This is a genomic window from Streptomyces sp. Ag109_O5-10 (genome assembly GCF_900105755.1).
GTDB lineage: Bacteria > Actinomycetota > Actinomycetes > Streptomycetales > Streptomycetaceae > Streptomyces.
Genome location: NZ_FNTQ01000001.1, coordinates 1,127,639 through 1,185,309, shown reverse-complemented (window position 1 = coordinate 1,185,309; position 57,671 = coordinate 1,127,639). Strand labels below are relative to the sequence as shown.

The following is a 57,671-nucleotide window of genomic DNA, read 5'->3' as shown; positions in this document are numbered from 1 at the left end:
GCGGAATGGTCGCTGCTGCGCAACCTCGCCGAGGTACGCGCCATCATCGAGCCGGCCGCCGTCCGGCTCGCCGCCGAACGCCGCACCGAGGCCGACCTGCTGCTGCTGGAGACGGCCGTGCAGGCCATGGGGCGGGAGGAGGCCGACCCGGGCCATGCCGTCGACGCCGACCTCGCCTTCCACCGCGCCCTGCTCGCCGCCACCCACAACGAACTGCTCGAACGCATGGAGATGGTCATCGAGTCGGGACTCGCCCACCGCGATCGGATCGTGCACAGCTCCCCGCACAGCGAGGACCCCGTCCCCGCCCACCGCGCCGTCCTGGACGCGGTGCGCGACCGCGACCCGCAGGCCGCCGAGACGGCCATGCGGGCCCTGCTCGACCAGGCGGGCCGCGACCTGGCACGGCTGGACAGCCCCGAAGAGGGGACCGGAAGCAACGACACGGAAGGCAGCGACGGCCGGTGAAGATCGAGCGGATAGAGACCTTCCTCGTCCCGCCGCGCTGGCTGTTCTGCCGCGTCGAGACCGACGACGGCGTGGTCGGCTGGGGCGAGCCCGTCGTCGAGGGGCGCGCCGAGGTCGTCCGCGCGGCCGTGAACGTCCTCGCCGAGTACCTGGTGGGGCAGGACCCGCTGCGCATCCAGGACCACTGGCAGGTGCTCACCAAGGGCGGCTTCTACCGGGGCGGTCCGGTGCTGTCGAGCGCCGTCGCGGGCCTCGACCAGGCCCTGTGGGACATCGCGGGCAAGACCTACGGCGCGCCCGTGCACGCCCTGCTGGGCGGTCCGGTGCGCGACCGGGTGCGGGTCTACGCCTGGGTCGGCGGCGACGAACCCGCCCAGCTGACCGAGCAGATAGCCGCCCAGGTCGAAGCGGGGTTCACCGCGGTGAAGATGAACGCCGCCGGGGCCACCTCGCCGCTGGCGACGGCCGCGGAGACGGCGGCCGTGGTGGCCCGGGTGGGCGCCGCCCGGGACGCCCTCGGCCCGGACCGGGACGTCGCCGTCGACTTCCACGGCCGCTTCACCGCCGCCAGCGCGCGCCGCGTCCTCACCGAACTCGCCCCGCTCCACCCGCTGTTCGTGGAGGAACCGGTCGTCCCCGAACAGGGCCACCTGCTGCCCGGCCTGGTCACCGCGAGCCCGGTGCCGCTGGCCACCGGCGAACGGCTGTACTCGCGCGCCGAGTTCCTGCCCGTCCTCGCCGCCGGCGTCGCGGTCGCCCAGCCGGACCTCTCGCACGCCGGCGGCATCTCCGAGGTGCACCGCATCGCCTCGCTCGCCGAGACCTACGGCGCCCAACTCGCACCGCACTGCCCGCTCGGGCCCATCGCCCTCGCGGCCAGCCTCCAAGTCGCCTTCGCCACACCGAACTTCCTCATCCAGGAGCAGAGCCGGGGCATCCACTACAACAAGGACGCCGACCTCCTCTCCTACCTCGTCGACCCCGAACCCTTCCGGTTCGTCGACGGGCACGCGCACCGCGGTGACGCCCCCGGCCTCGGCATCACCCTGGACGAGGCGGCCGTCCGCGCGGCCGACCGCGCCGGGCACCAGTGGCGCAACCCGGTGTGGCGGCACGCCGACGGCTCCTTCGCGGAGTGGTGACCGTGCCGCTCGACGTCGTGACCGACCTCGCGCACGGCGGCCGCTGGACCTCGCTGCGGCACGGCGGCCGGGAATGGCTGTGGCGGCGCGAGAGCCCCGAACGCGACGGGGTCGCACCGGGCGACGCGTTCGTGGACGCGGGAGGGCTGGAGGAGTGCGTCCCGACCGTGCGCGGCACCCCCGACCACGGGGAGGCGTGGTCCCGGCCCTGGACGCGCGACGGGGACGGGGAGACGGTGCGCTGCGAGCGCTTCGCCCTCACGCGCACACTGCGCGCCACGGACGACGGTGTCGAGGCCGCCTACGTGCTCACGGCGGAGCCCGGATTCCGCTTCCTCTGGGCCGCCCACGCGCTCCTCGACCTCTCCGCGGAGGCCGTCGTGCGGATCCGGGAGGGGGCGCCCACCCGGCTCTTCCCGGAGGCGGCGCCCCTGCTGGACCGTCCCTGGCCGGCCGGTGCCCCCTGGGTGGAGGGCGACTGGCCGGCGCCCGGGGGGCTGCGGCTCGACCGGTTCGGGCCGGACGACGGTACGGCGGTCGGGGCCGTGGTGGCCGGCGGCCGGTGCTGTGTGCACGACGGCGCGGACCGGCTCGGCTTCGCCGTCGAGGCGGCGGGCCAGCCGGTCTCGGTCGCCCTGTGGCGCAACCTCGGCGGCTTCCCCGCAGGCCGGCCCTATCGCAGTACGGGCGTGGAGCCGATGCTCGGCCGCGTCTTCGACCTGGCCGACGCGGGCCCCGACGACGCCGCCCGCGTCCCCGCCTCGGGCGAGGTCCGCTGGCGGCTCACCGTCGGCGCGTCCTGCCCGTGCCCCCGCTGACCATGGAAGGAGCCCCGCTCGTGGATCTGCGAGCCGCCCTCGCCGCCCGCCGCCTGCTCGCCGTCGTGCGCGGCGGCGACCCGGACGCCGCCCTGCGCACCGTGCTGGCCCTGGCCGAGGAGGGCATCGAACTGATCGAGGTGTCGCTCAGCGGCGCCGACGCCCTCACCGTCATCGCGCGGGCCCACCAGGAACTGGGCCCCGGCCACCCGTTGGGCGCCGGCACGGTGCTGACCGCCGCCGACGCGCACGCCGCCCACCGCGCCGGCGCCGCCTTCGCCGTCACCCCCGGTCTCGGCGCCGGTGCCGACACCGCGCGGGAACTCGGCCTGCCGGTCCTGGCGGGCGTGCTGACCCCCACCGACGTGATCGCGGCGCAGGCCCGTGACGCGGCCGCCCTGAAGCTCTTCCCGGCCGCCGAGGCCGGGGGAGCGGCCTACCTGAAGGCGCTGCGCGGGCCGTTCCCCGACGCGGCGTTCGTCCCGGTCGGCGGCGTCGACGTGGCGGCCGCACGGGCCTACCTGGCCGCCGGGGCCACCGCGGTCGGCGTCGGCTCGCCCCTCGTCGGGGACGCGGCGGACGGCGGCAGCATCGGCGCGCTGCGCGACCGGGCCCGCGCGTTCCGCGCCGTCGTAGGGGAGGAGGGGGGCGCGTGACGGCTGCCTGGCGTCCGGCTCCGGGACCCGTCGTCTGCCTCGGCGAGACCATGGCCGCCCTCGTCCCCGACCCGCCGCTGCCGCTGGCGGAGGCCGGGCAGCTGCGGCTGTCCGTCGCGGGAGCCGAGTCGAACGTGGCCATGTACCTCGCGGACCACGGCGTTCCGGTCCACTGGCTCTCGGCCGTCGGCGACGACCCGCTGGGCCGCCGGGTGTGCGCCGTGGTCGCCGCCGCCGGGGTCGACGTGACGCGGGTGCGCACCGACCCGCACCGGCCCACCGGCCTCCTCCTCAAGAACCCGGGACCGGCCGGGACCGGCGTCCACTACTACCGCGCCGGTTCGGCGGCCTCGGCCCTCGGCCCCGGCCTGCTCGACGGCGAACCGGTGCGCTCGGCCGCCCTCCTGCACCTCACCGGTATCACCCCCGCCCTCTCCGCCTCCTGCCGCGCCCTGGTGACGCGGGCCCTGGACACCCCCGCCGGCGAACGGCCGTACGCCGTCAGCTTCGACGTCAACCACCGGGCCGCGCTGTGGCCGGACGGCACCGCGCCGACGGTGCTGCGCGCCCTCGCCGACCGGGCCGACATCGTCTTCGTGGGCCTGGACGAGGCGCAGCGGCTGTGGGGCGCGGACCTGACCGTCACGGGCCTGCGGGACCTGCTGCCGGGCCCGCGGATCCTCGTCGTCAAGGACGGTGCCCGGGCCGCGACCGCCCTGTCCGGGGAGGGGGCCTGCACGGTGCCCGCGCTGCGGACGACCGTGGTGGAACCGGTCGGGGCGGGCGACGCCTTCGCGGCGGGCTTCCTGGCCGGGCTGCTGCGCGCGGAGCCGCTGCCCCGCGCCCTCCGGCTCGGTCACCTCACCGCCGTGTCCGCGCTCGGGGTGACGGGGGATCACGGGCCGCTGCCCGAGGCCACGGACATCGCCCGGCTCCTCGCACTCCCGGAACCGGACTGGCAGCGGTACCGGGCGCCGACGGGAAGCTAGTGCCGCAACAGGCAACGTTCGCCCCGTCACGACGCCCGGCACGCACTCTCGCCGCACCGGACGGAAGCCCAAGTACATCCAGTACGAGGACTTCCGGCCGGCACGCCGAGAGCACGCACCGGACGCCGCTCCTTGACGGGCAAACGTTGCCTGCCGCGGCACTAGTCGATCAGGGCGATGCGCCCCTCGGTGAGCCGTCGCCGGACCCGCCGGCGACGGCCTTTGCGGTCCGTCCGGGACGGCCGCCCCGGCGCGTTCGGTCCTCCGCCACCCGGATGATCGTCCGGCCGGGCGTGCGCCTGTCCGGGGTGAACGCGGCGATCGCCAGGCTGTGCGCGGCCGGTCTCCACGCGGTAACTCCCCACCGCAAGCCGTGACGTCGACCCCTCGATCGGATCCACTGCCCGCGCCGGAACACGCCCGTGTGGACGCGGCCGCCGGCTGGGGCGTGGACCCGCCCGAGCTGCCCGGCTGGGCCGCAACCCGCAACCCGCAACCCGCCGCCCGCCGCCCGCCGCCCGCCGCCCGCAACCCGCCGCGCGGCCGGCCCGGCGAGCGACCGGCCGGCACCGGCGGGGCCGTACCGGAGCGTCCGGCCACGGCTCACGATCGGTCGAGAGCGTGTTCGCTCCGTAGCCGTCGGTGAAAAAACACGTGGACCGAGGGACCGCGGTCGCGGGACACTTTCCTTTCCTGACCTGCCGATTCCAGGCCGCCGCGGACCGTGCGGCGGCCGACTCGGCATGCCGCGCGACGACTACACAGGGTTGAGATGACATCCTCTGTCGATTTACCTGCGACGGGACCGCGCAAGGGCGCCGTGCTGCTCGCGCTTCGCTACTACGGACGGGAGCTGGCCCGGCTCAAGTGGCTCACGCTGCCCGGGATGCTGCTGCCGGCGCTCGGAAACATCGGAATCAACTACCTGGCCCCGCTGGTCGTGGCCAAGCTGATCGGCCGGATCGCCGACAGCCACGGCCTGGGCCTCGGCGCCACACTGCCGTACGTCCTCGGCTTCGCCGGTGTCCTGCTGCTGGCGGAGACGTTCTGGCGGGTCGGTCTGCACTGCCTGAACCGTCTGGACGCCCTCGGTATCGAGCACCTGTACGTCATCGGCATGGACGAACTGTTCGCGAAGGACGCCGCGTTCTTCCACGACAACTTCGCGGGCTCGCTCACCAAACGGGTGCTGAGCTTCGCCACCCGCTTCGAGGAGTTCGCCGACACGCTGACCTTCAACATCGTCGGCAGCTTCGTGCCGCTGGCGTTCGGCGCGGTGATCCTGTGGCGCTACCAGCCGCTGCTCGTCGTCGCGCTCCTCGCGATGATCGCGGTGACGGCGGTGTGCGTGTTCCCGCTGATCCGCCGCCGCCAGCGGCTCGTCGACCAGCGCGAGGAGGCGATCGCCAGGGTGTCCGGGCATGTCGCCGACAGCCTGATGAACATGGACACCGTCCGGGCGTTCGCCGCCGAGCGGCGGGAGGCCGCCGAACACCGGTCGCGGGTCGCCGAGTCGCGGCGGCGCACCCTGCGCTCCTGGGACTACGGCAATCTGCGCATCGACACCTTCGTCGCGCCGATGTCCGTGGCGACCAACGCGGTGGGCCTGCTGCTCGCGGTGGCGCTGGCGGGCGGCGGGCACAGCGTGGAGGCGGTCGTGGTCGCCTTCACCTACTACACCAACGCGACCCGGATCATGTTCGAGTTCAACCAGATCTACCGGCGCGTGGAGAGCTCCATGACGGAGGCGGCCCAGTTCACCGAACTGCTCCTCGAACCGCCGACCGTCACCGACCCCCAGCACCCGGAGCCGCTCGCGCCCCGGGCCGCCGACGTCCGCTTCGAGAAGGTCTCCTTCACCCACGCGGGCGCCAAACCCCTGTTCGAGGGACTGGAGCTGGACGTGCCCAGCGGGTCGAAGTTCGGGTTCGTCGGCCGGTCCGGCGGCGGCAAGACCACGCTGACCCGGCTGCTGCTGCGGATGACCGACATCGACGCCGGCCGGATCACGATCGGCGGCCAGGACATCAGCCGGCTGCGCCAGGCCGACCTGCGCAGCCAGATCGCCTACGTCCCGCAGGACCCGGCGATGTTCCACCGCACCCTGCGGGAGAACATCGCCTTCGCCCGGCCGGACGCCACCGACGCCGAGATCCGGCTGGCCGCCGAGGCCGCGCACGTCACGGAGTTCGCCGAGGCGCTGCCCGACGGGTTCGACACGATGGTGGGGGAGCGCGGCGTCAAGCTCTCCGGCGGCCAGCGCCAGCGGGTCGCCCTGGCCCGGGCGATCCTCAGGGACGCCCCGATCCTGCTCCTGGACGAGGCGACCAGCGCGCTGGACTCCGAGAGCGAGATCCTCGTCCAGGAGGCGCTGTGGCGGCTCATGGAGGGCCGCACGGCACTGGTGGTGGCGCACAGGCTGAGCACGGTCGCCTCGATGGACCGGCTGGTGGTCCTGGACCGCGGCCGGATCGTCGAGCAGGGCACGCACCACGAACTGCTCGACGCGCAGGGCGCCTACGCCAAGTTGTGGCAGCACCAGTCGGGCGGGTTCCTTGACGAGGGGCCCAGGCCCGCCGAAGTGCACTAGGCACCGCCCTGGAGGGGACCGGGGTGCGTCGTCGGGCGGCTGCGGGCTTGTTGTGGCTGGCCGCGCAGTTCCTTCCCCGGCCTTCGGCCGGGGGTACCCCCGGCGCCCCTTACGGGGCGCTCCCGCGGGCGGGTGGTAGACAGGTGACCATGAGCCACCTGAACGCCCTCGCCCGCGCGGCGGGACCGCGATGACCGCCGGGATCGACACCCCCGACCGCCGGGGCCGTACCGGTCTCGACCGGACCGGTCTGGATCTGACCGGCAACCCGCGTGTGAAGGTCCGGGACGTGAAACTGCTGTCCAGTCACTGGTACGTCGAGCGGGCCACCACCTTCGACCTCCAGCACGCCGACGGCACCTGGCACACCGAGGAGCGCGAGACCCACGACCGGGGCAACGGCGTCACGCTCCTCCTGTACGACACCGAGCGGGAGACCGTCCTGCTCACCCGCCAGTTCCGGTTCCCGGTGTACGTCAACGGCCACCCCGACGGCATGCTCATCGAGACCCCGGCGGGGCTCCTGGACGACGAGGCCGAGCACCCGGAGCAGGCGGTGCGCCGCGAGGTCGTCGAGGAGACCGGTCACACCGTCGGCGAGGTCGAACACGTCTTCGACGTCTACATGAGCCCGGGTTCGGTGACCGAACGGATCTCCTTCTACGCGGCCGCCTACGGCCCCTCGACCCGCACCCACGAGGGCGGCGGCCTGGACGAGGAGGGCGAGGACATCGAGATCCTCGAACTCCCCTTCCGGCGCGCCCTGGAGATGATCCGCACCGGCGAGATCGTCGACGCCAAGACCATCATGCTGCTGCAGTGGGCGGCCCTGGACGGCCCGTTCGCCCGCGACTGACACCGGCCCCGCGCCCCTCAAGGGGCGCGGGGCCGGTGTCGACCTGCGGCTCCGCCGCGTGGGCGCGACCGGCCACCACGGACCCGCAGCCGCCGGACGGCCGCACCGCCCCGGCGGCTAGGCGTCCCGCCGCGGCTCCCGCACGACGGCCACCTCACCCGGCGCCACGGTGACCGTCCCGTCGGCCGCCTTCCCGGACAACAGCTCCACCGACCCCGCGGCGACCGGGACCTCGGCCCCCTCGCCGGTGTGGTCGATCACGAACACGTAGTCCGCGTCCGCCCCGCGCCGCACGGCGACCTCCACACCGGCCGGGGCGGTGCGGCCCGCGGCCACCCCCGCCTCGGCGCGGATCCGGCCCAGCAGCCCCGCCAGGGTGTCCGCGTCGGGGAGTGTGGCCAGGTACCAGGCGGTGCCCGGGCCGTACCCGTGCCGGGTCACCGCCGGGACACCGGCCAGCGGACCGTCGGCGAACGACGTCACCGCGGCCGCGCCCGCGAGCCGCACCCGCTCCGACCAGAGCGAGCCCGTGCCGCCCTCGCTCAGCGTCACCCGCTCCTCGGGCAGCAGCGGGAACAGCTCGTCCGTGGACACGCCCAGCAGGTCCCGGAAGGCGCCCGGGTAACCGCCGAGCCGGACATGGCAGTTCTCGTCCACCGCGCCGCTGTGGAAGCCGACGGCGAGGGTGCCGCCGGCCTCCGCGAAGGCGGTCAGGTTCGCCGCGCCCGTGTCGTCCACCAGGTACAGGCTCGGGGCCAGCACCACCTTGTACGCCGACAGGTCCCCGTCCGGGCGGACGAAGTCCACCGCCACGCCGGCCCGCCACAGCGGCTCGTACCAGGCGCGGACGACGTCCAGGTAGCGCAGCCGCTCGCTCGGCTGCGAGGGCAGCTCCACGGCCCACCGGGCGTCCCAGTCCCAGACGACGGCCAGCTCGGCGGTGCCGGTGCTGTCGCGCACCTCGGCGAGCGCCTGGAGGTCGGCGCCCAGCCGGACCACGTCCCGCCAGATCTGGCTGTCGGTCCCGGCGTGCGGCAGCATCGCCGAGTGCCACTGCTCGGCACCCGCCTTCGCCGCCCGCCACTGGAAGTAGCAGATGCCGTCGGCCCCGTGCGCCACGTGCGCGAGCGCGTTGCGGCGCAACTCACCGGCGGTCTTCGCCCGGTTGACGGGCTGCCAGTTCACCGCGCCCGTCGAGTGCTCCATCAGCAGCCACGGACCGCCCGCCAGCGACCGCATCAGATCGCCGCTGAGGGCGATGTCGATCTGCGACTCCGGGTCGGTGGACCGCAGGTAGTGGTCGTTGGCCACCACGTCCAGCTCCGGTGCCCAGCGCCAGTAGTCGAGGGCGTCGAAGTTGAACATCACCATGAAGTTGGTGGTGGCGGGGATCGCCGGGGCCGCCTCCCGCAGCACGTCGCGTTCCGCCGTGTACAGGGAGAGGAGTTCGTCGGAGCAGAACCGCCGCCAGTCCAGCTGGTGCGTCGGGTTGGGCACGGCGCCGGTCGCGCGGGGCGGCAGGACCTCGTCCCAGTCGTAGTACCACTGGCTCCAGAAGGTGGTGCCCCAGGCGTCGTTGAGGGCCGCCAGGTCGTCGCCGTACCGGGCCCGCAGCCAGCGGCGGAAGGAGGCCGCGCTGGTGTCGCAGTAGCAGGCGGCGTTGTGGCAGCCGTACTCGTTGTGGACGTGCCACATCTTTACGGCCGGGTGGCTCGCGTACCGGTTCGCGAGCGCACCCGCGATGCGCAGCGCGGCCTCGCGGTAGGCGGGGCTGCTCGGGCAGAACGTCTGACGGCTGCCGTAGGACAGGGTGCGGCCGTCGTGGTCCACCGGGAGCGCCTCGGGGTGGGCGCGGAAGAACCAGGCCGGCGGGGCGGCCGTCGGGGTGGCGAGGTCGGCGGCGATGCCGTTCTCGTGGAGGAGGCCGAGGACCTTGTCCATGCGGGAGAAGTCGTAGACGCCCTCGGAGGGCTCCAGCAGGGCCCACGAGAAGATGCCGACGCTGACCATGTTCACACCCGCCTCGCGCATCAGGCGGACGTCCTCGGCCCATACCTCCTCGGGCCACTGCTCGGGGTTGTAGTCGCCGCCGTAGGCGATGCCGGGGACGGAGAGGGTGCGGTCGTTCATCGGTTGGCTCCGGTGGCTGCGGTGAGAAGGCGGCGGGTCGTCGCCACGCCCCACTGGTCGAGGGAGAGCAGCCGGTCGCTGGAGGCGACCAGGCCGCCGACGGCCTCCACGTGCGCCGCCCAGCGGGCACGGGTCTCCACGGCGGGGCGGGCCATCAGGCAGTCGGGGTCGTTGACCCAGAGGCGGCCGTGCTGCCACTGGCGGGCGACGCCGGTGAACTCGGCCGGATCCTGGCCCGGTTGGCTGTAGTCGTCGGCCTCGGGGCGGCGGTGCGGTGCCGTGTCCGGGCTGACCCGCATCGCGTCGAACAGGCCGATGGAGGGCAGCATCGGCGCGCCGCAGCCCAGCAGGTAGGCGTCCGCGCCGATCGCCTCCCGGATCAGGCCGACGCCCAGCCGGTACGCGGTGAGCGCGTCCGCGCCCGAGTGCCGTACCCCCTCCATCGCGCCCGCGTAGAGGAAGTCGGCCTTGAAGTAGTCGTAGCCCTCGGCGCGCAGCGTCGCGAAGACGTCGGTGAGGTAGGCCGCGGCGGCCGGGTGGGTCGTGTCGAGGACGTAGAGCACGTGCCCCCAGTTGCGGCCCGCGCGCAGCGGCCGGCCGTCGGGGTCGCGGACCAGCCAGTCCGGGTACGTCTCGGCGAGGTCGCTCGCCGGGTCGACCAGGAAGGGCGCCGTCCAGATGCCCGCCCGGCGGCCGTGGGCGCGGATGGCGTCCGCGATGCCCCGCCGGGAGCGGAAGCGGCCGGAGAGGGTCAGCCAGTCGCCCAGGGCGCTCTGGTGGCCGTCGTCGATCTGCACCACGTCGATCGGCAGGTCGAGGGTGTCCATCGCCCGCAGGTTCTCGTGGATGTCGTCCTCGGTGACGGCCGTGAAGTACTCGTACCAGGAGCACCAGACGGTGGGCGCCGGGCGGGGCGCCGGCCCGGCCAGGGCGTCGGCCCACTCGCCCAGCACGGACTGGATGCCCGCGCCGGTCCACTCCTTGACCGGGCCGTCGGCCTCGACCTCGGCGACCCCGCCCGCCACGGTCAGCCGGACCGACGGCACCTCGTGCAGCGGGTCGGCCGCCGCCCAGAGCCGGACCGGGGAGCCGTCGCCCGGGTCGAGCGCCAGCAGGCCCTCGCCCTGGAAGGCCCCGGCGGGGACAGCGCGGCCGGGGCGGTAGCACACGGTCGCCCAGTTGGCGTTCGCCGGGCGGTACGGGGCCGTGCCGAGGGCGTAGGCGCCGCTGGGCGACCAGGACTGCCAGCCCTCCTCGTGGACACGGGCGGTACGCGTGTCCACGGGCACCGAGGCGACCGGGGTGAACGGGTTGTGCACGAGGTTCTCTTTCAAAGGGGGCCGATCAGCCCTTGGCGGAGCCCAGGGTCAGACCGCTGACGAACTGCTTCTGGAGCGCGAAGTACACGATCAGCGTCGGGATCGCGGTCAGCAGGGAACCGGCGGCGACCAGGTTCGGGTCGGTGAAGTACTGGCCGGAGAGGTTGTTCAGCGCCGACGTGATCGGCATGTTCTCACCGGTCGAGATCAGCACCAGGGCCCAGAAGAAGTCGTTGTAGATCCAGATCGACAACAGGGTCGCCAGGGCCGCCATCGCCGGCTTGCACAGCGGCAGCGTGATCTGCCAGTACAGCCGCCACACCGAGGCGCCGTCCACCAGCGCGGCCTCGGTCAGCTCGTGCGGCAGCGAACGCATGTAGTTCGACAGCACGAACGCGCAGAAGCCGGACTGGAACGCGACGTGGATCAGCACCAGGCCGAGCGCCGAGTCGTACAGCTTGCCGCTCTGCGTGATCCCCGGCAGGTTCGTCAGCAGGTACATCCGGTACAGCGGGGTGATGATGACCTGCTGCGGCAGCAGGTTGCCGGCCGTGAACACCAGCAGCAGGAACAGGTTGACCCGGAAGTCGAACCGGGCGACGTAGAACGCGACCATCGACGACAGGAACAGCGTGAGCAGCACGGCCGGGACCGCGATGACCAGCGTGTTCATGAAGTAGTGCGTCATGTCCGACTGCTCGAACGCGTTCTTGAAGTTGTCGAAGTTCAGCGTGTGCGGCCAGGACACGTAGCCGCGGTTGCTGGTCTCGCTGTACGGGCGCAGCGCCGAGAAGATCGCCCACAGCAGCGGCGCGAGCCACGCCAGGGCCGTGACGGCCAGGAACGCGTGCAGCAGCACGCGGGCCGGGCGGATCGGGTTGCGCTGCTTGGGCAGCGCGCTGCTCACGGTGCTCATGCGCGGCGCTCCTTCCGGAAGGTCGCGATCAGGTAGGGAATGATCACGATCAGCGAGATGAACAGCAGCACCACCGCGATCGCCGAGCCGTAACCGATGCGGCTGGACTCGCCGATGATGTTGTTGGTCACCAGGATGGAGAGCAACTCGGTGCCCTGGGCGCCCTTGTTGAAGACGAAGACCAGGTCGAAGGCGCGCAGTGCCTCGATGATGGTCACGACCAGGACGATGGTGTTGGTCGGCCGCAGCGTCGGGAAGATGACGTTCTTGAACGTCTGCCACTCGTTGGCGCCGTCGAGGGCCGAGGCCTCCCGCAGCGACGGGTCGACGCTCTTCAGGCCGGCCAGGTACAGGATCATCATGTAGCCGGTGTGCCGCCAGGACGCGGCGACCAGGACCGCCCACAGGTTGAGGTTCGGGTCACCGATCCAGTCGATGTAGTGGCCCGGCTTGTTGGCGCCGATGATGCTGTTGATCAGGCCCGTGTCCGGGTTGTAGATCAGCTGCCAGACGAACCCGATGCAGGCCAGCGAGATGACCACCGGAAGGAAGAACGCCGTCTGGTAGACCCGGCTGAACCGGATCTTCTTGTCCAGTTGCACGGCCAGGAACAGGCCGAACGGCGTCGGGATCAGGATGAGCACCACGAACCAGATGACGTTGTGCTCGACGGCCGGCCAGAACTGCGGGTTGTCGGCGAAGAGTTGGTGGAAGTTGTCGAACCCGACCCACTTGATGGAGTCGAAGCCGATGCCGTCCCAGGAGGTGAAGGCCAGCAGGATCGAGGCCAGGGCGGTCACCCAGACCAGGAGGACATGGAGGATCGTCGGCACGCCCGCCATGAAGGCGAGGACGATCCGGTCACGGCGGGTCAGCAGGCGCTTGTGGCCCTGCTGGACCCGCTTCTTCTCGGACGCGCGCCCAGGAGGCGGCACGGCGGCCGCCTCCTGGGACTTCGTGGGGGTGTCGGTCGACATTCGGGAACTCACTGGGACGCGAAGATCGTCTTCTTCTGGCGCTCGATGGACGAGAGCAGATTGTCGATGTCCTTCGGGTTCTGCAGGAACTTCTGCAGGCCGGGCTGCATCACGGTGGAGGTGAAGTCCGGGCGCGAGTCGCGGTCCATGAACTGGGTGAGGTTCTTGGCGCCGCTGATCATCGTGTACGCCTTCTTCTGCAGCGCGGTGTACGACGAGGTGTCGGCCTTGCTGGAGGCGGCCACCACGCTGGAGTCGGCCTTGAGGTAGATCTGCTCGGCCTCGGGGGTGCCCAGGTACTCCATGAGCTTGACGACGCCGTCGTGGTTCTTGGGGGACTTGCTGACCATGAAGCCGTCGGTGGGCGCCTCGACGGTGTCCTGGCCGTACGCCGAGTTGATCTCCGGGAAGGCGAAGAAGTCGAGGTCGTCCAGGTCCGCCTTGTTGGTGAACTGCTGGGCCACGAAGGAGCCGAGGACGTACATGCCGGCCTTCTTTGACACCAGGGTCTGTGCGGCGTCCTGCCAGGTGCGGCCCATGAAGCCGTCCTGGTGGTAGGGGAGGATCTCGGCCCAGTGGTCGAAGACGGCCTTGACCTTGGGGTCGGTCCACGCCTCCTTGCCCGCCATCAGGGACTTGTGGAAGTCGTAGCCGTTGAGGCGGAAGTTGATCTGGTCGAAGGTACCCATCGCCGGCCAGGCGTCCTTGTCGCCGAACGCGATCGGGACCAGGCCGTCGTTCTTCATCTTCTTGCACAGGGCGACGAACGCGTCCCAGGTGGTGGGGACTTCGTAGCCCTTGGCCTGGAAGACGCTCTTGCGGTAGAAGATCGCCCAGGGGTACGTGTACAGCGGCACGAAGTAGTACTTGCCGTCCTCGCCCTTGCTGAGCTGCTTCATCGCGTCGGGGAAGTTGTCCCCGATCTTGGCCCACACGTCGTCGATCGGCGAGGCCAGGTTCTTGGCCGCGAAGAACTGCATGCGGTAACCGGCGAACCAGGTGAACACGTCGTCCGGCGTACCCTGCAGGTAGGAGTTGATCTGCTCCTGGAAGGTGTTGTGGTCCTTCGTGTTGACGTTGACCTTGATGCCGGACTGCTTGGTGAAGGCGGCGTAGATCTCCGCGAAGGCCTTCTTCGGCACGGCGTCGGACGAGTTGGAGCCGAGGCTGACGGTCTTCGGGTCGGAGGAGGACCCGCTGCCGCCGCAGGCGGAGAGCAGGGGTATACCGGCGCCCGCGAGGAGGGCGGCCGAACCGGCACCGCGCAGGACGTTACGGCGGCTCGGACCCGGCACGTGAAGACCGGACGGGGAGATGCGCATGGCGGCTCCTGTAGTAACAGGGTTCGGCAAGGGGAAGAGTTGATCTTCGAAAGGTCCCGAAACCGATCAGAAACCAACTCGGCCGAACATCGTGGGCGCAATAACAGCCGGTTGTCCGCTCATGCGTCAATAGCCTGCGGCTCTCTCGCCCGTCTCTTGCCCGAAACGTAATCGACATGGTTGCCTGCCGGTTTGTTGAACAAACCGGTACGACGGAGCCCCCACGGGACAAACTCCATGGGGGCTCGTGTGCGGGCGTGTTGGTTTCGGCTGTCGGGACCAGCGCCTAAACCCGCAGCAACCGGCCCGGCCCCGCATGTTCTATGGCCGTACCAGCAGTTGGAAGTCGAAGGCGTACCGGGACGCCCGGTAGACGTGGCTGCCGTACTCCACCGGCCGCCCGGTGTCGTCGTACGCGGTCCGCTGCATGGTCAGCAGGGCGGCGCCCTCCTGCTCGTCGAGCCGCACGGCCTCCTCGGCGGTGGCGCTGCGGGCGCCCACCGTCTGCCGGGCGCTGTGCAGGGTGATGCCGGCCGTCCGCATCATCCGGTACAGACCGGTCGACTCCAGCCGCTCCGTGTCGAGTTCGAGCAGGGCGGCGGGCAGGTAGTTGCACAGGAACGCCACCGGCTGGCCGTGCGTGCAGCGCAGCCGCTCCAGGACGACCACCTCCGCGCCCTCCGCGATGCCGAGCGCGGCGGCCACCTCGGCACTCGCCGGGATGCGCTCGTTGCGCAGCACCCGGGTGGTCGGGCCCTGCCCGGCCGACTCCAGGTCGTCGTAGAGGCTGCTCAGCTCCAGCGGCCGCTTGACCTGACTGTGCACCACCTGGGTGCCCACGCCCCGGCGGCGCACCAACAGCCCCTTGTCGACGAGGGACTGGATGGCCTGGCGGACCGTGGGCCGGGACAGCCCGAGCCGCACCGACAGGTCGATCTCGTTGCCCAGAAGGTTGCCCGGGGCGAGCACCCCGTGCTCTATGGCCTCCTCCAGCTGCTGGGCGAGCTGGTAGTAGAGCGGAACCGGACTGCCGCGGTCCAGGGCGAAGTCCAGGGTGTCGAGCGCCGAGACGGTCGCGCTGCGGGCGGAACCACCGGTACGGGCCATCGGGACACCTCCTTCCGGGGTTCGGGGGGTCACAGGTGCCGGCGGCGGTCGGCGACCTGCCGGTCGTACTCCTCGCGGGCGTGCACCGCGGCCTCGCGGGCGGCGGTCTCGGCGACCGGCACGTCCCACCAGGCCTCGGCCCCGGGCGCGGTCGGCGCCGGGTCCGTCTCCACGTACACGCATGTCGGCCGGTCGCTCGCGCGGGCCGCGGCAAGGGCTTCGCGCAGCTCCCGCACGGTCTTGGCGCGCAGCACCTCCATGCCGAGGCTGGCCGCGTTGGCGGCGAGGTCCACCGGCAGCGGGGCGCCGCCGAAGGTCCCGTCGGCGGAGCGGAAGCGGTAGGCGGTGCCGAACCGCTCGCCGCCGACGGTCTCGGAGAGGCCGCCGATGGAGGCGTACCCGTGGTTCTGGATCAGGACCAGGTTGACCGGCAGCCCCTCCTGGACGGCGGTGACGATCTCGGTCGGCATCATCAGATAGGTGCCGTCGCCCACCAGCGACCAGACCACCGCGTCCGGGGCCGCCTGCTGGACGCCGATGCCGGCCGGGATCTCGTAGCCCATGCAGGAGTAGCCGTACTCCAGGTGGTACTGGCGCGGCGAGCGGGCCCGCCACAGCTTGTGCAGGTCGCCCGGGAGCGAGCCGGCCGCGTTGATGACAACGTCGTCATCGCCCACGACGGCGTCGAGGGCTCCGAGCACCTGGGTCTGGGTGGGCACGGCGTCCTCGTCGTCGGCGCGGTAGGCGGCCTCGACGACCGCGTCCCAGCGCTCCTTGCCGGCCCGGTACTCGGCCTCGTACGCGCCGTCCACGCGGTACCCGGACAGTGCCCCCGCGAGCGCCTCCAGGGCCGTCCGCGCGTCCGCCACGACCGTGCGCGCGGCCAGCTTGTGGGCGTCGAAGCCGGTGATGTTCAGGTTCAGGAAGCGGACGTCCGGGTTCTGGAAGAGGGTGCCGGAGGCCGTGGTGAAGTCGGTGTACCGGGTACCGACGCCGATGACGAGGTCGGCGGTGCGGGCCAGGTCGTCGGCGACGGCGGTCCCGGTGTGCCCGATCCCGCCCAGGTCGGCCGGGTGGTCGTGGCGCAGCGAACCCTTGCCCGCCTGGGTGGAGGCGACGGGGATGCCCGTGGCCTCCACAAGGGCCCTCAGGGCGTCTTCCGCGCGGCTGTGGTGGACTCCGCCGCCCGCGACGATCAACGGCCGCTGAGCGGCCCGTACGGCGCTCACGGCGTCCGCCAGCTCCACGGGGTCGGGGGCCGGCCGCCGGACCCGCCACACGCGCTCGGCGAAGAACTCCTGGGGCCAGTCGTACGCCTCCGCCTGGACGTCCTGCGGGAGGGCCAGGGTGACCGCGCCGGTCTCGGCCGGGTCGGCGAGCACCCGCATGGCGTTCAGCGCGGAGGGGATCAGCGCCTCCGGGCGGGTGATCCGGTCGAAGTAGCGGGAGACCGGGCGCAGGGTGTCGTTGACGGAGACGTCGAACTCCGTCGGGTGCTCCAGCTGCTGCAGCAGAGGGTCCGGCGCGTGGCTTGCGAAGTAGTCGCCGGGGAGGAGGAGGACCGGCAGCCGGTTGATGGTGGCGAGGGCGGCGCCGGTCACCAGGTTGGTGGCGCCCGGTCCGATGGACGTGGTGACCGCCTGCGCCGAGAGCCGGTCCAGCTGGCGGGCGTGGCCGACCGCCGCGTGCACCATCGCCTGCTCGTTGCGGCCCTGGTGGTACGGCATGACGTCGCTGTACTCCAGGAGCGCCTGGCCGATCCCCGCCACGTTGCCGTGGCCGAAGATGCCCCAGGTGCCGGCGATCAGCCGGTGCCGGACACCGTCGCGCTCGGTGTACTGGGCGGACAGGAACCGCACCAGCGCCTGGGCGACGGTCAGGCGGGTGGTCGGCTGGCTCATGGGGACCTCATTCGGACGGGGCCGTGTCGTGCGGCGGGCGGGCGTCGGCGGACCGGGTCAGGGGTACGTCCGGTGGGAGCGGGTAGGGACGTGGGCGGATGCCCCTCAGGTGTAGATCGGGGCGGGTCGCGCTGTCAATGGTTTGTACTTACATTCGGACCTGCATGTGAAATGATGTCTTAACAAAGTATTGACAGCGGGCCTCACAGGGACTTGTATCCCGTCCCAGCGCACAGCAGTGACCCGGACCGCCTCCGTCGGCCCGGGCCAGGGGATCCGCCGGATCCCCTCCTTCTCCGGTCGCACAGTGAGGTGCAGGATGGACCGCTCTTCCCACTCCCGTTCGCGCAGGCTGGCCCCGATCGTGGCCGTCGCCGCGGCGGCAGCCCTGACCCTCGCAGGCTGCTCCAGCAGCTCCGGCGGAAAGAAGTCCGAAGAGGGAGGAGCGGCGGCCTCCGCGGGCAAGGCGTCCACCCCCCGCATGACGGTCGCGCTGGTCACCCACCAGGCGCCGGGCGACACCTTCTGGGACATCGTCCGCAAGGGAGCCCAGGCAGCCGCCGACAAGGACAACGTCAAGCTCGTCTACTCCGCCGACCCGAACGCGGGCAACCAGGCCAACCTGGTGCAGAACGCGATCGACCAGAAGGTCGACGGGATCGCCGTCACCCTCGCCAAGCCGGACGCCATGAAGGCCGTCGTCGCCAAGGCCACCGCCGCGAAGATCCCGGTCGTCGGCCTCAACTCCGGCCTGAGCGACTGGAAGAAGCTCGGGCTGCTGGAGTTCTTCGGCCAGGACGAGACGGTCGCGGGCGAGGCGCTCGGCAACCGGCTGAACTCCGAGGGCGCGAAGAAGGTCGTCTGTGTCATCCAGGAGCAGGGCAACGTAGGCCTCACCCAGCGCTGCGACGGCGTGAAGAAGACGTTCTCGGGGACGACCGAGACCCTGTACGTCGACGGCACCTCGCCGACCGCGGTCAAGTCGACGATCACCGCCAAGCTCACGCAGGACAAGGCCATCGACCACGTGGTCACGCTCGGTGCCCCGATCGCGCTGATCGCCGTCCAGTCGGTGTCCGACGCGGGCAGCCAGGCGAAGGTCGCCACCTTCGACCTCAACAAGGACCTGACCACGGCCATCAGCAAGGGGACCATCGAGTTCGCGGTGGACCAGCAGCCCTACCTCCAGGGCTACCTGGCGGTCGACTCGCTGTGGCTCTACAAGAACAACGGCAACTACAGCGGCGGCGGTGAGCAGCCCGTGCTGACCGGGCCGGCCTTCGTCGACAAGTCCAACGTCGACAAGGTCGCCGAGTTCGCCGCGAAGGGTACGCGGTGATCGGTATGAGTCAGCAGGCACAGCCGGCGGTGGCGACGCCGCCGGCTCCCGGCCCGAGGGAGAAGGACGGGCGGACCGCACAGCGTCCCCTGGCGCTGCGGATCCTGGCCCGGCCGGACGTCGGTGTCTTCCTCGGCGCGGTCGCGGTCTACGTCTTCTTCCTGGTCGCGGCACCGCCGGTGCGCGAGGCCAGTTCGATGGCGAACATCCTCTACCAGTCGTCGACCATCGGCATCATGGCGCTGCCGGTCGCCCTCCTGATGATCGGCGGCGAGTTCGACCTCTCCGCCGGCGTCGCGGTCGTCAGTTCCGCGCTCACCGCCGCCATGCTGAGTTACCAGCTGACCCTCAACGTGTGGGCGGGCGTGATCGTCGCGCTCATCGTGTCGCTGGGCATCGGCTTCCTCAACGGCTGGCTGGTCGTCAAGACCGGACTGCCCAGCTTCCTCATCACCCTGGGCAGCTTCCTGATCCTCCAGGGCGTGAACCTCGCGGTGACCAAGCTGGTCACCGGGAACGTCGCCACCGACGACATCAGCAACATGGACGGCTTCGACCAGGTCAAGGCGATCTTCGCGTCCTCCTTCGACATCGGCGGCGTGCAGGTGAAGATCACCATCTTCTGGTGGCTGCTCTTCGCCGCCATCGCCACCTGGGTGCTGCTGCGCACGAAGTACGGCAACTGGATCTTCGCGGTCGGCGGCAACAAGGAGAGCGCCCGCGCGGTCGGCGTCCCGGTCAACTTCACCAAGATCTCGCTGTTCATGCTGGTCGGCTTCGGCGCCTGGTTCGTCGGCATGCACCAGCTGTTCTCCTTCAACACCGTGCAGTCCGGCGAGGGCGTGGGCCAGGAGCTGATCTACATCTCCGCCGCGGTCATCGGCGGCTGCCTCCTGACCGGCGGCGCCGGTTCGGCCATCGGCCCGGTCTTCGGCGCCTTCATGTTCGGCATGGTCCAGCAGGGCATCGTCTACGCGGGCTGGAACCCCGACTGGTTCAAGGCCTTCCTCGGCGTCATGCTCCTGGGCGCCGTGATGATCAACCTGTGGGTCCAGCGGACCGCGACCAGGAGGTGACCCGATGACAGACAACACCACCGGAACCCACGGCGCCGTCCTCCAGGACGAGCCGCCCGCCGACGGCGCCGCGATCGTCGAACTGCGCGGCGCCGGCAAGTCCTACGGCAACATCCGCGCCCTGCACGGCGTCGACCTCAGGGTCTTCCCCCACCAGGTGACCTGCGTGCTCGGCGACAACGGCGCCGGCAAGTCCACCCTCATCAAGATCATCTCGGGGCTGCACCAGCACACCGAGGGCGACTTCCTCGTCGACGGCGCCCCGGTCCGCTTCTCCACCCCGCGCGAGGCCCTCGACAAGGGCATCGCCACCGTCTACCAGGACCTCGCCACCGTCCCCCTGATGCCGGTGTGGCGGAACTTCTTCCTCGGCTCCGAGATGACCAAGGGCCCCTGGCCCGTGCGCCGGCTCGACATCGCGAAGATGAAGGAGACCGCCGACCGCGAACTGCGCAACATGGGCATCGTCCTGGACGACCTGGACCAGCCCATCGGCACCCTCTCCGGCGGCCAGCGCCAGTGCGTGGCCATCGCCCGCGCCGTCTACTTCGGCGCCCGGGTCCTGATCCTGGACGAGCCGACGGCCGCCCTCGGCGTCAAGCAGTCCGGCGTGGTCCTGAAGTACATCGCCGCCGCCCGCGAACGCGGCCTCGGCGTCATCTTCATCACCCACAACCCGCACCACGCCTACATGGTCGGCGACCACTTCAGCGTCCTGCGCCTCGGCACCCTCGAACTCTCCGCCGAGCGCAGCGACATCACCCTGGAGGAACTCACCAACCACATGGCCGGCGGCGCCGAACTCGCCGCCCTCAAGCACGAGCTCTCCCAGGTCCGCGGTGTCGACACCGAGGAGCTCCCCGAAGAGGATGACCTCACCGCACCCGCCGCGACCGGTCCGGAAGGGAAGTCGTGACCCCATGACCGACGCTCTCGACCGCATCCGGGTCGGCTCGGCCCCCGACTCCTGGGGCGTCTGGTTCCCGGACGACCCCCGGCAGGTCCCCTGGGAACGCTTCCTCGACGAGGTCGCCGAGGCCGGCTACTCCTGGATCGAGCTCGGCCCCTACGGCTACCTCCCCACCGACCCGGCCCGCCTCACCGACGAGATCGCGAAGCGGGATCTGAAGGTCTCGGCCGGCACCGTCTTCACCGGCCTGCACCGCGGCCCCGCGGTCTGGGAGTCCACCTGGGAGCACGTCAGCCAGGTCGCCGCGCTCACCCAGGCCATGGGGGCGAAGCACCTGGTGGTCATCCCGTCCTTCTGGCGCGACGACAGGACCGCCGAGATCCTGGAGCCGCCGGAGCTGACCGGCGAGCAGTGGGCCCACCTCACCAAGGGCATGGAACGGCTCGGCCACGAGGTGAAGGAGGCGTACGGCCTGGACATCGTGGTCCACCCGCACGCCGACACCCACATCGACACCGAGGACCACGTCGAGCACTTCCTCGACTCGACCGACACCGAGCTTGTCAACCTCTGCCTGGACACCGGCCACTACGCCTACTGCGGCGGCGACAGCGTCAAGCTGATCGAGACCTACGGCGAGCGGATCGGCTACCTGCACCTCAAGCAGGTGGACCCGGAGATCCTGGCCGACGTCCGGGCCAAGGGCACCCCGTTCGGGCCCGCCGTGGCGCAGGGCGTGATGTGCGAACCGCCCACCGGCGTGCCGGAGCTGGGCCCGGTGCTGGCGGCGGCGCAGCGGCTGGGGGTCGACCTGTTCGCGATCGTCGAGCAGGACATGTACCCCTGCGAGCCGGACAGGCCGCTGCCCGTCGCGGTGCGCACCCGGAGGTTCCTGCGGTCCTGCGGCGCCTGACCGCCGCTTCCCGGGGCCCGTGGACCTGTCCGCGGGCCCCCGCGCGCCCTGGCGGGTCCGGGAACACCCGCCAGGGCGCGCGCGTTCGCCTGGTGACGGGTGACGCCCGGTACGACGGGGAGGACGAAGATGAGCCACGAGGAGACCGCGGCCGAGGCCGTGACGCGCAAGGAGCGGTTCGGGGCGCTGCCCGAGCGGATCCGCCCGGAGGACATGGTGGAGACCAGGCCCGCGGTCCAGCACGACCCGGACCGGGACGCCTACGACCCGGACGAGTTCGCAGTGCGCTACGGCCTCTGAGCCGCCGCTGCCGGGAGCCGGACCGCGCCGTGGCCGAGCATGCGCCCGGCGCGGTCCGGCGCGGTCCGGCGCGGTCCGGCGCGGTCTGCCGGGCCGGGCGCGGCTGCCGGCCCCACAGCCGCGCCGCCCTCTCGGTGGTGTGCCGGTTGCGTCGGCCCAGCGCCGGGGTGATCTCGCGCGGACGGGGGTCTTTCCCGGAAGCGGGCCGCGAGGCGCACGGCGACGTCGGGCGGCCGGGGGGAGAGAGACCTGCCGGCCGCGCTCGCCGAGGCCGTCCCGCAGCGCCCGCGCCACCTCCGCCAAGCCACACGAACTCGCCGGTACCGAGGAAGCCTTCCCCCGCCGCGCCCGGTGAGGTCGTCGCCCTGAGGTGAAGGTCGACCAGGTCCCAAACGTCCACCACGTCGAGCCCGCCACCGACGCGCACGTCGAGCCCGGCATCGACCCGGACGACGTGCTCCTCCAGCCCGGCGTCCTGCGGCGGATCGGCCCGGCGCGCGGCGACGGCGAGGCGCGGGTGGCGCCTCGCCGTCGTACGGAGGCCCGCGGGTGTCAGGCCCCGCGGACCTCCGCGATCGTCACCGGCCGGTGCTCGTGCAGGGACAGCGTGCAGGCGTCGGCGATCCAGCCGGCCTCCAGGGCGTCCTCGACCGTGCACGGGGAGGGCCGGGTGCCGGCCACGACCTCGGTGAACGCGGTGAGCTCGGCACGGTAGGCCGCGGTGAACCGGTCCATGAAGAAGTCGTGCGGGGTGCCCGCGGGGAAGGTCACGCCGGGCTCCACCGAGCGCAGCGGGAGCTTGTCCTCCAGACCGACGGCGATGGAGTCGGCGAAACCGTGCAGCTCCATGCGGACGTCATAACCCCGGGCGTTGTGCCGGGAGTTGGAGACCACCGCGATGGTGCCGTCGTCGAGGGTGAGGATCGCGCCGGTGGTGTCGGCGTCGCCGGCCTCCTTGATGTAGTCGGCGCCCCGGTTGCCGCCGACCGCGTACACCTCGGTGACCTCACGGCCGGTGACCCAGCGGATGATGTCGAAGTCGTGCACGGAGCAGTCCCGGAAGATCCCGCCGGACGCGGCGATGTACGCGGCCGGCGGCGGGGCCGGGTCCAGGGTGGTGGAGCGCACGGTGTGCAGCTTGCCGAGCTCGCCCGCCTGCACGGCGGCCCGCGCGGCGACGAAGCCCGCGTCGAAGCGGCGGTTGTAGCCGATCTGGATCGGCACCCCGCTGCCCTGGACGGCCTTGAGGACCTCGACGCCCTCGGCCATCGTCTTCGCGACCGGCTTCTCGCAGAAGACCGGCACACCCGCCTCGACACCGGCCAGGATCAGGGCCGGGTGGGCGTCGGTGGCGGCGGCCACGACGATGCCGTCCACGCCGGCGGCCAGCAGCGCCTCGGGAGAGTCCACGACCTCGGCACCGAACCTCTCCGCGGCGGCCTTGGCCGCGTCCGCGAACGGATCGGTGAAGACGAGCGACTCGACGACGTCGAGCCCGGAGAGGGTCTCGGCATGAAAAGCACCGATACGGCCGAGACCGAGGATTCCGATACGCATTGAGTATTGCTCCTTGATGTTGATGGAGGGGCCGTCGGCAGGCGCCCCGTAAGGGGCGCTGGGGGTACCCCCGGCCGAAGGTTGGGGGAGGAACTGCGCGACCAGCCACGACGGCGCCGCACACGGCACACGGCCCGTCGGCTTCAGCTCTCCCGCCGCACCGCGGCGTGCCGCAACCCGTCCCGCAGCACCCGAGGCGCCCACCCCTCCCGCAACGCCCGCCGCACGAGGTCCGCCTGCGAGGGCGGGGCCATGCCGTCGACCGGCGGATCGCTGTCGAGGTTGGTCGGGAACGGGTAGCCCTCGGCGCTCGCGGCGATGACGCGCTCCAGCCACGCCTCGCCCGCCCCCTCCGACCGGCGCCGGCGCAGCACCGGGTAGACCGCGTTGGCCACGGCCTCCCGGTCCACGCTCTCCATGGCCCGGCCGAACGCCGAGGACACCTGGAGCAGGTTGGCCGTCCGGCGCACGTCGAGGGTCCGGTTGGTGCCGGCCGCGTGGAACACCGCCGGGTTGAAGAACACCGCGTCGCCCTTCGCGAGCGGCAGCTGCACGTGGCGGGCCCTGAAGTACTCCTGGAACTCCGGCCGCCGCCAGGCCAGGTAGCCGGGCTCGTAGGTCTGCGAGTACGGCAGGTACATCGTCGGCCCCGACTCCACCGGCATGTCGCAGTGCGCGACGGCGCCCTGGAGGGTGAGCACGGGGGAGAGGCGGTGCACATGCGCCGGGTAGGCCTCGGCCTGCTCGTCGGAGAGGAAGCCGAGGTGGTAGTCGCGGTGCGCGGTCTGTGCCGCGCCCCCCGGGTTGACCACGTTGACCTGCGAGGTGATCTGGTAGCCGGGGCCCAGCCAGGCCCGGGAGACCAGGGCCACGACGTCGTTGGCGTAGTAGTCGGCGAACGCCTCCGGGTCGTAGAGCGCCGCCTTCTCCAGGGCGTTCCACACCCGCTCGTTGGCCCCGGGCGTCGCGAAGTGGTCACCGGCCCCCGCGCCGGACTCGCGCTGCTCCGAGATGAGCGCCTCGAACACCGCGGTGGCCCGGTCGACCACCGCCGGGTCGGGGAACGCGCCCCTGAAGACGACGACGCCGGGACCGTCGGCCAGGGCGCGCACGAGTTCGGTCCGCACCTCGTGGGCCGCACCGGTGGTGCGCAGTCGCGCGCTGTCGTAGACGAGGACGTTCTCCTCGACGGCCGAGGCGTGCGGGTAGGCGGTCCGGTCGGTGGTCCGCTCGACCAGGGCACGGAAGGCGTCGAGGTCGCGGTCCTGCGGCGAGAGCCAGGCACGGCCCTGTTCGGCGGCGAGGGACATCGATGTCCTGCTTTCGGTCTCGGCCGCGGTCTCGGCCACGGCGGGGCTCTGCCATTCTTGTCAGCACAAACCCGTCGAACAACCAGCAGCGACCCGTCAAAAACCCGTCAAGGAGGCAGCCCGTGGGCCACCCCTTCCCCATCCGTGAGATCGCCCGGCAGGCAGGGCTCAGCGAGGCGACCGTGGACCGGGTCCTGAACGGCAGGGGCGGTGTCCGGGAGAGCACCGCCCGCGAGGTGGAGCGGGCCATCGCCGATCTGGACCGGCAGCGTACCCAGGTCCGGCTGGTGGGCCGCACCTTCATGGTCGACATCGTGATGCAGGCGCCGGAGCGGTTCACCACGGCCGTGCGGGGCGCGCTGGAGGCCGAGCTGCCGGCCCTGCACCCGGCGGTGGTGCGCTCCCGGTTCCACTTCCGGGAGACCGGACCGGTCGCGGAACTGGTGCGGACGCTGGACCGGATAGCCCGCCGCGGCTCGCAGGGCGTGATCCTCAAGGCACCGGACGTCCCCGAGATCACCGCCGCCGTCGGGCGGCTCAGGTCGGCGGACATCCCGGTCGTCACCCTCGTCACCGACCTGCCCGCCAGCGGCCGGCTGGCCTACGTCGGCAGCGACAACCGGGCCGCAGGCGCCACCGCGGCCTACCTGATGGGCCAGTGGCTCGGTGACCGGCCCGGCAACGTCCTCACCAGCCTGAGCAGCGGCTTCTTCCGCAACGAGGAGGAGCGCGAGATGGGTTTCCGCAGCGCCATGCGGGCCCGGTACCCCGAGCGCACCCTGGTGGAGATCGCCGAGGGACAGGGGCTGGACGCCACCCAGTACGACCTGGTCCGCGCCGCCCTGGAACGCGACCCGGAGATCCGCGCCGTCTACTCGATCGGCGGCGGGAACATCGCCACCCTGCGCGCCTTCGCCGACCTGGACCGCGAGTGCGCCGTGTTCATCGCCCACGACCTGGACCACGACAACACCCGGTTGCTGCGCGAGCAGCGGCTGTCCGCCGTCCTCCACCACGACCTGCGCCAGGACATGCGCGAGGCCTGCCACCTGGTGATGCGCGCCCAGGGCGCACTGCCCCCGGCCGGCCCGACCCTGCCGTCGGCGATCCAGGTGGTCACGCCCTACAACATGCCGGCGGCCACGAACCGCTGAGCGCGCCCACGCCGGCCGTGCTCACAGAGTGATCGCGTACGCCTTGCGCAGCGTCTCGTGCACCGTCCAGGTGGTGCGGTCGCCCGCGCGCAGGACGGCCATGTCGCCGGGGCCCACGGTGAACGTCGCCCCGCCCTCGACCTCGATGGTCGCCGAGCCGCTGACCACCACGAACAGCTCGTCGGCCTCGGTGTCGGTGACCACCCCCGGGGTGATCTGCCAGATCCCGCGGAGCTGCTTGCCGTCGGCCGACTCCCAGACCACCTTCCCGGTGACCTCGGGCGTGCCGGAGACGATCTGCGCCGGGTCGAGCGGGTCGGGTTCGAGTTCGGCGTCGGGGATGTGCAGGGCGAAGCTGTGCGTCGTCATACGGCGACCCTAGCGAGCCCGCCGGTGCCCCGGGCGTGGACAGGATGTGCGGCATCCGGGCTGGTGGGAGGACACTTCGTCGTGCCGCGCCCGGTGGCGGCCGGGTCCGGCCCGGGTGATCGTGGAGGACATGGCTGACTCCACGGCGGCCGGGCCGGAGCCGCGTGCGCACGACACCCGAGAGGCCGTCCTGTTCGGCGGGGTCTACGGCGCCGTGCTGGCCTGCTCGATGGTGGCCGCGCTCAGCCAGTACGGCCACACCTCCGAGGCCGGCCGGCGCTACGACGCCCTCTGGCTGCTGGTCACCGCCTGCGCCTCCGCCCTGGCGCACGGCTACGCCCACTACATCGCCGAGCGGGCCCCGCACCGGCGCTGGGACGCGCTGCACACCCTGGCCGACGAATGGCCGCTGGTCACCGCCGTGCTGCCCACGGTCTTCCTGCTCGCGGGCGCCGGCTGGGGCTGGTGGCCGCCGAAGGGCGTCGAGTACCCGGCGTTCGTCCTGAACATCGCCATCCTGTTCGGCCTCGGACTCGTCACCGCCCGCTGGTCGCACCGGAGTTGGCCGGCCGCCGCGCTGATCGGCACGCTGGACGCGCTGCTCGGGGTGATCGTGGTGGTGGCCAACGCGCTCATCAAGTAGACGCGGGCGGACGCGCGCGTGGGTGCGGTTCATTGAACGGTTAACGGGATTACGATCACTCAAGGTCACTGTTCCTCCGGGCAAGGAGCCGGCATGACAACCGACGACGCAGTCACCGCGGAGGCCGTGGACAGCCTGCGAGGCACCGACGACCCCCGGCTGCGCGAGCTGCTCGCCGCGCTGATCCGCCATCTGCACGCCTTCACGCGCGAGACCCGGCTGACCCGGCGCGAGTGGGAGGCGGCGATCGCGTTCCTCACCGAGACCGGGCAGACCTGCACGGACACCCGGCAGGAGTTCATCCTGCTCTCCGACGTCCTGGGCCTGTCGATGCTGGTCGAGAGGGTCAACGGGCACAGCGACCCCGGCGGCACCGAGTCGACCGTCCTCGGCCCCTTCCACATGACCGAGTCCCCGGTCCGGGAACTCGGCGCCGACATCGACCTGGTGGGCGGCGGTGCACCGTGCGTGGTCAGCGGCGTCGTCCGCTCCGCCGACGGCACCCCGCTGCCGGGCGCGGTCCTGGACGTGTGGCAGGCCGACCCGCGCGGCTTCTACGACGTGCAGCAGCCCGACGTCCAGCCGCCGGGCAACGGCCGCGGCCTGTTCACCGCCGACGGCGAGGGCCGCTTCCGGTTCCGCACCTGTGTGCCGAGCGCCTACCCGATCCCGTCCGACGGCCCGGTGGGCGCCCTCCTGAAGGCCACCGGACGGCACCCCTACCGCCCCGCCCACATTCACTTCATCGTCTCCGCCGCGGGGCACGCGCCGGTCACCACGCACATCTTCGTCGCCGGCGGGGAGTACCTGGACTCCGACGCGGTGTTCGCCGTCAAGGAGAGCCTCGTCAAGGACTTCACCCCGACCGACGACCCCGCCCTGGCCGCGGAGTTCGGCGTGCCGAACCCGTTCCGGCATGCCCGCTTCGACCTCGTCCTGGAGCGCTCGTGACCCCCTTGGACTTCGTGTACGAGACCCGTCCCTGCCGAGTGGTGTTCCGGCCCGGGGCCGCGTTCACCGCCCCCGCCGAGGAGGCCCGGCACCTCGGTCTGCGCCGGCTCCTCGTGCTCAGCGGCGAACGGGGCGCGGCGACGGCGCGGGCGGTCGCCGACTCGCTGGGGGACGCCTGCGCGGGCCTGCACACGGGGGCCCGGATGCACGTCCCCGTGGAGGTCGCCGACCGGGGTGTCGAGGCGGCCCGGGCCGCGTGCGCCGACGGTTGCGTGGCCGTCGGCGGCGGCTCGGCCATCGGCCTCGGCAAGGCCGTCGCGCTGCGCACGGGGCTCCCGCTGATCGCCGTGCCCTCCACCTACGCGGGCTCCGAGATGACCCCGGTCTGGGGTCTGACCGAGCACGGGGTCAAACGCACCGGCCGGGATCCCGTCGTGCTGCCGCGCAGCGTCGTCTACGACCCCGAACTCACCCTCTCCCTGCCCGTCCCGCTCTCGGTGACCAGCGGGATCAACGCCCTCGCGCACGCCGTCGAGGCGCTCTACGCCCCCGACGGCTCGCCGCTCGTCGCGCTCATGGCCGAGGAGGGCGTACGGGCGCTGGCGGGCGCGCTGCCGGAGATCGCCGCGGCCCCGGACGCCGTACCGGCCCGCTCCCGCGCCCTGTACGGCGCCTGGCTGTGCGGGGCCTGCCTGGGCGCCACCACCATGGGCCTGCACCACAAGCTGTGCCATGTCCTCGGCGGCAGCTTCGGCCTGCCGCACGCCGAGACGCACACCGTCGTCCTGCCGTACGCCCTCGCCTTCAACGCGCCCGCCGCCCCGGACGCGGCCGCCGCCGTCGCCCGGGCTCTCGGCGCGGATGACGCCCCGGCGGCCCTCAGGGAACTCGCGGCCCGGCTGGGCGCACCCGGCTCCCTCGCCGAACTCGGCCTGAAGGAAGCGGACTTGGCGGTCGCCGCCGCCCAGGTCGCCGGGCAGCCGTACGCCAACCCGAGGCCGGTCACGACCGACGAGGCGCTCGCCGTGCTGCGGGCGGCGTACGAGGGCGGCGCCCCGGCCCAGGCGTGACGGCGGCTCCTCGGAGCCGGGGACGCCGGTCAGCCGCGGCTGCTCGTGGACATCGGGGGAGCGGACGCGTCGGCCTGGCGCAGTTCGGCGAGGAGGACGTTCTGCCCGTCGAGGAGCTCGGTGAGGATACGGCGGGCCGCGCGCAGGAGTTCGGCGACGTCCCCGCCGGCCAGTGCGTAGCGGACGGTGGAGCCCTCCCGGGTGGAGACCACGATGCCGGAGCGGCGCAGGACGGCCAGTTGCTGGGAGAGGCTGGACGGCTCGATCTCGATGTCGGCGAGCAGATCCCGTACCGGTACGGGCCCGTGCTGGAGCAGTTCCAGGACCCTGATCCGCACCGGGTGCCCGAGCATGCGGAAGAAGTCCGCCTTGGCCTGGTAGAGGGGGACTTGCATGACCGCTCGCTCTCTGCCGGGACGGGTGGGGGCGCCGAGGTGCGGCGGCGCCTTGCGACACCGCCGCACTGGCCCTGTGCGGCCGATCCTTGCCGTCCGGGGCCGTGCGCAGACATGAGTTGGGATCATGCTGATGTGGTCACTTGAAGAAGTTTTCACATCATGGGCGCACGAAGTCCCGGAACCCGGGAATCGCTAGACCTCGAGTTCTTCCTCGACCCGCTTCAGCTGGTGACGGGCCATGGCGAGGTTCGAGCGCCCCTTGTCGAGCACCAGGTAGAGGAACAGGCCGTTCCCGCTGCGGCCGGTGATCAGACGGATCAGGTGATACTGCTTCTCCAGTGTGATCAGGATGTCCTCGATCCGGCTCTTGAGGCCCAGCTCGCTCATCGTGCGCACCTTGGCCCGGATGACATCCGTGTTCCCGGCCGCCGCGACGGTCAGATCGAGGTCCTTGCCTCCGCCCAGTGTCCCCAGGGCCATGCCGCTGGTGTAGTCGACGACCGCGGCTCCCAGCGCCCCCTCCACCCCGGCCATCATTTCCTTCAGCGACACTTCCACGCTCGCCATACTGGCGCCTCCCCTTCGCATGCGGATGGCGACGGACCAGCGGTCGCCGGCCCGCCCGATGCAGGGACCGTAGGTCGGCGCAAGCGGCGCCGGGACGACGTTCTCCGGGTCTGGCGCATCCTGGCCGATCAGCCGCCCCGCCAGATCGTTTGAGCGACGGAAATTGGTTCGGTGAAGGGCGAAGTTGACTCCGCGCCCCATGCGGCGGTTGCGGTAACGGCGCTTACGGGACTCGCGCGTTGGGCAGAGGTGCCACGGTGAGCGCCGAGACGATCCCGGTCCGGTCCGGGCCCCGGACGCGGGGACGGCTGCGCGCGACGTCCGGTGCGGCCCCGGCCGGGGCCGTCCTCGGCGTGCACTTCTCGTGCCGGCAGAAGTGTGAAGATCCCTTCCCGGGTGCCGTCGTCCGCCTGCCCCGCAGCCCGCGGACCGGTGCTCAACCGACGGGAATCCGCCGAACGGCCCACGAATGCAGGCCAGTTGCCAGGGCAGGGGCGCTGCGGGTTTTCCGATGGTGCCGGTGTCCGGAGAACTCCCGTCGTCGCAGGTCACGCGGAACATCGCCGGTCGCGGAGGCACCCGTGGTCAGTCGCCCGTCCGTTGACCCGTCTTCAAATAGCCAGCACAAATTCCACACAGCCCTCTCTTCAGACGGGCGTAGATGGTCTAGATTGACCCTGCTTCGCATGCTGGGACACGGGGCGACAAATGATGATCCATGGGTCAGACGTTGCGGGCGGCCAGTGGCCGCGTCCGCGCCGTCGGGGCCGGGATGATCAACTCGGGGAAATCGGAAGGGACTTCGGGTGCGGGGAGCACCTGCGGTCTCGACGGATTCCCACGCACCTGGAGAGCTTTGCGGAGCAGGCGACTCCGCCGCTGCACGGGCGGGTTGTCCGAGCAGCGCTGAAGTAGCCGGGATGTCAGACGCGGAGGGCGGGGGCCGTCCGTCGGAGGAACAGCGCGGCGCGGGGAGCCGGGGGGCCTCCCGGGGGCGGAAGCGTACGGGAGGCGGGGGCCTCCCAGGGGAGGAACGGTGTCAGGGCACCATGTCGAACCACTGGGGACCGGGGGGTTTCTGTGCGGCAGGGGGGACTAGTCGGCCCTTTTCCGCCGGCGCACGGGCGTCTGGCGCACGGGGGAACCAACAGGCCGGCGATCGAATGGGAACAGCGGTACCGGCGTACCGTGATCATCAGTGACACCGTCGCCACGGCCATCGTGGTGGCGGGCATCGGAGAGTTCTTCGGGGGCCGCGACGCGGCCAACTGGCATGAGAAGTGGGGGATCCTCGCGTTCGGCACCGAACTGCTGGTGCTGTCCGCGCTCGTGGTCGGCCGCTCGTGGGCACCGGCCGTGCTCGGCCAGGGCGCCGAGGAATTCCGCCGGCTCGGACGCTCGCTGTTCGCGGCGACCGTCGTCCTCGCGCTCGGCGGGATCGCCCTCACCTCACGCAACATCAAACTCTGGATCTTCGTCGCGATCCCCGCGATCGGGCTCGTCACCATGACCGCGCGGTACCTGCTCCGCCTCGATCTGCACAGACGGCGCAAGGACGGGCGGTGCCTGAGACCGGTGCTCGCCGCCGGGAGCCCGGCCACCTTGGGCGACCTGATCACCCGGACCCGCAAGTTCCCGCACATCGGCTGGCGGGTGGAGGCGGTCTGCACGACGGACGGCCGCGGGCTCGACGGTGACGAACTGGACGGCGTGCCGGTCGTCGGCGGACTGACGGACGTCGCCAAGCACGTCCGCCACGACGGCTACCGCGTCGTGGCGGTCACCCCGGACCCGCACTGGACGCCGGACCGGTTGCAGCGGCTGGCCTGGAACCTCGAAGGCAGCGACGCCGAGATGGTCGTGGCCCCCGTGCTGATGGAGGTGGCCGGCCCGCGGCTGCACGTCGACGCGGTGCTCGGGATCCCGCTGCTGCGGGTCAGCCTGCCGACCTTCACCGGGGGCCGCCGGGCCATCAAGGAAGTCGTCGACCGGGTGGGCGCGACGCTCCTGCTGGTGCTGTTCGCGCCGCTGATGGCGTTCGTCGCACTGCTCGTGCTGGCCGACAGCCGGGGCGGGGCCTTCTACCGCCAGCGCCGGGTCGGCAAGGACGGCCGGGAGTTCACGATTCTCAAGTTCCGCACCATGGTCGACGGCGCGCACCGGGCCCGCGCCGAGCTCGCCGACCGCGACGAGGGCGCGGGACTGCTGTTCAAGGTCCGCCGGGACCCGCGGGTGACCAGGGTCGGAGCCGTGCTGCGCCGGTACTCGATCGACGAACTCCCGCAGCTCTTCAACGTGCTCACCGGAGCGATGTCACTCGTCGGCCCGCGGCCCCCGCTGCCGGAGGAGTGCGCCGCGTACGACCCGGACATCCGTCGGCGGCTGCTGGTCAAGCCCGGACTCACCGGTCTGTGGCAGATCAGCGGGCGCAGCGACCTGCCGTGGGAGGAGGCGGTCCGCCTCGACCTGCGGTACGTGGAGGACTGGTCGCTCGCCCTCGACACAGTGATCTTGTGGAAGACGATGCGCGCGGTGCTCCACGGGCAGGGGGCCTACTGATGCGCGGGGGGCGCCGTCCGGCCGACGTGCGGACCGCAGGCCACCAGGGCCTGCCTGGGGGAGGGACCAGTCATGAGAGTCAGCGTTTTCGGGCTCGGCTACGTGGGCTGCGTATCAGCCGCGTGCCTGGCCAGCATGGGCCACGAGGTCATCGGGGTGGACGTCAACCAGGTGAAGGTCGACCTGGTCAACGACGGCAAGGCTCCGGTGGTGGAGGAACGTATCGGCGAACTCCTCGCCGAGGTCGTGCGGACGGGGGCCCTGCGCGCCACCGGCGACGTCCGCGAGGCGATCATGAACAGCGACGTGTCGCTGGTCTGCGTGGGCACGCCCTCGGAGCCCAACGGCAGCCTGTGCACGACGTTCCTGGAGCGGGTCACCGAGCAGATCGGTGCCGCGCTGGCCGAGCGGGGCGGGTGGCAGACCGTCGTCTTCCGCAGCACCATGCTCCCGGGCACCTGCCTGAACCTGCTGGTGCCGATCCTGGAGAAGAACACCGGCGGCACCGCCGGGGTCGACTTCGGGGTCGCGGTCAACCCGGAGTTCCTGCGCGAGGGCACGAGCGTGCGGGACTTCTTCGACCCGCCCAAGACCGTCGTCGGCGAACTCGACCCGGCCAGCGGCGACGCGGTACTGGCGCTGTACGAGGGCCTGCCCGGCGAGGTGTTCCGGGTGCCGGTGCCGACGGCCGAGGCGATCAAGTACGCGGACAACGCGTTCCACGGCCTCAAGATCGGCTTCGCCAACGAACTGGGCGCGGTCTGCCAGGCGCTCGGGGTGGACTCGCACCAGGTGATGGACGTGTTCCTGGCCGACCGCAAGCTGAACATCAGCCCCGCCTACCTGCGCCCCGGCTTCGCCTTCGGCGGCTCCTGCCTGCCCAAGGACCTGCGCAGCCTGGTCCACGCGGCCCGGCGGGCCGACGTCTCGGTACCCATCCTCGCCCACGTGCTGACCTCCAACTCCGATCACCTGCAGCGCGCGGTGGACCTGGTCGAACGCACCGGGAAACGCCGGGTGGGGATGTTCGGGCTGTCCTTCAAACCCGGCACCGACGACCTGCGCGAGAGCCCGCTCGTCGAGCTGGCGGAGCGGCTCTTCGGCAAGGGCTACGACATCAAGATCTACGACGCCAACGTGAGCCTCTCCCGGCTGATCGGCGCGAACCGCGAGTACATCGAGACCCGGCTGCCGCACCTCGCGCAGCTGCTCGCGGACTCCGTCGAGGAGGTGCTCGACCACGCCGAGGTGTGTCTGGTCGGGACCAGGGAGCCCGCCGTGACGGCGGCGCTGCCGCACGGCGAAGGACCCGTGATCGTCGACCTCGTCCGCCTTCCCGACGCCGAGACGCGCCGGACCGAACCGGGGTACGTGGGCCTTGCCTGGTGACGTTACGGGCGGCGCCGGCTCCGGCCGGCGCGCGCTGATCCTCGTGGAGAACCTGTCGGTGCCGTTCGACCGCCGGGTGTGGCAGGAGTGCACGACGCTGCGCGACGCGGGCTGGACGGTGCACGTCATCTGTCCGCAGGGCACCAAGCGCGACACCGAGCCGGAGGCGGTGATCGACGGGGTGTCGATCCACCGCTACCCGCTGCGCGCCGCCACCGGGGGCCCGGCCGGCTACCTGAAGGAGTACGGGTCGGCGCTCTGGCACACGGCGCGGCTGGCCCGCAAGGTCGGCCCGGTCGACGTCGTCCACGCCTGCAACCCGCCCGACCTGCTGTTCCTGCCCGCGCTGTGGCTCAAGAGGCGCGGCGCGCGGTTCGTCTTCGACCAGCACGACCTGGTACCCGAGCTGTACCTCTCCCGGTTCGACCGCGGCAAGGACCTGCTCTACCGCGCCGTCTGCGCGCTGGAACGGTGGACCTACCGGGCCGCGGACATCGTCCTCGCCACCAACGAGAGCTACCGCGACGTCGCGATCCGCCGCGGCGGCCGGCGCCCCGAGGACGTCTTCGTGGTGCGCAGCGCACCCGCCGTCGAGCGGTTCCAGCCGGTGCCGCCCGAGCCGGAGCTGAAGCGCGGCAAGCCTCATCTGCTCTGCTACCTCGGCGTCATGGGCCCCCAGGACGGCGTGGACTACGCCCTGCGGGCCCTCGCGAAGCTCCGCGACGACCTCGGCCGGACCGACTGGCACGCGGTGTTCGTCGGCTCCGGCGACGCCTACGACGCGATGGTGGAGCTGTCCCGGCGGCTCGGGCTCGACGACCAGGTGCAGTTCACCGGACGCATCCCGGACGCCGACCTGGTGCGCTACCTCTCCACCGCGGACGTCTGCCTGTCGCCCGACCCGTGCAACCCGCTCAACGACGTGTCGACCATGAACAAGGTCCTGGAGTACATGGCGATGGGCCGGCCGATCGTCTCGTTCGACCTGAAGGAAGCCCGCGTCTCCGCCGGGGAGGCCGCCGTCTACGCGGCCGCCGACGACGAGACCGAGTTCGCCGCGCTCGTCGCGAAGCTCCTCGACGACCCGGACCAGCGGGCCCGGATGGGCAGGATCGGCCAGGAGCGGGTCAGCGGGCCGCTCTCCTGGCGCAACTCGCAAGCGTCGCTGCTTGCTGCCTACACCGCCGCCTGCCGTGACCACACTCCGGTGCCGGCGGCCGATCGGGTTCGAACAAGAAAGAAGAGGCAGCGCAGTTGAGCGAGGAATCGATACGTCTGGTCACCATCGGGCGGATATTCCGCCGGCGCTGGCGGTTTCTCGCCGTCATCGCCGCCGTGGGCGCGCTCGTCGGCTACGGCGCCTCGGTGGTGTTCCCGCCGCGGTACACGACCTCGGCGTCGGTGCTGCTGCCGGGACAGTGGGAAGAGCGCGAGCTGCTGACCCAGGTGGACATCGCGACCAGTTCGACGGTGGTCGACCGCGCGGCCGCCGCACTGAACTGGCGGGACGTCAGCGCCGCCGAACTGCGGGGCCGGGTGACCGCCTCGGCCGCCGACGGGAACATCATCAAGATCTCCGGCACGGCCGACACCCCCCGGCGCGCGCAGCAGCTCTCCGACCAGGTGGCCGCGCAGTTCGTCAAGTTCGCCGCGCGGGTCGCCGGCGGCGGCACCGACTCCGCGGCGGCCACCGAGGCCGAGGCGCTGCGCAAGCAGGTCGAGGAGACCAACCGCCGTATCACCGAACTGGCCGACGCGTCCGATCCCGGGCAGACCGTCGAGGGGGTGCAGGCCCGGACCGAGCTGGAGAAGCTGAGCACCTCGCTGGAGGAGGCCATGACCAAGCTGGACGAGGCCGACCCGGCGTCCAACAAGGCCGGGATGGTCGTCATGGGCCCGGCGGCCCGGCCGACCGGCGAGGCGCCTCCGACGCGCGTGCAGTTCATCGGCGCGGGAGCGCTGCTGTTCTTCCTGTTCGCGGTCGTCGGCCACCTCGCCGCCGCCCGGACGAACCGCCGGCTGCGCACCGAACCGGAGCTCACCGCGGCGCTGGGCGCGGCACTCCTCGGCACCGTGGAGGTGCCCGAGTCAGGCCGCGGCGCGCACCGGCCGGAGAAGGGCGCCCGGCGCGGCTGGATCCACCGCCTCCTCGGCACCGGCACCCGGTGGGACCTGCCGACCCCGCCAAGGTCCGACGACGAGGCTGCCCGACGGATCCGCTATCGCCGGGTCTGCTCCCGCCTCCGGGAGCAACTGCCCGCCCCCAGGCGGCTGCTGGTGGTCGTACCGGACGGCGACGGCCTCGCCCGCAGCGCCGCCGGACGGCTCGCCGCCGAGGCCAAGAGCGATCCGCAGCTGCGGATCGTGGAGGTCTCGGTGGACCGGCCGATCGTGCCGGACCGCGACACCGAGTCCGGCGCGCTCGTCGTCCTGAGCGCCGGCAACTGGACCGCGGAGGAACTCGCCGGCATCGCCGAGGCATGCGCGGACGGCCGGCACGAGGTCCTCGGCATCGTCGTCGCCGACCCCGTCCGCGCCCGTGAGACCCGGCCAGCCGGCCTGCCTCCGGACGACGCCACTCTCGCACTCGCGGTTCGCGGCCAGGCCACAGGAGGTTCAGCGTGACGACCAGCACGACCGCGGAGTCGTCGGCCGCCACTCCGCTTCTCGACCTGCAGGCCCTGGTGGTGGCGGTGCGCAGGCGCCGCCGCCTCTGGTACGCCACGGCGCTCCTCGGCCTGGTCGCGGGCTCCGGCCTGGCGGTCGCCCTGCCGCCGGCGCCGACCGCGGTGACCGAGGTGCTGGTCGCGCACGAAGCGGACCAGCCGAACGACACCGGAACACTGATCCGCACCGACGTCCAGCTGCTGCAGACCACGCAGATCGCCGACAAGGCCCTGCGGTCCCTCAGGTCCACGGCGAAACCCGAGGACTTCCTGAAGGACTACCGGGGCACCGGCCTGACCAACAACCTGCTGCAGATCACCGTGACCGGCGACACCGACGCCCAGGCGGTGGCGCGCGCCAAGGCGCTGGCCGACGCGTTCGTCGCGGACCACGTGCAGCGGATGCTGAGGACCGCGCAGGCCGAGTCCCAGGCCCTGATCGACCAGCGCGACCGCATGCGCGACGAACTCGCCCAGGTCAACAAGGAGATCGGCAACCAGTCGGCGGGCAGCGACCCGAAGGCGTCGGCGACCCTCGAGTCGCTCTTCGCCCGCCGCGCCGAACTCAACTCGCGCATCTCCGACTTCGACGAGCGCGCCGCGGACGCGCGGACCGGCGCACCCCAGGTCGTCGCCGGCACGCAGATCGTGGACACCCCGCGCGCGCTGCATCACTCCCTGCCCAAGGCCGCCGCCACCGACGGCGCGATCGGCCTCGTCCTCGGGCTCTTCCTCGGACTCGCGGGGGCCGCGGTCGGCACGGTGGTGGCGGACCGCCCCGTGCTGCGCCGGGACATCGCGGCGAACCTGGGCGCCTCGGTCGTCGCGGAACTGCCCCGCCGGCCGGGCAGGCCCTGGCAGCGCCGCCGGACCCGGCTGGCCCGCGAACGGCTCACCGCCTCCCTGGCCCGCGCCCTGCGCGGCTCCACGGAACCTGTGTCGCTGCTGGAACTGGGCTGCGCGCGTGCGACGGGCGTGATCGCCCTGGACCTCGCCAGGAACCTGGCGGCGGAGGGGCCGGTGACCGTCGTCGACGCACTGCCCCGCCAGCAGCTGGCCGGCCGCCACCAAAGGCCCGGCGACCCGACCGTGGTCGGCGCCGAGCACGCCGCGACCGTGGCTCCCCAGGAGCGCACCATCGGCGTCGGCTCGGTGGCGCCGGGCACGGCGTGGACCGACCTGCAGTACCTCGGCGCCCAGACCGTGCTCGTGGTACGGGCCGGACACGCCGGCGCCGCCTGGCTGCACACCGTGGCCCGGCAGCTCGCGGACCAGCGCATCCCGGTGATCGGCGTGGTGCTGATCGACCCAGATCCGCGGGACCGGACCGACGGCACCCTGTGGGACGGGCTGCAGACCGCGCTGCGCGGCCGGAGCGAGCGCCCGGCTCCGCAGTCGGGGACCGGCCGGCGGCGGGCGGAGCGGCAGCCGGTGTGGGCCGTCCGCGGCCCGGACAACGACCAGGAGGCGCGGTAGCACATGTGCGGCATCGCAGGTACCTACCGCTGGCCGGACGGAAAGATCGTCACCGACCGGCTCACCGACACCCTCGCCCACCGCGGCCCGGACGGGTCGGGCCGCTACAGCCACCTCGTGGGCGACGGCGAGGTCCACCTCGGGCACCGCAGGCTCGCCATCATCGACCTGTCCGACACCGGCGCCCAGCCGATGGCCTCGGACGGCCTCGTCCTGACGTACAACGGCGAGCTCTACAACGCGCCGGAACTCCGGGCCGAGCTGGAAGCCGGCGGAGTGCGCTTCCGCGGCACCTCCGACACCGAGGTGCTCCTCGAAGCATGGCGGCGCTGGGGCACGGACTGCCTGCCCCGGCTGCGCGGCATGTTCGCCTTCGGGATCTTCGACGAGCGCACCGGCGACCTGGTGCTCGCCCGCGACCAGCTCGGCATCAAGCCGCTGTTCCTGCTCCGGCGCGGCGGCGGCCTGGTGTTCGCCTCCGAGCTCAAGGCGCTCTCCGTCGCCACCGGCAGGACGCTGCAGGTGGACGACGCGGCGCTGGTGGCCTCGCTCCTGTACTACTGGGTGCCGGACTCGCGGTGCGCGTTCCGCGAGGCCGAGAAGCTGCAGCCGGGGAGCTGGCTGCGGTGCCGGCCCGACGGCCGGGTGGAGCGCGGCCGGTTCTGGAACCTGAAGGACGTCGCGGCCGAGGGCCGGGCGCGGGCCCTGGCCGGCGAGCGGCCGGACCTGGCCGCGATCGTCGAGGAGTCGACCCGGCGCCATCTGCTCTCCGACGTCCCCGTGGCGACCTTCCTCTCCGGCGGCCTCGACTCCAGCTACCTGACCGCGCTGGCGGCCCGTCACCAGCCGGGGATCTCCGCCTACACGATCGGGTTCCGCGCCGAGGACGCCAGGTTCGAGGCGATGCCGGACGACCTGCGCTACGCCCGGCAGGTGGCCGAGAGGTTCGGCGTCGACCTGCACGAGATCGAGATCGCGCCGGACGTGCTCGACCTGCTGCCCCGGATGACCTACCACCTGGACGAGCCGATCGGCGACCCCGCCGCGATCAACACCTACCTGATCTGCAGGGCCGCACGCGAGGCCGGGGTGAAGGTGATGCTCTCGGGAATGGGCGCGGACGAACTGTTCGCCGGCTACCGCAAGCACCTGGCCAACCTGATCGCGCTGCGCTACCAGCGGGTCCCGCGGCCGCTGCGGCGCGGGGTGTCCGCGGCCGTGGACCGGCTGCCGGTCGCGACGAGCCGCCGCGGGTACCGGTCGGTGCGCTTCGCCAAGCGGTTCCTCTCCTTCGCCGACCTGCCGGAGGAGACCGCCTTCCGGCGCAGCTACACCATGTACGACCGGGACGAGCTGCTCGCCCTCCTCGATCCCGACCTGGCCGGGACGGTCGAGGACGTGCTGACCGAGCACGCGGACGTCTACGCGGACAACGACCTCGACGACTTCGTCAACCGCATGTGCCTCACCGACGCCCGGATGTTCCTGCCGGGCCTGAACCTCACGTACACCGACCGCTCCAGCATGGCCGCCTCCACCGAGGTGCGCGTGCCGTACGTGGACGTCGAGGTGGTCAAGGCCGCGTTCACCGTGCCCGGCGACCGCAAGATCGTCGGACGGCAGGGCAAGGCCGTCCTCAAGGAGGCGGCCACCTCCGTGCTGCCCCGGGAGATCGTGTACCGGCCCAAGGGCCTGTTCAGCGCCCCGCTGCGGGCCTGGATGAGCCGGGACCTGGCACCGCTGGTGCGCGAGGTGGTCGACGACGGCGAACTCGTCCGCTCGGGGTTCCTGCGCCGGGAGGCACTGCAGCGGCTGGTCGCCGAGGACGCCGCCGGGCAGCGGGACAACTCGAAACATCTGTGGCACGTACTGACCCTCGAGTACTGGTATCGCGACGCGACCTCCGGGTCCGGCCAGCGCACTCGGCTGACGGCTTAGGAATCAGGGGACTTCGGTGAAACAGGTCGTACAGAACTACAAGAGCGGCGAGCTGGCGGTGCTCGACGTTCCGGTCCCGGGATGCAAGCCGGGCGGGGTGCTGGTCCGCAGCGCCTACTCGCTGATCTCCACCGGCACCGAGCTCATGAAGGTCTCCGAGGCCGGCATGTCGATGCTCGGCAAGGCCCGCTCCCGCCCCGACCAGGTGGCCAAGGTCATGCAGAGCGTGGCCACCAACGGACTGCCCGCCACCTACCGCAAGGTGATGGGCAAGCTGGACTCCTACACGCCGCTCGGCTACTCGCTGTGCGGGGTGGTCGAGCAGGTCGGCGCCGGCGTCGACGACGTGAAGGCCGGCGACCTGGTGGCCTGCGCCGGCAACGAGCACGCGCTGCACGCCGAGCTGAACTGGGTGCCGAAGAACCTCTACACCCCGGTGCCCGACGGCCTCGCGCCGCGCCATGCCGCCTTCGGCACCGTCGGGTCGATCGCGATGCAGGGCGTCCGCCAGGGCGAGCCGCGGCTCGGCGAGGTGGCCCTGGTCATCGGCCTCGGCCTGATCGGCCAGCTGGTGGCACAGCTCCTCACCGCCTCCGGGGTCCGCGTCGTCGGCGCCGACCCCGACCCGGCACGCTGCGAACTCGCCGAGCGGCTGGGCGCCGTGGCCTGCGGCGACCCCGCGTCCGCGGCCCTGGAGGCCGCCGTCGCCGAACTCACCGACGGGCACGGCGTGGACCAGGTGTACCTGGCCGCCGGCGGTGGCAGCAACCAGCCCGTCGAGCTGGCCGCCAGGCTCTGCCGGGACCGCGGCCGGGTCGTCGACATCGGCAAGTGCCGCCTGGACCTGCCGTGGAACGCGTACTACGAGAAGGAGCTCGACGTCCGGTTCTCACGGTCGTACGGCCCCGGGCGCTACGACCCGGAGTACGAACTGGAGGGGCGCGACTACCCGATCGGCTACGTGCGCTGGACCGAGCGCCGCAACCTCGCGTGCTTCCTCGACCTCGTCGCCCGCGGCCGGGTCGACGTGGAGCCGCTGGTCTCCCACGTCGCCGACTTCGAGGACGCGGTCGAGACGTACCGGCGCCTGAAGGACGGCGAGTTGAAGGCCGTGGCCGTGCTGTTCCGCTACCCCGGACAGCCGGACGAGGCGCCGGAGGGGGAGACGGCCCAGGCGCCGTCGGTGGCCGTGCCCGCGGTGCGCCGCAGCGGGACCGCACCCGCCCCGGCCCGGTCCGCCACCTCACCGGTGCGCCTCGCGTTCGTCGGCGCGGGGAACTACGCGACGTCGATGCTGCTGCCGCACCTGGCCCGGCGCGAGGGCGTCGAGCTGTCGACGGTCGTCACCACGACGGCGCTCTCCGCGGCCAACGCACAGCGCAAGTTCGGCTTCGCCGAGGCGACCACCGACCTCGACGCCGTGCTCGGCGACAAGTCGATCGACGCGGTGTTCGTGGTCACCCGGCACAGCTCGCACGCCGAGCTCACCCGCCAGGCGCTGCTGGCCGGCAAGACGGTGTTCGTGGAAAAGCCCCTGGCCCTCACCGAGGACGAACTGGCAGGCGTGCTCGCGGCGGTGGAGGAGTCCGGCAACGACCGCGTCCAGGTGGGCTTCAACCGCCGGTTCGCACCGCTGCTGACGGAGGCCAAGCGGCGCTTCGGTGCCCGGACCGGTCCGGCGAGCCTGCGCTACCTGGTCAACGCGGGCCGGTTGCAGCAGGGCAGTTGGTATCTCCGTCAGGGCACCGAGGGCTCCCGGTTCGAGGGCGAGGGCGGCCACTTCGTCGACACGGCGAGCTGGCTGCTCGACGCCGACCCGGTCTCGGTCTACGCCGTCGCCCCGTCCGGCAACGAGGACCTGCAGGTCGTACTCCGCTACCCGGACGGCTCCACCGCCACCATCAGCTACGTCACCACCGGCGCGCCGGGCTTCCCCAAGGAGAGCCTGGACCTTCTCGCCGACGGCAAGGTGCTCAAGCTCGACGACTTCGTGCGTGCCTCGGTGTACGGCCGCAGCCGCTGGCAGAGTTCGCGGCTGCCCAGGGCCCGGGACAAGGGGCAGAACGCCGAACTGGCCGCGTTCGTCAAGGCCGTGCGGACCGGCGGGCCGATGCCGGTGCCGCTGGAGTCGCTGGTCGCGACCACGGCGGCCACCCTCGCCGTGCGCAGCGCCCTGGCCTCCGGCGCGCCCGTGGAGTTGGAGCGGGCCCGATGAGCATGAGCGCGGGCTGGTACCTGCGACGGCTGTCCCGGATGGGGCCGGGGGAGGTCGCGGGCCGGGTGGGCGACACGGTGCGCAGACGGCGGTGGCGGTCCGTACGGCCGGACTGCCCGGCCGTGACCGGCGCCCGGTTCACCGCGGTCCTGCCCGCGGGGACGCTCGCCGAGGTGTCACCGGACGCCGCCAAGCGCCTCGTCGCGGAGGCCGACCGGCTGATGTCCGGGCACGCCGAGTTCTTCGGGGTGGTCCGCGACGACCTCACCGACCCCGACTGGTGGTACGACCCGAAGACCGGGCGCCGGGCTCCCTGGGGCTACGCCTTCGACGTGCCGTACCGCGACGAGGACGCGGTCGGGGACATCAAGCAGATCTGGGAGCCGTCGCGGCACCAGTACCTCACCGTGCTCGCCGCGGCCTACGCGGTCACCGGGAACGAGCGGTATGCCGAGCGCGTGGCCGAGCACCTGCGGTCCTGGTGGACGGTCAACCCCCCGTTGCACGGCGTGCACTGGGTCAGCGGCATCGAGCTGGGCATCCGGCTGCTGTCCTGGGTGTGGATCCGCCGGCTGCTCGACGACTGGCCGGGCGCGGCCGGGCTGTTCGAGGAGAACCCGGTGGCGCTGAACCAGATCTGGCACCACCAGCGCTGGCTGGCCGCCTTCCCCAGCCGGGGGTCCTCGGCGAACAACCACGTCGTCGCCGAGGCCGCCGGGCAGTTCGCCGCGGCCTGCGCGTTCGGCTGGTTCCCCGCCTCGGCGCGTTGGCGGGCCGACGCGCTGCGGTCGCTGGAGCGGCACCTGCGGAGCAACACCTTCGTCTCCGGCCTCAACCGCGAGCTGGCCACCGAGTACCACGGACTCGTCCTGGAGCTCGGCCTGGCCGCGGTGGCCGAGGCGGACGCCGCGGGCGTGCCGGTCCCCGCCTCCGTCCGGCTGGTGCTGCTGCGGATGACCGACGCTCTCGCGGCCGTCGTGGACAACCGGCTGCGGCCGCCGCGCCAGGGCGACGCGGACGACGGGCACGGCCTGGTCGTGGACGGCGCGGGCACCGACCGCTGGGCCTCGCTCCTCGCCACCGGCGACGCCGTGTTCGGCCGGCTCGGCTGGTGGCCCGAGGTGACCGGCACCGACGTCCGCACCCCGCTGCTGGCCGCGCTCGTCAAGCCCACCGAACCGTCGGTGGACCGTCCGGCGGACCGGCCCGCGCACTTCGCCGACGCGGGCATGACGATCCTGCGCGGTCCGGGAGAGATCTGGTGCCGCTGCGACGGCGGTCCGCACGGCTTCCTGTCCATCGCCGCGCACGCCCACGCGGACGCGCTGTCCGTGGAGGTCCGGCACGACGGCGTCGACGTGCTCGCCGACCCGGGGACGTACTGCTACCACGGGCAGCCGGCATGGCGGCAGTACTTCCGCTCGACCCTCGGCCACAACACGCTGCAGCTGGACGGCGCCGACCAGTCCGTCTCCGGCGGCCCCTTCCTGTGGACCCGGCAGGCCCGCACTCGCGTGCTGGCCGTGGACACCTCCGGCGAGGGAGCGGCCGACTGGTGTGCCGAGCATGACGGCTACCAGGGCTCCGTGCACCGCCGCCGGGTGGAGCTGACGGCCGCGCGCCAGGAGCTGAAGCTCGTCGACGAGGTGCGCGGCCCGCACCGGACCGTGCGGCTGGCGTTCCACCTCGGCCCGGAGATCGCCGCGGACCTGGTCGGGAACCGGGCGGTGCTCACCTGGATCCGGGACGGCGAGGGGCGTTCCGCGGTGGTCGACCTGCCCGGGGAGCTGACCTGGCGGGCACACCGCGGCGAGACCGGCCCACCGCTGGGCTGGTACTCCGCGGGCTTCGGGCGCAAGGAACCCACCACGACGCTGATCGGCACCGGCACCAGCCCCGCCGGCGGCGCGGGCGGGTTCACCACCGTGCTCAGGTTCGGCGGCTAGGGGGCACGTGGTGATCAAGAGGCGGCACTGGGCGCCGACGGTGGCACCGCTGGCGCTGGCGCTGGCCCTGCTGCTGACGGCGACCGGCTGCGACAGCACGTCGGGCGCCGGGACGGCGGAGCCGACCGCCGCGCCGTCCACGGCCACGTCCGCGGCCCGCGCCGTGGCCCGGGTGTGCGCCAACCCCGCGGCCGGCCCGGCGAAGGCGCCGGCGGGCGCGGTCACGGTCGACCCCGCGGTCGTCGGGGACCTGACGGCGAAGACGAGGAACAGCCCGCCGCACACCACTTTCTGGCTCCGGCCGGGCAGGCACCGGCTCGACCCGGACCGCTACGCCCAGGTGATCCCCAAGACCGGGGACCGCTACCTCGGTGCGCCGGGCGCGGTGCTCGACGGCGGGAAGAAGAACCAGTACGCGTTCGCGGGCACCGCCCGCGACGTCACCATCCGCTACCTGACCGTGCAGCACTTCGTCGCGCCGCAGAACGAGGGCGTGGTCAACCACGACTCGGCCGACGGCTGGGTGATCGAGCACGCGACGATCCAGGACAACTCCGGGGCGGGGCTGATGGCCGGGGCCCGCCAGCAGGTCCGCGCCAGCTGCCTGCGCGACAACGGGCAGTACGGAATGAACGCGTACAAGGGCGGCGGCGGGATCCGCGGCCTGGTGGTCGAGGACAACGAGATCGTGGGCAACAACACCGACGACTGGGAACGGCGGCAGCAGGGCTGCGGCTGCACCGGAGGCATCAAGTTCTGGGCCGTCGACCGCGCGGACATCCGCGGCAACTGGGTGCACGGCAACCACGGGGCCGGGCTGTGGGCCGACACCGACAACAACGACTTCCTCATCGAGGACAACGTGCTCGACGCGAACGACGGTGCCGCGCTGATCTACGAGACCAGCTACAACGCGGTCATCAGGAACAACACGATCCGGCGGAACAACTGGGCCGACGGCCGCAGGTACGCCGACCGCGGGGACAACTTCCCCTACGCGGCCGTCTACCTGTCCGAGTCCGGCGGCGAACCACGGGTCCGGGCCCGCACCGCCAAGATCGACATCTACCGGAACGTGCTGGAGGACAACTGGTCCGGGATCACCCTGTGGGAGAACGCCGACCGGTTCTGCAACAGCCCGGCCAACACCTCGTCCGGTGACTGCACGCTGCTGGTGAAGAACACCCACCGCTGCACGCAGCCGGCCATCGACAAGGCGCCGCTCTACGCCGACTGCCGCTGGAAGACCCAGCGGGTGGACATCCACGGCAACCGTTTCGTGCTCGACAAGTCCGTGGTCCAGTGCACCGATATGTGCGACCGCATGGCGGTGCTGTCCAACTACGGAACCTATCCGGACTGGTCGCCCTACAAGGGCGAGAAGGTGGCCGAGGCGATCACTCTCAAACAGGACAACCACTGGCACGACAACGTCTACCTCGGACCGTGGCAGTTCGTCGTCCACGACCCGAGCCGGGTGCTCGACTTCGACGAGTGGCAGGGCACGGACTACCGGCAGGACGCGGACAGCACCCTCGACGCAGGGGCCGGTGGCTGAGATGGACACACGGACGGACACACAGACCGCCGCGGAACCGGCCACGGCCGGCACCCCGCGCATCGTCGGGGTCGTCTGGGGACTGCTGGTCCTCAACACGCTCGGCTCCGCCGGGGCCAAGACCATCGTCCCGCTGCCCCGCTCCCTCATCCAGATGGTCACCATGGGCGCCCTGGTCGCCGCGTTCGCGCTGGCGCTCGCGGTCAACCTCCGGCTGCGCATCCGGCCCAGCGCCTACCTGCTCCTGCTCAGCCTGCTGCTGGTGACGAGCGTGATCTCCAGCGCCCACCTGGAGTCGGGGTTCGGCGCGCTGTTCCGGTGCTTCCGGCTGGCTCTCTTCGTCGGCACCCTGTGGCTGCTCAGCCGCTGGTGGGACGGGAGCCTGACGTTCGTCCGGTACCACATCCGGGCGTACTTCGCGGTGCTCGGCTCGGTCGCCGCCGGTCTGGCCGTCTCACCGGGCGCGGCCCTGCCCGACCTCTACGGCGGCCGCCTGGTCGGCGCGCTGTGGCCGCTCACCCCGCCGCAGATCGGACAGTACGCGGCGGTGATCATCGGACTCACCGTACTGCTCCTCATGGGCCGCCGGACCGACCGGACGAGCGCGGCGGTGGTCATCGTGCCCTCCTTCGTGCTGCTCGCGCTGACCCACACCCGCACGGCCACGCTCGGCCTGCTCCTCGGGCTGGCCCTGGGGATCGGCTCGCTCATCCTGACCAGCGCGGCCGCCCGCCGCTTCTTCAGCTGGGCGGTGCTGGTCGGCGCGGTGGCCGCGGTCGGGTTCGCCGGCGCCCTGCAGACGTGGTTCCTGCGCGGGCAGACCAAGGAGAACTTCTCCAGCCTCACCGGCCGGGCCAAGGTGTGGGACGCCCTCCTCGCCGCGCCCCGGACGACCTCGGAGCAGCTCCTCGGCGTGGGCCTGGGCGACAAGTCGTTCGGCGGGCTGCCGATCGACAACAGCTGGCTGGCCGTCTACAACGAGCAGGGCCTGTTCGGCATCGGCCTCGTCGCGGTGATCATCGTCGTGCTGGGCGGGGTCGCGCTGCTGCGGCCGCCCTCGCTGCAGCGGGCCTGCGCGATCTTCCTGATCAGCTACTGCGCCATCGCCTCGTACACCGAGGCCGGTCTCGGCGACGCCTCGCCGTACCTGCTGCACCTGGCCCTGGCCGCCTCGCTGCTGGCGGCGCCCGCCGCGACGGCACCCCGCTCGACACCCGAACTCGCCGACCGGCCGGAGGTGACCTGAGCATGCACGTCCTCGTGGTGCACAACCGCTACGGCTCCGCACAGCCGAGCGGGGAGAACAAGGTCGTCGACCAGGAGGTGGAGCTGCTGCGCGCGGCCGGCCACCGGGTCGGGGTGTTCGAGCGGCGCAGCGACGACATCGCCGCCCGGTCCCTCCTCGGGAAGGTCGCGGTGCCGCTCCTGGTGCCGTGGAACCCGGGGGTGCGTTCGGAACTCGCCGCCCGGCTGCGCGACGAACGGCCGGACGTGGTGCACGTCCACAACGTCTTCCCGCTCCTGTCGCCCGCGGTCCTAGCCGCGTGCGCCGACGCCGGGGTGCCCGCCGTCGCCACGCTGCACAACTACACCCAGGTCTGCCCGCCCGGCACACTCCAGCGGGACGGCCGGCCGTGCGCCGAGTGCGTCGGCACCGCACCCGTGCCCGCCGTCCGGCACGGCTGCTACCGCGACTCCCGGCTAGCGACGGTGCCGCTGGCGGTCAGCCTGTCGGTCAACCGGCGCCGGTGGTGGACCGGTGTGGAGCGGTTCCTCTGCATCTCCGCGGCCCAGCGCGACGTCCTGGTGCGCTCCGGCATGCCGGCCGAGCGCCTGACGGTGAAGCACAACTTCGTGCCAGACCCCGGTAGTTGCCGCGAAGGCGAGGGAGAGCACCTGCTCTACCTCGGCCGGCTCGCGGAGGCCAAGGGCGTACGGCTGCTGATGGCCGCGTGGGACGAGATCGCGGCCGGCGGCGGGGTGGGCGTACCCCTCGTGATCGCCGGCACGGGGCCGCTGGAGCGAGAGGTGACCGCCTGGGCGGCGGGCCGGGACGACGTCCGCTACGCCGGCCTGCTGGACACGGCGGAGTGCCGCAAGGCAATCGCGCGGTCGGTCGCCGTGGTGGCTCCCTCGACGTGGCTGGAGGCGTTCGGCCTGGTGGTCGTGGAGGCGATGGCGGCCGGGGTGCCGACGGTCGCCGCCGGCCACGGCGCCTTCGTCGAACTCGTCGACGACGGGGTCACCGGGCTGCTGCACCGGCCCGGCGACGCGGGCTCGCTCGCGTCCCGCATACGCCGGATCGCGGCCGACCCGGACCGCAACCGGGAGCTGGGCCGGGCGGCCCGGCGCCGCTACGAGCAGGGATTCAGCCCGGCCGTCGGCCTGGAGCGCCTGCTGGAGGAGTACCGCACCGCGATCGCGGGGCGGTCGGCACAGGCTCGCGGCGGGGAGTCCCGCGCGAGCAGGGGGGATGGGGACAGCACATGACACGATGCCGACTCTGCGGCTCGGAAGCGATGGCGAGCGTCGTCGACCTGGGGGCGACGCCGCCGTGCGAGAGCTTCCTCGCCGCGGACCAACTGGACGATCCGGAGCCCGCGTACCCGCTGCACCTGCGGGTCTGCACCGACTGCTGGCTCGCGCAGATCCCGCCGCTGATCACGCCGGAGGAGACGTTCAAGGAGTACGCCTACTTCTCGTCGTACTCGACGTCCTGGGTGGAGCACGCGCGCACCTTCGTCGCCGGCGCCGCGGAGCGGCTGGCGCTCGGTCCCGGCGCCTTCGTGGTCGAGGTGGCGAGCAACGACGGGTACCTGCTCAAGCACGTGGTGGACCGGGGGATCCGCTGCCTCGGCATCGAGCCGTCGGTGAACGTCGGCGCCGCGGCACGCGAGGCGGGCGTGCCCACGCTGACCGAGTTCCTCTCCCCGGAGACCGGCGCCGCCGTCCGCGCCGAGCACGGTCCGGCGGACCTGGTCGTGGCCAACAACGTGTACGCGCACATCCCCGACGTGGTCGGCTTCACCCAGGGGCTGCGCGCCCTGGTCGCGGACGACGGCTGGGTCTCCGTCGAGGTGCAGCACCTGCTGACCCTGATCGAGGAGAACCAGTACGACACCATCTACCACGAGCACTTCCAGTACTACACCGTGGCTTCGGCCATCCGAGCCCTGGCCAGCGGCGGACTCGCCCTCGTGGACGTCGAGTTGCTGCCCACGCACGGCGGTTCCATCCGGCTGTGGGCCCGCCCCGCCGAGGCGGCCGGCGAGCCGACGCGGCGGGTGGCCGACGTCCTGGCCCGGGAGAAGGCCGCCGGGCTCCAGGAGCTGTCCGGGTACGCCGAGTTCTCCGCCCGGGTGGCCAAGGTGCGCCGGGACCTGCTGCGGTTCCTCATCGACGCGGCCGAGCGCGGCGAGACGGTCGTCGGCTACGGCGCCCCGGGCAAGGGCAACACCCTGCTCAACCACTGCGGCATCCGCCCCGACCTGCTCGCCTACACCGTCGACCGCAACCCCTACAAGCACGGCAGGTTCACCCCGGGCACCCGCATCCCGATCCTGGCGCCCGAGCAGATCGCCGCCGACAAGCCGGACTACGTCCTCGTCCTCCCGTGGAACCTGCGGGCCGAACTCGCCGAGCAGCTGTCCTTCGTCCACGAGTGGGGCGGCCGGCTCGTCTTTCCCATCCCGGAACTGAGCATCGTCGAGGCCGCGAAAGAGGTCACAGCATGAAGGTCGTCCTGTTCTGCGGCGGTTACGGGATGCGGATGCGCAACGGCACCTCCGACGACGTGCCCAAACCGATGGCGATGGTCGGCCCGAGACCGCTGATCTGGCACGTCATGCGCTACTACGCGTACTTCGGGCACAAGGAGTTCATCCTGTGCCTCGGGTACGGGGCCCACCACATCAAGAACTTCTTCCTCAACTACGAGGAGACCACGTCCAACGACTTCGTCCTGCGCGGCGGGAAGACCGAGCTGCTCTCCACCGACATCGCCGACTGGACGATCACGTTCGCGCAGACGGGCATCGAGTCGCCCATCGGGGAGCGGCTGCGCCGGGTACGGCACCACCTGGACGGCGACGAGATGTTCCTCGCCAACTACGCGGACGTGCTCACCGACGCCCCGCTGCCGGAGATGATCGACAAGTTCGCCGCGCGCGACGCCGGGGCGTCGATGATGGTGGTGCCGCCGCAGTCGTCGTTCCACTGCGTGGAGCTCGGCGAGGACGGCCTGGTGGGCGGCATCACCGCGGTGAGCGAACTGCCGCTGTGGGAGAACGGCGGCTACTTCGTGCTCCGCCAGGAGGTCTTCGACCACATACCGGAGAACGGGGACCTGGTCGCCGACGGCTGCTCCCAACTGGCCAAGCAGGGACGGCTGGTGGCCCACCAGCACCGCGGCTTCTGGAAGCCGACCGACACCGTGAAGGAACGGGCCGCGCTGGACGCCGCCTACGCCCGGGGCGACCGGCCGTGGGCCGTGTGGGAGCGGGACACCGCCGGGGTCGGAGCGTGATCCGGCTCGGGGCCGGCCCCCTGGACCGGATCGTCGCGGTGGGCGCGCACTGCGACGACATCGCCATCGGCGCCGGCGGCACACTGCTGACGCTGTGCCGGGCGAGGCCGGGCGTCCGGGTCGACGCGCTGGTCCTCACCGGCGGCGGCAGCGAGCGCGAGCAGGAGGAGCAGGCCGCGCTCGCCGCCTTCTGCCCGGGCGCCGACCTGCGGCTGACCGTGCACAAGCTGCCCGACGGCCGCTTCCCCGCGCACTGGGAGGAGGCCAAGTCCGCGGTCGAGGAACTGCGCGGGCAGACCGACCCGGACCTGGTGCTCGCGCCGCGCACCGACGACGCCCACCAGGACCACCGCGGCCTGGCCAGGCTGATGACGACCGCGTTCCGCGACCACCTCGTGCTCGGCTACGAGATCGTCAAGTGGGACGGCGACCTCGGCCGGCCGGCGGCCTACCAGCCGCTGGCGCCCGAGACCGCCGAGGAGAAGGTGCGGCTGCTGCAGGAGCACTACCCCTCGCAGCGGCACCGGCCCTGGTACGACCGGGAGGCCTTCCTCGGCCTCGCCCGGATCCGCGGCATCGAATGCCACGCGCGCTACGCCGAGGCGTTCGCCGTCACCAAACTCACGCTCAACCTGGGGGGTTGAACAACCTTGCGCGTACTACTGACCGGACACCAGGGCTACCTGGGCACCGTGATGGCCCCGGTCCTCAAGGCCGCCGGGCACGACGTCGTCGGCCTCGACTCCGGCCTGTTCGCCGACTGCGTCCTCGGCCCGCGGCCCGAGGACCCGCCGGGGCACCGGGTGGACCTGCGCGACGTCACCGCCGAGCACGTGGCCGGGGTGGACGCCGTCATCCACCTGGCCGCGCTCTCCAACGACCCGCTCGGCTCCCTGGCACCGGAACTCACCTACGACATCAACCACCACGCGTCCGTGCACCTGGCCCGGCTGGCCCGCGAGGCCGGGGTGCGGCGCTTCCTGTACGCGTCGACGTGCTCGGTCTACGGCGCCGCCGGCGGCGACGACCTGGTGACCGAGGACGCCCCGCTGCGCCCGGTGACGCCGTACGCGGAGTCGAAGGTGCGGGTGGAGGACGACCTGCACGCACTGGCCGACGACGACTTCACCCCGGTGTTCATGCGCAACGCCACCGCCTTCGGCTTCTCGCCCCGGCTGCGGGCCGACATCGTGCTCAACAACCTGGTCGGGCACGCCCTGTTGTCCGGCGAGGTCCTGGTGCTCTCCGACGGCACCCCCTGGCGCCCACTGGTGCACGCCGCAGACATCGCGCGGGCCTTCACGGCCGCGCTCACCGCACCCCGCGAGGCGGTGCACGACCGGGCGTTCAACATCGGCAGCGAGGTCAACAACGTCACGGTCGCCGAGATCGCCGATCAGGTCGCCGAGGCGGTCACCGGCTCCAAGGTGGTGATCACCGGGGAGACGGGTGCCGACCCGCGGTCGTACCGGGTGGACTTCTCCCGGTTCCGCGCCGCGATCCCCGGCTTCGACTGCGAGTGGACGGTGAAGCGGGGCGCACTGGAACTCGCCGACGCCTACCGGAAGTTCGACCTCACCCGGGAGGACTTCGAGCAGCGCCACACCCGGCTCGCCGTACTGCGCGCGGCGTCCGACGCCGGCACCGTCGACGACACCCTCAGGTGGCGCCGGTGACCGACGTGAGCGAGGAGATGTACGCCCTGGTGGAGCGGATGTACCCGCTCTGCCGGAGCATCACCGGCGACGGTGTGCGCGCCACCCTGGACATCGTCGGGGAGTACATCCCGCTGCAGGTGCACGAGGTGCCGACCGGGACGCAGGTGCTCGACTGGACGGTGCCGCAGGAGTGGAACATCCGCGACGCCTACATCGCCGACGGCAGCGGCCGGCGGGTCGTCGACTTCGCCGCGTCCAGCCTGCACGTGCTCGGCTACAGCGTCCCGGTGTCGGCGACCATGCCCCTCGCCGAGCTGCGCCCGCACCTGCACACGCTGCCCGAGCACCCGTCGTGGGTGCCGTACCGCACCAGCTACTACAAGCCGGACTGGGGCTTCTGCCTGGCCCAGGAGACCCTGGACGCCCTGCCCGACGGCGACTACGAGGTCCGCATCGACTCCACGATCGCCGACGGCCACCTCACCTACGCCGAGTACGTGGTCCCCGGACAGGTACCCGACGAGGTCATCGTCTCCTGCCACGTCTGCCACCCGTCGCTGGCCAACGACAACCTGGCCGGCATCGCCGTGGCGACGTACCTGGCCCGCGCCCTCGCCGAGCAACCGACCCACTACACCTACCGGTTCCTGTTCGCGCCGGGCACCATCGGCGCGATCACCTGGCTGGCGCGCAACGCGGAGCGGGTCGACCGGGTCAAGCACGGCCTCGTGCTCGCCTGCGCCGGGGACCCGGGGCAGCTGACGTACAAGCAGAGCAGGCGCGGCGACGCGGAGATCGACCGGGTGCTCCAGCACGTCCTGACCGCGTCGGAACGCCCGCACCGCGTCACCGAGTTCACCCCTTACGGCTACGACGAGCGGCAGTTCTGCTCGCCCGGGTTCAACCTGGGCGTGGGATCGCTCACCCGGACCCCGTACGCCGGCTACCCCGAGTACCACACCTCGGCGGACAACCTGGACTTCGTCTCCCCGGCGGCGATGGCGGACACCCTCGCCGTCTGCCGCGAGGCGTTCGCCGTCCTCGACCGCAACCGGCGGTACGTGAACCTCAGCCCCTACGGCGAACCGCAGCTGGGCCGGCGCGGGCTGTACGACGCGCTCGGCGGCCGCAGCGACACCAAGCAGGCCCAGATGGCCATGCTCTGGGTGCTCAGCCTCTCCGACGGCGAGCACAGTCTGCTGGACGTCGCCGAGCGGTCCGGGCTGCCGTTCGACACCGTGGCCGCAGCAGCGGACGCCTTGCGCGGCGCCGACCTGGTCAAGGAATGACGCCCGTGACCAGCCAGGGGGAGAAGACGACAGCACCGGCCGGGTCCGCCAGACGGGCCCTGGTCGGGCGGCTGTCCTGGGGCCTTGCCGACCAGGCGGCCTCCAGCATCAGCAACTTCGCGGTGGGCCTCTACGTGGCCCGCTCGCTCGGCGTGACCGCGTTCGGCGTCTTCAGCCTGGCCTGGGTGACCTATGGCGTGGTCCTCAACGTCTCCCGGGGTCTGGCCACCGACCCGCTCACGGTCCGCTTCAGCGGGGTGCCGGAGGCGGCCTGGCGCGGGGCGGTGGCCCGGTCGACGGGCACCGCGCTCGGCGTCGGCTCGGCCCTCGGCGTGGTGTGCCTGGCGGCCGGGCTCGGCCTCGGCGGCCGGGTGGGGCCCGCGTTCGCCGCCCTCGGCGTCCTGCTGCCGGGGCTGCTGCTCCAGGACGCCTGGCGGTTCGCGTTCTTCGCCTTCGGCGAGGGGCGGAAGGCGTTCGTCAACGACGTCGTGTGGGGCGTCGCGCTCGTCCCCGCCATGGTGGTCGCGGCCCACGTGGACACCGTGGCCGCCTTCGTACTCGCCTGGGGCGCGTCCGCCACGGTGGCCGCCGGCTACGGCTACCTCCAGTCCGGCATCCGTCCCCGGACCGCCGAGGCCCGCGGCTGGCTGCGCGAGCAACGCGACCTCGGCTACCGCTACCTGGTCGAGAACGTCAGCCTCAGCGGCGCCAGCCAGGTGCGGGCGTACGGGCTCGGCGTGATCGTCGGTGTCGGCGCGGTGGGCGCGGTGCGCGGCGCGGAACTCCTGATGGGGCCGTTCCTCGCCGTCCTGATGGGGCTCTCGCTGGTCACCGTCCCGGAGGCGGCCCGGGTGCTGCGGCGGGCCCCGCACCAACTGGGCAGGTTCTGCCTGTTGTTGGGCGGGGGACAGGCCGCCGGGGCACTGCTGTGGGGGTCGGCGCTGCTGCTGATGCCGGACCGGCTCGGCGACCTGGCGCTCGGCGACGTCTGGCACTCCTCCTCGCACCTCCTCGTGCAGATCACCCTCAGCGTCGCGGGAGCGGGCCTCGGCACCGGCGCGGCGGCCGGACTGCGCGCGCTCGGCGCGGCCCGGCGCAGCCTGCGCTGCCAGTTGTTCGCCTCCGCCTGCTACGTCGGCGGCGGCCTCGGCGGCGCGGCCGTCGCCGGGACGTCCGGCTCGGCCTGGGGCGTCGCCGCCGCGACCCTCAGCGGCTCGGCCGTGTGGTGGCTGCAACTGCGGTCCGCCCTGCGCGAGCGGCACCGCAATCCCATCCCCGAAGTGAGGACCGCATGACCGACCGACCCAGGCTGAGCATCGGCCTGCCCGTGTACAACGGCGAGGAGTACCTGGCCGAGTCGTTCGACGCCCTGCTCGGCCAGACCTACGAGGACTTCGAACTGGTCGTCTCCGACAACGCCTCGACCGACGGGACCGAGGACATCTGCCGCAAGTACGCCGCGCAGGACTCCCGCATCCAGTACCACCGGCTGCCCCGCAACATCGGCGCCACCCCGAACCACAACCACGTGTTCGCCGAGTCCCGCGGCGAACTGTTCAAGTGGGCCTCGCACGACGACCTCTACGGCCGCGACCTGCTGCAACGCTGCGTCCAGGCGCTGGACGAGCGTCCCGACGTGATCCTCGCCCACACCGACCAGGCCGTCATCGACGGCGACGGCCAGGTGACCGTCCCCTACGAGTACACCCTCGCCACCGGCTCGCCGCACGCCCCGGAGCGCTTCCGCAGCCTGCTGTTCGAGCCGGGCGGCGACGACTTCTACGGGGTGATCCGCGCCGACGTGCTGCGCCGGGTGAAGCCGATGGACAGCTACCACCACGCGGACCGCACGTTCGTCGCCGAGATCACCCTGCACGGGCGCTTCCACCAGGTGCCGGAACTGCTGTACTTCCGCCGCGACCACCCCACCCGCGCCGAGCGGGCGAACCCGTCCAAGCGCTCCCGGTGCGTCAACCTGGACCCGCGCCGGGCGGGTCTGCTGCACCCGACGCCGCGGCTGCTCGCCGAGTACGTCTGGGGTTTCGCCTCGGCGGTCCGGCGGGCGCCGCTGTCGCCGGCCGACCGGCGGGAGTGCTACCGCCACCTGGCCGCCTGGATGACCAGCCGGGTCCGGCCGAACGCCGGCGAACGGGTCGAGGACCGCGCCCCGGTCGACCCGGCCCAGCTCACGGTCTCCGTCGACGCCCTCGTCGCCGGCCGCGAGGGGAGGAGGCAGGCATGAGGTCCGCGGACGGAACCCCGGTGCGCGTCGGGGTGTTCGGCCTGCTCGGCTCCGGCAACCTCGGCAACGACGGCTCGCTCGAAGCCGTCCTCGGCTACCTCCGCGCCGAACACCCGGACGCGGTCGTGGACGCGCTGTGCGGCGGACCCGAGGCCGTGACGGCCCGGTTCGGGATCCCTGCCACGCGCCTGCACTGGAACCGCGCGGAGTACCGGACCGCGTCCCGTGCGAACGCGATCGCCTCGAAGGGGCTCGGCAAGCTCGTGGACGTCTTCCGCACCGCCGCCTGGGTGCGCCGGCACGACGTGGTGATCGTGCCGGGCATGGGCGTCCTGGAGGCCACCCTGCCGCTGCGGCCCTGGGGCTTCCCGTACTCCCTGTTCCTGCTCTGCGCGAGCGGCCGGCTGGTCGGCACCCGGGTGGCGCTGGTCAGCGTCGGCGCCGCCGAGATCCGCAACCGGCCCACCCGGGCCCTGGTGCGCTGGTCGGCGCGGCTGGCCGCGTACCGGTCCTACCGGGACGGTCAGTCCCGGGACGCGATGCGGGCGATGGGCGTGGACACCAGCCGCGACGAGGTCTACCCCGACCTCGCGTTCTCCCTCCCGGCACCACGGGCGGGCACGCCCACCGGCACGCCGGGTCCCGTCTGCCTCGGCGTCATGGACTTCCACGGCGGCAACGACGACCGCGCCCGGGCCGAGGAGATCCACCGGCGCTATCTCGACGGGACGATCGGGTTCGTCCGCACGCTGGTCGACGAGGGCAGGCCCGTCCGGCTCCTCACCGGCGACCAGTGCGATCTGTCGGTGGTCGCCGCCGTCCTCGACGCGGTCGGCTCACCGCTGGTCACCGCCGCCGAACCGGCCTCCCTGGCCGACCTGATGAACGAGATGACGGCCGCCGACACCGTGGTGGCGGTCCGCTACCACAACCTGATCTGCGCGCTGAAGACCGGAACGCCCGTGCTCGCCCTCTGCTACGCGGCGAAGAGCGAAGCGCTCATGGAACGGATGGGCCTGGGCGCGTACTGTCACCCGGCCCGGGAGGTCGACGCCGACCGGCTCCTCGAACAGTTCCGGGACCTGGAGAAGCACACGGCGGAGCTACGGCAGACCCTCGCCGAGCGGAACCGGGTCGCCGCACGGCAACTCGCCCAGCAGTTCACCGCCTTGACCACGACCCTGTTCCCGGCGAACGACCACGCCCACCCCCCACGGAAGGCTTCATGAAAGCGACCGAAGTCCCGGAGATCGCCGGCGCGTTCCTCTTCGAGCCCACCCCGTACGCCGACGAACGCGGCTTCTTCTGCCGCACCTTCGACGCCGAGGTGGTCCGCTCGGTGGGCCTGGACCCGGACGCCTTCGTCCAGGACAGCGTGTCCCGCTCGGTCCGCGGCGTGCTGCGCGGCCTGCACCTGCGCTCCGGCGCCGGCGAGGCCAAACTGGTGCGGTGCTCGTACGGGCAGATCTTCGACGTCGTCGTGGACCTGCGGCCGGACTCGCCGACCTACCTGAACCGGGCCTTCTTCGAGCTGTCCGGCGAGACGCAGAAGACCGTGTACATCCCGGCGGGATGCGCGCACGGCTTCCAGGCTCTTACCGAATTCACGGATACCTCTTACCGTATTGACCGTCAGCACGATCCGTCCGAAGACGTGACGATCGCCTTCGACGACCCGGAGCTCGCCATTCCCTGGCCGCTGCCGGTCACGTCGATGTCCCAGCGGGACCGGGAGGCGCCGAGCCTCGCCGAGGTCCTGAAGCACCGAGAAAGATGAGGTCGGCGTGCACACCCAAGACACCGAGGGGCTCCTCCTGTCCCGGTCGCGGCAGGCCAACGAGCGGCTGCACGCCCTGATCCCGGGAGGCGCGCACACCTACGCCAAGGGTGACGACCAGTACCCCGAGAACCTGGCCCCGGTCATCAGCCACGGCAGCGGTGCCCACGTGTGGGACGTCGACGGCAACCGCTACATCGAGTACGGCTCCGGCCTGCGGTCGGTCAGCCTCGGTCACGCCCACCCGCGCGTGACCGAGGCGGTACGGCGGGAGATCGACCGCGGCAGCAACTTCGTCCGGCCGTCCATCGTCGAGGTCGAGGCCGCCGAACGCTTTCTGGCCACCGTGCCGACCGCCGACATGGTGAAGTTCGCGAAGAACGGCTCCGACGCCACCACCGCCGCGGTGCGCCTCGCCCGCGCCGTCACCGGGCGCCCGCGGGTGGCCCTCTGCGCGGACCACCCGTTCTTCTCCGTCGACGACTGGTTCATCGGCACCACACCGATGAACGCCGGCATCCCGGCGGCGACCAACGAGCTCACCGTGTCCTTCCCCTACGGCGACCTGGCCGCCACGGAGGAACTGCTCACCCGGTACCAGGACGAGATCGCCTGCCTGATCCTCGAACCCGCCACCCAGACCGAGCCGCCGCCCGGCTACCTCGCCGGCCTGCGCGACCTGGCC

49 protein-coding genes (2 of these 49 running past the window's edge) are annotated in these 57,671 nt (G+C 72.2%); 37 read left to right on the top strand and 12 right to left on the bottom strand.

Annotation, left to right across the window (positions count from 1 at the left end; translation table 11 throughout):
• From BLW82_RS05520 to BLW82_RS05490, 7 genes are all read left to right on the top strand, one after another.
• Window positions 1-468 carry the 3' portion of a FadR/GntR family transcriptional regulator gene (locus tag BLW82_RS05520; RefSeq protein WP_093497736.1) on the top strand. The gene continues 288 nt to the left of window position 1, outside the view, so 468 of the gene's 756 nt are visible here — the last part of the coding sequence; its start codon lies beyond the left edge, outside the window; the stop codon is at window positions 466-468.
• On the top strand, window positions 465-1,610 hold the full coding sequence (dgoD, locus tag BLW82_RS05515) for a galactonate dehydratase (protein WP_093497735.1): 1,146 nt from the start codon (window positions 465-467) through the stop codon (window positions 1,608-1,610). The genes BLW82_RS05520 and dgoD overlap by 4 nt, the downstream gene beginning before the upstream one ends.
• Window positions 1,607-2,428, top strand: coding sequence for an aldose epimerase family protein (locus BLW82_RS05510; protein ID WP_093497734.1), 822 nt, complete (start codon window positions 1,607-1,609; stop codon window positions 2,426-2,428). The genes dgoD and BLW82_RS05510 overlap by 4 nt, the downstream gene beginning before the upstream one ends.
• A 20-nt stretch (window positions 2,429-2,448) precedes the next feature.
• Window positions 2,449-3,084: a bifunctional 4-hydroxy-2-oxoglutarate aldolase/2-dehydro-3-deoxy-phosphogluconate aldolase gene (locus tag BLW82_RS05505; RefSeq protein ID WP_093497733.1), complete on the top strand. Its 636-nt coding sequence runs from the start codon at window positions 2,449-2,451 to the stop codon at window positions 3,082-3,084.
• The gene (locus BLW82_RS05500) at window positions 3,081-4,073 is read left to right on the top strand and encodes a sugar kinase (protein ID WP_093497732.1); all 993 of its coding nucleotides are present in this window, start codon (window positions 3,081-3,083) and stop codon (window positions 4,071-4,073) included. The genes BLW82_RS05505 and BLW82_RS05500 overlap by 4 nt, the downstream gene beginning before the upstream one ends.
• 772 nt (window positions 4,074-4,845) lie before the next feature.
• A complete protein-coding gene (locus BLW82_RS05495) occupies window positions 4,846-6,663 on the top strand; it encodes an ABC transporter ATP-binding protein (protein WP_093497731.1) in 1,818 nt (605 codons plus the stop codon).
• Between the two features lie 190 nt (window positions 6,664-6,853).
• Window positions 6,854-7,519: an NUDIX domain-containing protein gene (locus tag BLW82_RS05490; RefSeq protein ID WP_093497730.1), complete on the top strand. Its 666-nt coding sequence runs from the start codon at window positions 6,854-6,856 to the stop codon at window positions 7,517-7,519.
• Between the two features lie 117 nt (window positions 7,520-7,636).
• Here BLW82_RS05490 and BLW82_RS05485 read toward each other — a convergent pair whose 3' ends face one another.
• The 7 genes from BLW82_RS05485 to iolD form a co-directional block, all read right to left on the bottom strand.
• Window positions 7,637-9,649: a beta-galactosidase gene (locus BLW82_RS05485; RefSeq protein ID WP_093497729.1), complete on the bottom strand. Its 2,013-nt coding sequence runs from the start codon at window positions 9,647-9,649 to the stop codon at window positions 7,637-7,639.
• On the bottom strand, window positions 9,646-10,968 hold the full coding sequence (locus BLW82_RS05480; protein WP_093497728.1) for a glycoside hydrolase family 36 protein: 1,323 nt from the start codon (window positions 10,966-10,968) through the stop codon (window positions 9,646-9,648). The genes BLW82_RS05485 and BLW82_RS05480 overlap by 4 nt, the downstream gene beginning before the upstream one ends.
• Window positions 10,969-10,993: 25 nt before the next feature.
• Window positions 10,994-11,884, bottom strand: coding sequence for a carbohydrate ABC transporter permease (locus BLW82_RS05475; protein WP_093497727.1), 891 nt, complete (start codon window positions 11,882-11,884; stop codon window positions 10,994-10,996).
• Entirely contained in the window at window positions 11,881-12,861 is a 981-nt protein-coding gene (locus BLW82_RS05470; protein WP_093497726.1) for a carbohydrate ABC transporter permease, read from the bottom strand. The genes BLW82_RS05475 and BLW82_RS05470 overlap by 4 nt, the downstream gene beginning before the upstream one ends.
• Window positions 12,862-12,869: 8 nt before the next feature.
• On the bottom strand, window positions 12,870-14,183 hold the full coding sequence (locus BLW82_RS05465; protein ID WP_093497725.1) for an ABC transporter substrate-binding protein: 1,314 nt from the start codon (window positions 14,181-14,183) through the stop codon (window positions 12,870-12,872).
• 321 nt (window positions 14,184-14,504) lie between these two features.
• Window positions 14,505-15,290 carry a GntR family transcriptional regulator gene (locus tag BLW82_RS05460; protein ID WP_093497724.1) on the bottom strand — a complete coding sequence of 262 codons (786 nt, stop codon included), beginning with the start codon at window positions 15,288-15,290 and terminating at the stop codon, window positions 14,505-14,507.
• A 29-nt stretch (window positions 15,291-15,319) separates the two neighbouring features.
• Window positions 15,320-17,191 (bottom strand): 3D-(3,5/4)-trihydroxycyclohexane-1,2-dione acylhydrolase (decyclizing), encoded by a 1,872-nt coding sequence (iolD, locus tag BLW82_RS05455; RefSeq protein WP_093497723.1) that lies wholly within the window; start codon window positions 17,189-17,191, stop codon window positions 15,320-15,322.
• Window positions 17,192-17,510: 319 nt separating this feature from the next.
• On the opposite strand from iolD, the gene BLW82_RS05450 reads away from it, so the two are divergent.
• The 5 genes from BLW82_RS05450 to BLW82_RS44250 all read left to right on the top strand — a co-directional run bounded on the left by BLW82_RS05450 (window position 17,511) and on the right by BLW82_RS44250 (window position 21,729).
• Window positions 17,511-18,530 (top strand): substrate-binding domain-containing protein, encoded by a 1,020-nt coding sequence (locus tag BLW82_RS05450; protein ID WP_093497722.1) that lies wholly within the window; start codon window positions 17,511-17,513, stop codon window positions 18,528-18,530.
• Between the two features lie 5 nt (window positions 18,531-18,535).
• A complete protein-coding gene (locus BLW82_RS05445; RefSeq protein ID WP_371131305.1) occupies window positions 18,536-19,606 on the top strand; it encodes an ABC transporter permease in 1,071 nt (356 codons plus the stop codon).
• A gap of 4 nt (window positions 19,607-19,610) precedes the next feature.
• Complete coding sequence (locus tag BLW82_RS05440; protein ID WP_093497720.1) at window positions 19,611-20,522, top strand: ATP-binding cassette domain-containing protein; 912 nt, start codon at window positions 19,611-19,613, stop codon at window positions 20,520-20,522.
• A 4-nt stretch (window positions 20,523-20,526) separates the two neighbouring features.
• Window positions 20,527-21,429: a sugar phosphate isomerase/epimerase family protein gene (locus tag BLW82_RS05435; protein ID WP_093497719.1), complete on the top strand. Its 903-nt coding sequence runs from the start codon at window positions 20,527-20,529 to the stop codon at window positions 21,427-21,429.
• Window positions 21,430-21,558: 129 nt separating this feature from the next.
• Window positions 21,559-21,729, top strand: coding sequence for a hypothetical protein (locus BLW82_RS44250; RefSeq protein WP_177232845.1), 171 nt, complete (start codon window positions 21,559-21,561; stop codon window positions 21,727-21,729).
• A 552-nt stretch (window positions 21,730-22,281) separates the two neighbouring features.
• Here the strand turns inward: BLW82_RS44250 and BLW82_RS05430 are convergent.
• Entirely contained in the window at window positions 22,282-23,286 is a 1,005-nt protein-coding gene (locus BLW82_RS05430) for a Gfo/Idh/MocA family protein (RefSeq protein ID WP_093497718.1), read from the bottom strand.
• 143 nt (window positions 23,287-23,429) lie between these two features.
• The gene (locus BLW82_RS05425; RefSeq protein WP_093507877.1) at window positions 23,430-24,596 is read right to left on the bottom strand and encodes a phytanoyl-CoA dioxygenase family protein; all 1,167 of its coding nucleotides are present in this window, start codon (window positions 24,594-24,596) and stop codon (window positions 23,430-23,432) included.
• Between the two features lie 122 nt (window positions 24,597-24,718).
• Here BLW82_RS05425 and BLW82_RS05420 point away from each other — a divergent pair, with 122 nt between their 5' ends.
• A complete protein-coding gene (locus BLW82_RS05420) occupies window positions 24,719-25,750 on the top strand; it encodes a LacI family DNA-binding transcriptional regulator (RefSeq protein WP_093497717.1) in 1,032 nt (343 codons plus the stop codon).
• A 21-nt stretch (window positions 25,751-25,771) separates the two neighbouring features.
• Here the strand turns inward: BLW82_RS05420 and BLW82_RS05415 are convergent, their stop codons facing one another.
• Window positions 25,772-26,119, bottom strand: a complete 348-nt coding sequence (locus tag BLW82_RS05415; protein WP_093497716.1) for a cupin domain-containing protein — start codon at window positions 26,117-26,119, stop codon at window positions 25,772-25,774.
• A gap of 130 nt (window positions 26,120-26,249) precedes the next feature.
• Here BLW82_RS05415 and BLW82_RS05410 point away from each other — a divergent pair, with 130 nt between their 5' ends.
• From BLW82_RS05410 to BLW82_RS05400, 3 genes are all read left to right on the top strand, one after another.
• Entirely contained in the window at window positions 26,250-26,762 is a 513-nt protein-coding gene (locus BLW82_RS05410) for a hypothetical protein (protein ID WP_093507876.1), read from the top strand.
• Between the two features lie 93 nt (window positions 26,763-26,855).
• Window positions 26,856-27,713, top strand: a complete 858-nt coding sequence (locus BLW82_RS05405; RefSeq protein WP_093497715.1) for a dioxygenase family protein — start codon at window positions 26,856-26,858, stop codon at window positions 27,711-27,713.
• Window positions 27,714-27,718: 5 nt separating this feature from the next.
• Window positions 27,719-28,783 (top strand): maleylacetate reductase, encoded by a 1,065-nt coding sequence (locus BLW82_RS05400; RefSeq protein ID WP_093507875.1) that lies wholly within the window; start codon window positions 27,719-27,721, stop codon window positions 28,781-28,783.
• A 29-nt stretch (window positions 28,784-28,812) separates the two neighbouring features.
• Here BLW82_RS05400 and BLW82_RS05395 read toward each other — a convergent pair whose 3' ends face one another.
• Window positions 28,813-29,178: an ArsR/SmtB family transcription factor gene (locus BLW82_RS05395; RefSeq protein WP_093497714.1), complete on the bottom strand. Its 366-nt coding sequence runs from the start codon at window positions 29,176-29,178 to the stop codon at window positions 28,813-28,815.
• Between the two features lie 195 nt (window positions 29,179-29,373).
• Window positions 29,374-29,748, bottom strand: a complete 375-nt coding sequence (locus BLW82_RS05390; protein WP_093497713.1) for a roadblock/LC7 domain-containing protein — start codon at window positions 29,746-29,748, stop codon at window positions 29,374-29,376.
• 1,080 nt (window positions 29,749-30,828) lie between these two features.
• Between BLW82_RS05390 and BLW82_RS05385 the strand changes: the two genes are divergently transcribed.
• The 21 genes from BLW82_RS05385 to BLW82_RS05285 all read left to right on the top strand — a co-directional run.
• Window positions 30,829-32,307, top strand: a complete 1,479-nt coding sequence (locus BLW82_RS05385) for a sugar transferase (RefSeq protein WP_093497712.1) — start codon at window positions 30,829-30,831, stop codon at window positions 32,305-32,307.
• Between the two features lie 72 nt (window positions 32,308-32,379).
• The gene (locus tag BLW82_RS05380; protein ID WP_093497711.1) at window positions 32,380-33,696 is read left to right on the top strand and encodes a nucleotide sugar dehydrogenase; all 1,317 of its coding nucleotides are present in this window, start codon (window positions 32,380-32,382) and stop codon (window positions 33,694-33,696) included.
• A complete protein-coding gene (locus tag BLW82_RS05375; RefSeq protein WP_093497710.1) occupies window positions 33,686-34,954 on the top strand; it encodes a glycosyltransferase family 4 protein in 1,269 nt (422 codons plus the stop codon). Before BLW82_RS05380 ends, BLW82_RS05375 begins: the two co-directional genes overlap by 11 nt.
• The gene (locus BLW82_RS05370; RefSeq protein WP_093497709.1) at window positions 34,951-36,321 is read left to right on the top strand and encodes a Wzz/FepE/Etk N-terminal domain-containing protein; all 1,371 of its coding nucleotides are present in this window, start codon (window positions 34,951-34,953) and stop codon (window positions 36,319-36,321) included. Before BLW82_RS05375 ends, BLW82_RS05370 begins: the two co-directional genes overlap by 4 nt.
• Window positions 36,318-37,838 (top strand): Wzz/FepE/Etk N-terminal domain-containing protein, encoded by a 1,521-nt coding sequence (locus BLW82_RS05365; RefSeq protein WP_093497708.1) that lies wholly within the window; start codon window positions 36,318-36,320, stop codon window positions 37,836-37,838. The genes BLW82_RS05370 and BLW82_RS05365 overlap by 4 nt, the downstream gene beginning before the upstream one ends.
• 3 nt (window positions 37,839-37,841) lie before the next feature.
• Window positions 37,842-39,776, top strand: coding sequence for an asparagine synthase (glutamine-hydrolyzing) (asnB, locus tag BLW82_RS05360; RefSeq protein ID WP_093497707.1), 1,935 nt, complete (start codon window positions 37,842-37,844; stop codon window positions 39,774-39,776).
• Window positions 39,777-39,792: 16 nt separating this feature from the next.
• The gene (locus tag BLW82_RS05355) at window positions 39,793-41,991 is read left to right on the top strand and encodes a bi-domain-containing oxidoreductase (RefSeq protein ID WP_093497706.1); all 2,199 of its coding nucleotides are present in this window, start codon (window positions 39,793-39,795) and stop codon (window positions 41,989-41,991) included.
• On the top strand, window positions 41,988-43,937 hold the full coding sequence (locus BLW82_RS05350) for an alginate lyase family protein (RefSeq protein ID WP_093497705.1): 1,950 nt from the start codon (window positions 41,988-41,990) through the stop codon (window positions 43,935-43,937). Before BLW82_RS05355 ends, BLW82_RS05350 begins: the two co-directional genes overlap by 4 nt.
• Before the next feature lie 7 nt (window positions 43,938-43,944).
• The gene (locus BLW82_RS05345) at window positions 43,945-45,495 is read left to right on the top strand and encodes a right-handed parallel beta-helix repeat-containing protein (RefSeq protein WP_093497704.1); all 1,551 of its coding nucleotides are present in this window, start codon (window positions 43,945-43,947) and stop codon (window positions 45,493-45,495) included.
• A gap of 1 nt (window position 45,496) precedes the next feature.
• Window positions 45,497-46,741: a hypothetical protein gene (locus tag BLW82_RS05340; RefSeq protein ID WP_093497703.1), complete on the top strand. Its 1,245-nt coding sequence runs from the start codon at window positions 45,497-45,499 to the stop codon at window positions 46,739-46,741.
• A 2-nt stretch (window positions 46,742-46,743) separates the two neighbouring features.
• A complete protein-coding gene (locus BLW82_RS05335; protein ID WP_093497702.1) occupies window positions 46,744-47,985 on the top strand; it encodes a glycosyltransferase in 1,242 nt (413 codons plus the stop codon).
• Complete coding sequence (locus tag BLW82_RS05330; protein ID WP_093497701.1) at window positions 47,982-49,229, top strand: class I SAM-dependent methyltransferase; 1,248 nt, start codon at window positions 47,982-47,984, stop codon at window positions 49,227-49,229. Before BLW82_RS05335 ends, BLW82_RS05330 begins: the two co-directional genes overlap by 4 nt.
• Window positions 49,226-50,020, top strand: coding sequence for a sugar phosphate nucleotidyltransferase (locus tag BLW82_RS05325; protein ID WP_093497700.1), 795 nt, complete (start codon window positions 49,226-49,228; stop codon window positions 50,018-50,020). Before BLW82_RS05330 ends, BLW82_RS05325 begins: the two co-directional genes overlap by 4 nt.
• On the top strand, window positions 50,017-50,664 hold the full coding sequence (locus BLW82_RS05320) for a PIG-L deacetylase family protein (RefSeq protein ID WP_093497699.1): 648 nt from the start codon (window positions 50,017-50,019) through the stop codon (window positions 50,662-50,664). The genes BLW82_RS05325 and BLW82_RS05320 overlap by 4 nt, the downstream gene beginning before the upstream one ends.
• Window positions 50,665-50,670: 6 nt before the next feature.
• Window positions 50,671-51,696: an NAD-dependent epimerase/dehydratase family protein gene (locus BLW82_RS05315; protein ID WP_093497698.1), complete on the top strand. Its 1,026-nt coding sequence runs from the start codon at window positions 50,671-50,673 to the stop codon at window positions 51,694-51,696.
• Window positions 51,684-52,967, top strand: a complete 1,284-nt coding sequence (locus BLW82_RS05310; RefSeq protein ID WP_093497697.1) for a DUF4910 domain-containing protein — start codon at window positions 51,684-51,686, stop codon at window positions 52,965-52,967. Before BLW82_RS05315 ends, BLW82_RS05310 begins: the two co-directional genes overlap by 13 nt.
• Window positions 52,964-54,262 (top strand): MATE family efflux transporter, encoded by a 1,299-nt coding sequence (locus BLW82_RS05305; protein WP_093497696.1) that lies wholly within the window; start codon window positions 52,964-52,966, stop codon window positions 54,260-54,262. Before BLW82_RS05310 ends, BLW82_RS05305 begins: the two co-directional genes overlap by 4 nt.
• Window positions 54,259-55,209 (top strand): glycosyltransferase family 2 protein, encoded by a 951-nt coding sequence (locus tag BLW82_RS05300; RefSeq protein WP_093497695.1) that lies wholly within the window; start codon window positions 54,259-54,261, stop codon window positions 55,207-55,209. Before BLW82_RS05305 ends, BLW82_RS05300 begins: the two co-directional genes overlap by 4 nt.
• A complete protein-coding gene (locus tag BLW82_RS05295) occupies window positions 55,206-56,438 on the top strand; it encodes a polysaccharide pyruvyl transferase family protein (RefSeq protein ID WP_093497694.1) in 1,233 nt (410 codons plus the stop codon). Before BLW82_RS05300 ends, BLW82_RS05295 begins: the two co-directional genes overlap by 4 nt.
• The gene (gene rfbC, locus BLW82_RS05290; RefSeq protein ID WP_093497693.1) at window positions 56,435-56,986 is read left to right on the top strand and encodes a dTDP-4-dehydrorhamnose 3,5-epimerase; all 552 of its coding nucleotides are present in this window, start codon (window positions 56,435-56,437) and stop codon (window positions 56,984-56,986) included. Before BLW82_RS05295 ends, rfbC begins: the two co-directional genes overlap by 4 nt.
• A 7-nt stretch (window positions 56,987-56,993) precedes the next feature.
• On the top strand, window positions 56,994-57,671 hold the 5' portion of the coding sequence (locus BLW82_RS05285; RefSeq protein ID WP_177232844.1) for a glutamate-1-semialdehyde 2,1-aminomutase. 657 nt of this gene lie beyond the right edge of the window; 678 of the gene's 1,335 nt are visible here — the first part of the coding sequence; its start codon is at window positions 56,994-56,996; its stop codon lies beyond the right edge, outside the window.

Bases quoted from the DNA above. Each gene is read 5' to 3' on its own strand.
- BLW82_RS05495 (WP_093497731.1), top strand. From the start codon at position 4,846: ATGACATCCTCTGTCGATTTACCTGCGACGGGACCGCGCAAGGGCGCC.
- BLW82_RS05490 (WP_093497730.1), top strand. From the start codon at position 6,854: ATGACCGCCGGGATCGACACCCCCGACCGCCGGGGCCGTACCGGTCTC.
- BLW82_RS05485 (WP_093497729.1), bottom strand. From the start codon at position 9,649: ATGAACGACCGCACCCTCTCCGTCCCCGGCATCGCCTACGGCGGCGAC.
- BLW82_RS05475 (WP_093497727.1), bottom strand. From the start codon at position 11,884: ATGAGCACCGTGAGCAGCGCGCTGCCCAAGCAGCGCAACCCGATCCGC.
- BLW82_RS05470 (WP_093497726.1), bottom strand. From the start codon at position 12,861: ATGTCGACCGACACCCCCACGAAGTCCCAGGAGGCGGCCGCCGTGCCG.
- BLW82_RS05465 (WP_093497725.1), bottom strand. From the start codon at position 14,183: ATGCGCATCTCCCCGTCCGGTCTTCACGTGCCGGGTCCGAGCCGCCGT.
- BLW82_RS05460 (WP_093497724.1), bottom strand. From the start codon at position 15,290: ATGGCCCGTACCGGTGGTTCCGCCCGCAGCGCGACCGTCTCGGCGCTC.
- iolD (WP_093497723.1), bottom strand. From the start codon at position 17,191: ATGAGCCAGCCGACCACCCGCCTGACCGTCGCCCAGGCGCTGGTGCGG.
- BLW82_RS05450 (WP_093497722.1), top strand. From the start codon at position 17,511: ATGGACCGCTCTTCCCACTCCCGTTCGCGCAGGCTGGCCCCGATCGTG.
- BLW82_RS05445 (WP_371131305.1), top strand. From the start codon at position 18,536: ATGAGTCAGCAGGCACAGCCGGCGGTGGCGACGCCGCCGGCTCCCGGC.
- BLW82_RS05440 (WP_093497720.1), top strand. From the start codon at position 19,611: ATGACAGACAACACCACCGGAACCCACGGCGCCGTCCTCCAGGACGAG.
- BLW82_RS05435 (WP_093497719.1), top strand. From the start codon at position 20,527: ATGACCGACGCTCTCGACCGCATCCGGGTCGGCTCGGCCCCCGACTCC.
- BLW82_RS44250 (WP_177232845.1), top strand. From the start codon at position 21,559: ATGAGCCACGAGGAGACCGCGGCCGAGGCCGTGACGCGCAAGGAGCGG.
- BLW82_RS05430 (WP_093497718.1), bottom strand. From the start codon at position 23,286: ATGCGTATCGGAATCCTCGGTCTCGGCCGTATCGGTGCTTTTCATGCC.
- BLW82_RS05425 (WP_093507877.1), bottom strand. From the start codon at position 24,596: ATGTCCCTCGCCGCCGAACAGGGCCGTGCCTGGCTCTCGCCGCAGGAC.
- BLW82_RS05415 (WP_093497716.1), bottom strand. From the start codon at position 26,119: ATGACGACGCACAGCTTCGCCCTGCACATCCCCGACGCCGAACTCGAA.
- BLW82_RS05410 (WP_093507876.1), top strand. From the start codon at position 26,250: ATGGCTGACTCCACGGCGGCCGGGCCGGAGCCGCGTGCGCACGACACC.
- BLW82_RS05405 (WP_093497715.1), top strand. From the start codon at position 26,856: ATGACAACCGACGACGCAGTCACCGCGGAGGCCGTGGACAGCCTGCGA.
- BLW82_RS05395 (WP_093497714.1), bottom strand. From the start codon at position 29,178: ATGCAAGTCCCCCTCTACCAGGCCAAGGCGGACTTCTTCCGCATGCTC.
- BLW82_RS05390 (WP_093497713.1), bottom strand. From the start codon at position 29,748: ATGGCGAGCGTGGAAGTGTCGCTGAAGGAAATGATGGCCGGGGTGGAG.
- BLW82_RS05380 (WP_093497711.1), top strand. From the start codon at position 32,380: ATGAGAGTCAGCGTTTTCGGGCTCGGCTACGTGGGCTGCGTATCAGCC.
- asnB (WP_093497707.1), top strand. From the start codon at position 37,842: ATGTGCGGCATCGCAGGTACCTACCGCTGGCCGGACGGAAAGATCGTC.
- BLW82_RS05350 (WP_093497705.1), top strand. From the start codon at position 41,988: ATGAGCATGAGCGCGGGCTGGTACCTGCGACGGCTGTCCCGGATGGGG.
- BLW82_RS05340 (WP_093497703.1), top strand. From the start codon at position 45,497: ATGGACACACGGACGGACACACAGACCGCCGCGGAACCGGCCACGGCC.
- BLW82_RS05335 (WP_093497702.1), top strand. From the start codon at position 46,744: ATGCACGTCCTCGTGGTGCACAACCGCTACGGCTCCGCACAGCCGAGC.
- BLW82_RS05330 (WP_093497701.1), top strand. From the start codon at position 47,982: ATGACACGATGCCGACTCTGCGGCTCGGAAGCGATGGCGAGCGTCGTC.
- BLW82_RS05325 (WP_093497700.1), top strand. From the start codon at position 49,226: ATGAAGGTCGTCCTGTTCTGCGGCGGTTACGGGATGCGGATGCGCAAC.
- BLW82_RS05305 (WP_093497696.1), top strand. From the start codon at position 52,964: ATGACGCCCGTGACCAGCCAGGGGGAGAAGACGACAGCACCGGCCGGG.
- BLW82_RS05300 (WP_093497695.1), top strand. From the start codon at position 54,259: ATGACCGACCGACCCAGGCTGAGCATCGGCCTGCCCGTGTACAACGGC.
- BLW82_RS05295 (WP_093497694.1), top strand. From the start codon at position 55,206: ATGAGGTCCGCGGACGGAACCCCGGTGCGCGTCGGGGTGTTCGGCCTG.
- rfbC (WP_093497693.1), top strand. From the start codon at position 56,435: ATGAAAGCGACCGAAGTCCCGGAGATCGCCGGCGCGTTCCTCTTCGAG.